We start from the raw sequence: 55,006 nt of genomic DNA on the forward strand, positions 1-55,006 counted from the left end.
TGCGCGTGCTCGTCACCGTCGACGGCCGGCTCGCCCCGCTCTGGGCCGCCATCCTCGGCGGCGGATTCCGCGACAGCGTGCAGGCCGATCTCGACCGGCTCGTGGCGCTCGTCGAGGCGGCGGAGTCGTCGAAACCTGCACCGGTCCGCTCGCAGGCGGATGCGCAGCCCGCGTCCTCGCACACCACCGGCAGCTCGTCGTGAGCGCCTGGCTGGGTGTCGCGTCAGCCGAACACGTGCGCAGGGGGGTCTCGCTCGGCATCGCGCAGATCGGCCACGGCAGGCGAGCCGGTCTCGCTCGGATGCACGCCGGCGACACGATCGCCTACTACTCGCCGACCGAGCGCCTCGGCGACGGAGTGCCGCTCCGGCACTTCACCGCCATCGGCCGCATCGCCGACGACGTCATCTGGCAGGCGGACGAGGGCGACTTCCGCCCGTTCCGGCGGCGGGTCGAATGGACGGATGCCGCGCCCGTCGCCCTGGACGTGGTGCGCGACCGGCTCGCCCTCACCGCTCGACCGAACTGGGGCCATCTCCTGCGCCGCGGACTGGTGCCGCTCGACGACGCCGACGCGGCGGTGCTGGTCGACGCGATGAGGGATGCAGCGCGGTGAAGCGACGCCGACTCTCGACCGAGTTCGACGACGCCTCCGCGAGCCCCGGGCTGCTGCTCTGGCGGGTGACGAACGCCTGGCAGTCGGCCCAGCGCCACGCGCTCGCCCCGTTCGAGCTCACCCATGTGCAGTTCGTGCTGCTCGCCTCGCTCACCTGGCTCGAGGCCGACGAACCCGTCACCCAGGCCGATCTCGCCGAACACGCGGGGACCGACCGGATGATGACCTCCCAGGTGTTGCGCACCCTCGAGGAGAAGGGCCTCGTCGTCCGGGCCCCGCACCCGCGAGACGCACGAGCCCGGGCGCTGTCGGCCACCGACGCGGGGGCAGACCTGGCGAACCGCGCGAACGCGGCCGTCGAGGCGACCGACCGCGCGTTCTTCGGCCGACTCGGCGACGACGCCGGCGCGTTCTCGGACGCGCTCCGGCGGCTCGACGGGCGAACCTGAGACGACCTCATCCGGTCGGGCGGCACGGTGTCGGAGCGCCCGGTGGATTCGAGGGCGCTCTCGACGAGCGTCGAGGAGGTGCACCGCGGGCTCGCGGCCTCGCGGCCGCGCGGGACACCCTGCGCACGGTACTGACCGAGCGGCCGGGCTGGCGTAAGCGTACGGCCCGCATCCGCGAATCGAGACGATGCCATCCGCACCGTTGGAGCCGGCAACCGGTGCGGATGGCCTCAACTCGCGCCACCGCGCCACCCGCACCCGGGAACTACCAGCCCGAGGGCCCCTCTGGCAACCCCCGGCCGTCGGTTCGGGCGGCATCCGGGCTGCGCGCGTACCATGACCGGATCGTACGAGGAAGGGTGGAACCATGACCGACACGGACCGCACCATCGACGACGCGACCCGGGCCGCACGTGAGGCCGCCGAACGGGCGAAGGAGACCACGAGCGAGGCCGTCGAGGACCTCTCCGACATCGTGAGCGGCACCGCCGCCGAATCCGCCGACACGCTCTCGGACGGCGCGGCGCAGGCGAAGGACGCCGCGGCGGAGGCCGTCGAGGACGTGCGAGCCGCGGCCGCCGACGCCATGGACAAGATGACGACCCAGGCGAAGGAGGCGTTGGAGAACGCCAGGGAGGCCGCGGACGACGGCGTCACCTATGTGAAGGCGAAGTACCGCGAGAACCCGGCGCTCGTGATCGCGGTCGGCGCGGCCGCCCTCGTGGGGGTCGGCGCCGTCCTGAAGGCGCTCTTCGCGCGTCGCCGCTGACTCGCCGCCGCTGAGGCGTCCGCTGGTACGCCGCCGCGACGAGCCGCCGCCTCGTCACGCGAGCGTGGCGATGCGGTCGAACTCCTCCCCGAGGGCGCTCGCGAACACCTCGGCCGGCACGGCGTCGGCATCGCAGTGCACGGCGCAGCCGAGCATCCCGTCGTAGGAGAGCGCGGCGATCCCGAGCCGCACGTTGCCCTGGATCGCGGCGAGCGGCCAGACGCGCTCGAGCGGCGCTCCGGCGAGGGCGAGCGGATGCCGCGGCCCCGGCACGTTCGTCACGAACATGACGATGAAGCGCTGGTACCGCACGAGGCGCTTGAAGAGGCGGGTGCCGAACCGCGACCTGGTGAGCTCCAGCGAGCCGCGCGCGCGGGCGTCGCCCTTGCGCTCGCGGGTGAGTTCGGCGATGCGGCGCAGCCGGCGCGCGGGATCCGCCTCGCCGGTGGGCAGCGGCACGAGCATCACCCCCACGGCGTTCCCCGACCCGCGGCGTCGACCGAGCGCCACCGGCACGCTCACGGGCAGCGTCGGCGGCACGGGCTCGGCACGGGTTCGGAGCGTCGCCTCGGTTGCCGCGGCCACGGCCGACAGCAGCGCGTCGTTGACGGTCGCTCCCGCCGTGGCCGCGCCCGCGGCGAGCGCCTCGAGCGGCGCGTCGACGAAGGCGACGCCGCGCCGCGGACCGATCGGCCCCAGCAGCACGGTGCGGGGCACCGCCCGGCGGAACACCGCGACCGTTCGCTCCACGCCCGATGCGAGCGTCTCCAGTCGGGCTCGCATGCCGCGCCGCGTCGGGCCGGACGGCTCGCCGGAGCCGGATGCAGCGGCCTCACGGCCGACGGATGCCGCGGCGGCATCCGTCATCGCCTGCGCCTCGTCGGCTCGCAGCAGGTCCCCGACCAGCCGCACCGCGGCGAGTCCGTCGGCCACCGCGTGATGGATGCGGAGCACGAAGCCCACGCGTGCCGGCGCCACGCCGGGCACGACGAGCACCTCCCAGAGCGGCCGGTCCAGCGGCAAGGGGGTGACCGTGAGCCGAGCACACAGCGCCTCGAATCCGGCGCGGCCGTCGACCGGCGCGACGAGCCGCACGTGGCGGTCGAGGTCGGGCTCCGTCGCCTCCCACACGAGGTGGCGGCCGTCGCGAACGACGCGTTGCGAGAGCCGCGGCGCCGAGGGGATGCGCGCGGCCAGCGCGACACGCAGCGCCGCCGGATCGGCCGCGCCGTCGGCTCCGATCGGCCCGCCGGGCGCGAGGATTCCGGCCATCAGGAACGCGTTCACCTGGTCGGGCGCGTCGAGCACGACGTTCGACGCGTCCGCCGCCGAGAGCCGTTCCCGCACACCCGATGGGACCGCCACGCAGGCAGTCTACGGCGGGCGACGATCGGCCCGCCGGTGCCCGGTAGAATCGAGGCATCCACCCCTCGACACCGGACGGAGAACCTCGGTGCCCACCATCGTCGTCGACGTGATGCCCAAGGCCGAACTGCTCGACCCCCAGGGGAAGGCCGTCGCCGGAGCCCTCGCCCGCACCGGACACACCGGCTTCACCGGTGTGCGCATCGGCAAGCGCTTCGAGCTCACCGTCGACGGACCCGTCGACGACGAGTTGCGCGCCGGCGTGAAGCAGATCGCCGAGGAGATCCTCTCCAACTCGGTCATCGAAGACGTGGTCGGCATCCACTACGTGGAGTCCAACGTCGAACTCGCCGAGGAATCGCTCGAGTCGGCGGCCGAGCACGCCGACGAGGGCTACGTCGCGCCCGCCGGCGAGACGCACTGAGGCGGGCCGACATGCGCATCGGCGTCATCACCTTCCCCGGCTCGCTCGACGACCGCGACGCACAGCGCGCGGTACGGCTCGCGGGCGCCGAGCCGGTGGCCCTCTGGCACGGCTCGCACGACCTCGAGGGCGTCGACGCCCTCATCCTGCCCGGCGGATTCAGCTACGGCGACTACCTGCGCTGCGGCGCGATCGCCTCGCTCAGCCCCATCATGAGCGAGGTGACGGATGCCGCGAACAAGGGCATGCCCGTGCTCGGCATCTGCAATGGCTTCCAGATGCTCACCGAGGCGCACCTGCTCGAGGGCGGCCTGATCCGCAACGACCACGGCACCTTCATCTGCCGCGACCAGAAGCTGCGCGTCGAGAGCTCGTCGACCGACTGGACGACCGGGTTCGAGCAGGGGCAGGAGATCACGATCCCGTTGAAGAACGGCGAGGGCGGGTTCATCGCCTCGGAGGAGACGCTCGACCGGCTCGAAGGCGAGGGTCGCGTCGTGTTCCGTTACGTCGACGTGAACCCCAACGGATCGCTGCGTGACATCGCGGGCATCACGAACGCGCGCGGCAACGTCGTCGGCCTGATGCCGCATCCCGAGCACGCGGTCGAGCCGGGCTTCGGCCCCGACACCGCCGCGGCCATGCGTTCGGGCGTCGACGGGCTCGGGTTCTTCACGAGCGTCGTGCGGCGCGCGCTCGTCGAGGCGTAGCGACCGCGGACCTCAGCCGTCCTCGCCCCTGCCGCGATGGCGCTCGTCGTCGGTTCGGGCGAGCTCGACGTCGTCGGGGGTCATCACCGGCACCGCCTGCGTGAACTCCGACGCGCGTTCTTCGGCGTCGCGTGTGCCCGAGAACAGGCCCGCTCGCGCGGTGTCGGCCTGCCCCGGCTCGCCTTCGGTGCGGGTCGAGGTTCCGCCGGTCATCCGTCGCAGCTCCGCCTCGTGTGATGCTGCGCCGCTGCCGACGAGCACGCGCTGTCGGGGAAGCGCCGCCCGGTCCGTCCTGCTGATCCAGTCCACGAGCGCTTCGCGCACCAGACAGCGCAGGTCCCACAGCGCAGCGGAATCGTTCGCGCTCACGAGCACCCGCACGCGCACGTGGCCGCCGGTCGCGTCGGTGACCTGGAGCACCGAGGTTCGCCCATCCCAGAGTTCCGTGCCCGCGAGCACGCGGTCGAGCTCACCGCGCATCTCGCCGGTGGAGACCCGCCAGTCGACATCGAGTTCGACGGCGCCGATGAGTGCGCTTCCGTACCTGGTCCAGTTCTCGAAGGGCCGCGTCGTGAAGTAGGTGCACGGGAGCACCACGGTGCGCTGGTCCCAGGTGACGACCACGACGTACGTGAGCGTGATCTCGCGAACGCGCCCCCACTCGCCCTCCACCACGACGACGTCATCCACGCGAATCGCCTCGCTGAACGCGATCTGCACACCCGCGAACAGGTTGGCGAGCACCGACTGCGCCGCGAGGCCCGCCACGATCGATGCGACGCCGGCCGATGCCAGCACCGATGCGCCGAGTGCGCGCACGCCTTCGAACGTGAACAGGATGACGCCGATCGCGAGCACCACGATGATGACGACCACGAGGCGTCGGATGATCTGCAGCTGTGTGCGGGCGCGCCGCGCGACGCGGTTGTCGGCGACGTCGATGTCGTAGCGGCGGACGCCGAGGTCGGCCAGGAAGAGGAACGCCTGGCACGCCAGCCAGGCACCCGCCGCGATCAGCGCGATGAGGAACGCATGGTCGACCGGCCCTCGCCACTCGGCGTCGCGGAACGCGACCGCGACCGCGACCCACAGCCCCACGACGAGGAGGACCGTCCGGAACGGCCAACGGACGCGGTCGATCAGGATCGCCGCCCAGTCGCGGCGCCGGGCGATGGCCCGGACGACGGCCGACGCCGTCCACGAGAGCAGGAGGACCGCGGCCACGACGGCGACCAGCGCGATCGCGAAGGCGGACCAGGACTGCCAGCTCGAACCCATCGTTCCAGCCTTGCGCGCCATCGACCGGGACGCAAACCGACCTCGTCGACCCGGCGACCGCCTCGCCCGCGCGGCCCCGCCGCGACTACGGTGGAAGGCGGGGGCACGCATGGCAGCGAACAGCGACAACGGATTCCGTCGACGGTGGGCCGTGTGGTCCGAGGCGATCGCGTCCCGGCTGTGGCCGATCCCGATGGCGGCGGTCATCGCCGGCGTCGTGCTCGGCATCGCGATCCCCGAGCTCGATCGGGCCGTCGACGAGTCGCTGCCCGAGAACGTGACCGCCGTGCTCTTCAGCGGCGGCACGGAAGCCGCCCGCGCCGTGCTCTCGGCGATCGCGGGATCGCTCATCACGGCGACCTCCCTGACCTTCTCGCTGACCGTCGTCGCGCTGCAGCTCGCCAGCAGCCAGGCCTCGCCACGCCTGCTCCGGATGTTCGCGTCCGACCGCATGGTGCACGCGACGCTGGCGCTGTTCCTCGGCACCTTCGCCTACTCCCTCGCCGTGCTGCGGACGGTCTCGGACGCCGACGGCGAGCCGTTCGTGCCGCGCATGGGCGTGACCATCGCCTCGATGCTCACGCTCGCGAGCGTGATCATGCTCACCTTCTTCCTGGCGCACCTGGCACGGCAGCTGCGCGTGGAGACCATGCTTCGCGACGTGCACGAGGAGACGCAGCGCACGATCCGGCTCGCCGCCGAGACGCCGCACACGGCCGCCGACCGCGTGCCGGACGCACCGGCCGTCGGCACACGGAGCGTTCTCGCGTCGCGTTCGGGGTTCGTCACGGGCGTCGACCGGAACGCGATCCTCGAGGTCGCCGCGGAGCACGACCTCGTGGTGCGCGAGCTCCGCACGGTGGGGTCGAGCGTGATCGAAGGCCGCCCGATGCTCGAGTGGTGGGCGCGCGAGCCCCGAACCCTGCTCGGTCCCGACACGCTGCGACAGGTCGACGACCGGCTGGGCGGCGCGGTTCGCATCGGCTACGAGCGCACGCCCACCCAGGACGTCGGGTTCGGCCTGCGTCAACTCGTCGACATCGCGGTGCGGGCGCTGTCGCCCGGGGTCAACGACCCGACCACGGCCGTGCATGCCCTCAGCCACATCTCCGCCGTGCTCGCGGAACTCGACCGGATGCCCCCCGAGCCGCCGGCGCTCGCCGACGAGCACGGGATGCCGCGGCTGGTGCAGTCGCAGCACGAGTTCGTCGACCTCCTCGAGCTCGCCGTCGAGCAGCCCCGGCGCTATGGCGCTTCCGACCCCGACGTGGCGGCTCGCCTCTTCCAGATGCTCGAGGAGCTCGCCGAGTGCGTGCGGCAGCCCGAGCGGCGATCGGCGATCCGGTCGCAACTCGATCGGCTCGAGGCATCCGTCGCCGATGGCGGCTACGACGCCGAGGAGCGCGAACGGTTCGCCCGGCTCGGCAGGGACGTGCGAACCCGACTGACGAGCAACTGAACCGCGGATGCCGCGTGCCGCGAGCCATTGCCCCGGCCGCACGTCGCCGGGATGCTGGAGGGTGTGACGGCAGAGCGCATCGGGATCATCGGCGGCGGCATCGTCGGCATCGCACTGGCCCGAGAGCTCGCGCGACGCGGGATGGGCGACGTGACCGTGTTCGAGAAGGAGCGGCGACTCGCCGAGCACCAGACCGGCCGCAACTCCGGTGTCGTGCACGCGGGTCTCTACTACCGGCCCGGCTCGCTCAAGGCGGAGCTCTGCGCTGCGGGCCGGGTCGCGATCCGGGAGTTCTGCGAGGAGAAGCGGCTCCCCTACCGCGAGATCGGCAAGCTCGTGGTCGCCGTCGACGAGTCCGAGCTTCCCGCCCTCGCCGAGATCGAGCGGCGCTCGGTCGCGAACGGCGTGCCCGGACTCGCCCGGATCGACGACGTCGCGCGGCTGCGTGAGATCGAACCGCATGTCGCGGGCGTGGCCGCAGTGCACTCCCCGCACACGGCGGTCGTCGACTACGTCGAGATCACGGAGGCGATGGCGCAGGATGTCCGCGCCGCCGGCGGCGACATCCGCCTCGGCCAGGAGGTCGTCGGCCTCGACCTCGAGACCGGTCGCGTGCGGCTGCGCACCGAGATCTCCGAGCAGGTGTTCGACCGGGTCATCGCGTGCGCAGGCCTGCAGTCCGACGTCGTGGCGCGGATGGCGGGTGCCGACCCGTCGCCGAAGATCCTCCCGTTCCGGGGCGAGTACTGGGAGCTCGCACCCGACCGCACCCATCTCGTGAACGGCATGATCTACCCCGTGCCCGATCCGCGATTCCCGTTCCTCGGCGTGCACTTCACCCGCGGCGTGTACGACGACGTGCACGTGGGGCCGAACGCCGTGCCCGCGCTCGCGCGGGAGGGCTACCGGTGGCTCGCGGTCTCGCCGCGCGACACGTGGGCGTCGCTGACCTGGCCGGGGGCCGGCGCCCTCGCGAGGCAGCACTGGCGCATGGGCGTCGATGAGATCAGTGCGTCGCTGATCAAGTCCCGGTACCTGCGCAAGGCGCGACGCTTCGTGCCCGAGTTGCGCGGCTCCGACCTCGTCGCCAAGACGGCCGCGGGCGTGCGGGCGCAGGCCTGGGGTCGCGACGGGTCGCTGCTCGACGACTTCGCGGTCGACCAGGTCGGCCCCGTGACGCTGCTTCGCAATGCGCCGTCTCCGGCCGCCACGTCGTCGATCGCGATCGCCCGGTACCTGGTCGACCACCACGTCGCCGGGCGTGCGACCGCGGGTGGGTGACTCGTCCTCGACAGGCCGGTGCGGCACGTCGACGATCGGCGCGCTGAACGTGGAAGACCTCGAGCGTGGGGGCGGCATGGCATTCTGGCCGTGAACGCGTCAGGATGGAGAGGTGCTCGAGGTGACGGAAGCCCAGGTCTGGACGATGATCGGCGTCTTCACGACACTGATGCTGGGCACCCTCACGATCATCGCAACGCTGTTCGTGCGGGTCCTGCGATCGGAGATCGGCTCCGTCCGCGGCGAGATCGGCTCCGTCCGCGGCGAGATCGGCTCCGTCCGCGGCGAGATCGGCTCCGAAATCGCCTCCGTGCGCCGCGAGATCGGCTCGTTCCGTTCGGAGATGAACGCCCGCTTCGAGGCCGTCGACGCGCGGTTCGACTCGGTGAATTCCCGCATCGACGGACTCGATCGCGACGTGCAGGCCCTCGTGAAGCACACCTTCGGACTCGATCGGGGTTGACCGGGCCCTCCGACGTTCTCCCGTTCCCGTCGCGATCCGGGCTCATTCAGCCACGGGCGGCCCCGACCCGCACACGCGAGCGCCCGGCCCCCTCGAGGAGGCCGGGCGCTCGCGGCATCCGCTCGACCTACGCGGCGGATGCCTCGGTGCCGACGGCGGCCCGCAATGCCGCGCCGAGCTCGGCGTCGACGTTCGTCCAGTACTGGAAGAACCGCTCGCGGATCGCCTCGACCGTGATGGCGTTGCCCTGGCCGGTGAGCGTCGCGAGGAACCGCGCCTTCGCCTCGGCGGTGAACACGTCGCGGTAGAGGGTGCCGGCCTGGCCGAAGTCGTCGTCCTCGGCGTGCAGGGTCGCCGCGGCCCGCGTGAGCGCACCGTCGGACTCCCAGCTGCCCTCGCCCGCGCGAGCCGGGTCGGCGACGGGGCCGCCGAACGAGTTCGGCGCGTACACCGGCACATCGGGGTGGTTGAAGCCGTGCCGCTGGGCGCCGTCCTGCGAGTAGTTGTGCACGGATGCCGCGTGCGGCGCATTCACCGGGAGTTGGTTGTAGTTCGTGCCGACGCGGTAGCGCTGCGCGTCGGGGTAGCTGAACACGCGGGCCATGAGCATCTTGTCGGGACTGATGTCGATGCCGGGCACGAGGTTCGCGGGCGAGAACGCCGCCTGCTCGATCTCGGCGAAGAAGTTCTGCGGGTTTCGGTTCAGCGTGAAGTGGCCGACCTTGATGCGCGGGTAGTCCTGCTTCGACCAGGTCTTCGTCAGGTCGAACGGGTTGAAGCGGTAGGTCTTCGCCTCCTCGTACGGCATGACCTGCACGTACACGTCCCAGGTCGGGAACTCGCCGCGCTCGATCGCCTCGTGCAGGTCGCGCCGGTAGTAGTCGGCGTCGGCCCCGGCGATGGCCTCGGCCTCGTCGGCTCCGAGGTGCAGGTCGCCCTGGCGGGAGAGGAAGTGGTACTGCACCCAGAATCGCTCGCCGGCGGCGTTGATCCACTGGTACGTGTGCGACCCGTAGCCGTTCATGGTGCGCCACGACTGCGGGAGGCCCCGGTCGCCCATGAGGTAGGTCACCTGGTGCGCCGATTCGGGCGAGAGCGTCCAGAAGTCCCACTGCATGTCGGCGTCGCGCAGGCCCGAACCGGGCAAGCGCTTCTGCGAGTGGATGAAGTCGGGGAACTTGATCCCGTCGCGGATGAAGAACACCGGGGTGTTGTTGCCGACGATGTCGTAGTTGCCCTCGGTCGTGTAGAACTTCAGGGCGTAGCCGCGCACGTCGCGCCAGGTGTCGGGCGAGCCCTGCTCACCGGCGACCGACGAGAAACGCAGCAGCATCTCGCTCGTCGCGCCGGGCTGGAACACGGCCGCACGCGTGTACTGCGAGACGTCCTCGGTCACGACGAACTCGCCGAACGCACCGCCGCCCTTCGCGTGCACGATGCGCTCGGGGATGCGCTCGCGGTTGAACTGGGCGAGCTTCTCGACGAGGTAGCGGTCGTGCAGCACGGTGGCGCCGTCGGCGCCGGCCGTGAGGGAGTGCGCGTCGCTTGCGACCGGGGCGCCGGTCTGCGTGGTCGTGTAGTCCGTCATGACTTCCTTTTCTCTCGTGGCCCAGGGCTTTCCGGGCACGTCTGGGCGACCGGGTCGACGATGATCCGGTCGGGTCTTCGGGCGGGCGGATGCCGCGGCTAGGTCGACTCGGCGATCGCCGCCGCCGCCGCCGCGTCGGCTTCGGCTTCGGCTTCGGCTTGGGCGCAGGCGGGACAGGTGCCCCAGAAGGTCACCTCGGCCTCGGCGACCCGGAACCCGCGGGTGCTGCTCGGCGTGAGGCACGCCTGCTCGCCGAGCACGCAGTCGACGTCCTCGACCCGCCCGCACTCGCGGCACACGAGGTGGTGGTGGTTGTCGCCGACGCGGCGTTCGTACCGGGCGGATGACCCGGCCGGCTCGATGCGCCGCACGAGGCCGGCGTCGGCGAAGGCACCGAGCACGCCGTAGACGGCCTGCAGCGAGGTGGTGGGCAGTTCGCCCTGCACGGCTCGGAACACCGTGTCGGCATCGGCGTGCGGATGCTCCGCGAGCGCTCGCAGCACCGCGACGCGTGGCCCGGTGACCTTGAGGCCGACGTCGCGCAGCGTGTGCGCGAGCGGGTCGTGGCCGTGCGATGCGGCCGCGTTCGCGGCGGCATCCGTCGAGGTCATGCCCTCACCGTATCGGTTGTCTTGAATCATTCAAAACATCTGTGGATCCCTCGGGTCCGCGCCCCCATCGGTCGCGACGACGCCGGCTCCTACGGTCCCGCACGGCAGGATGGGACGATGACCTCGACCGAGCTGCAGACCACCCTGCGCGCCATCTTCGATGCGCGCGACCGCGCGAACATGCAACCGACCATCGCCGCGTTCCTCGCCGTGCTCGCCGAGCATCCCGACGAGCCCGAGGTGCTCTACGAGGTGGGAGGCGCCTACGACACCGCGGGCGACGAGGAGCGGGCCCTCGGCTACTACGAGCGGGCCATGGCCCTGGGACTCGAGGGCGACACGCTTCGCCGCTGCCTGCTGCAGTACGGGTCGACGCTGCGCAACCTCGGGCGCAACGACGAGTCGATCGCCGCGTTCGAGCGGGCGCGCACCGAGTTCCCCGAGTCGGACTCGCTGCGCGTCTTCCACGCGCTGACGTTGCACGCGGCCGGTCGGAGCGACGCCGCCGTCGCCACGCTGCTGGAGCTCGTCGCCGACCGCGTCCGCACGCCCGAGCTCACCCGCTACGAGGCGGCGATCCGAGGGAACGCCGCATACCTCGCCGAGCTCGACGGCTGATCAACCCTTCGTTCGATGCGGCGGCACGGCTGCGCCTGCGACGATGGAGGAACCCCCGACCCTGGAGCATCCGTGTCACCGAAGCGCCTCTTCCGCACCCTCGCCATCGCCGAAGCCGTCACCTGGACCGGCCTCATCATCGCCCTGATCCTGAAGTACGCCGCCGGCTTCGACGGCGCGCTCTTCCCGGCGGGCGCGGTGCACGGGTTCGTGTTCCTCGGTTACGCGTTCACCGCCGTACTCGTGGGCGTCAACCAGCGGTGGAGCGTCGGACTCATCGCGTTCGGGGTGCTCACGGCGATCGTGCCCTACGCGACCATCCCGTTCGAGCTGTGGCTCATCCGCCGCGGCCGACTCGACGGTGACTGGCGGCGCGAGGCGACCGAGCACCCGGCCGACGGCAGCTGGGTGAACCGGATGCTCCGCTGGTTCCTCGCGCGTCCGGTGCTGCTCACCGTGGTCGCGGTGCTCGGCATCGCCGCGGTGTTCACGATGCTGCTCATCGTCGGCCCGCCCGGAGGTCGCGAGGCCTGAGCCCCGAAGCCCGAGCATCCGCGCTGCTCAGGTGAGCAGCGCGGGTAGACTTGCACGGTCAGGCATCCGCCCGCGGCATCCGCCCGCCGCCGTTCTCTGGAGCTCGCCACTCGTGACCACCGAAGCATCCGCCACGACCGCTGCCCCGACGCCGGTGCTCGACACCGTCGAGGTCGCGCAGTCGACGCCCGAGAAGGAGCAGCCGTACGCCGCGCTGGGCCTGAAGCCCGACGAGTACGAGCGCATCCGCAACATCCTCGGCCGCCGCCCGACGAGCGCCGAGCTCGCGATGTACTCCGTGATGTGGAGCGAGCACGCCTCCTACAAGTCGAGCAAGATCTACCTGCGCCAGTTCGGCAAGAAGGTCACGCCCGAGATGAAGCAGCACCTCATGGTCGGCATCGGCGAGAACGCCGGCGTGCTCGACATCGGCGAGGGCTGGGCCGTGACGTTCAAGATCGAGTCGCACAACCATCCGTCGTTCATCGAACCGTTCCAGGGCGCCGCCACGGGCGTCGGCGGCATCGTGCGCGACATCATCTCGATGGGCGCGCGCCCCGTCGCCGTCATGGATGCACTGCGCTTCGGCGCCATCGACCACCCCGACACCGCGCGGGTCGTGCACGGCGTCGTCTCGGGCATCAGCTTCTACGGCAACTGCCTCGGCCTGCCGAACATCGGCGGCGAGACCTGGTTCGACCCGACCTACCAGAAGAACCCGCTCGTGAACGCGCTCGCGGTGGGCGTGCTGCGCCACGAGGACCTGCACCTGGCCAATGCCAAGGGCGTGGGCAACAAGGTCGTGCTCTTCGGCGCCCGCACCGGCGGCGACGGCATCGGCGGCACGTCGATCCTCGCGTCCGACACCTTCGCCGAGGGCGGCCCGACCAAGCGCCCGGCGGTGCAGGTCGGCGACCCGTTCGCCGAGAAGGTGCTCATCGAGTGCTGCCTCGAGCTCTTCAAGGGCGATCTCGTCGAGGGCATCCAAGACCTGGGTGCCGCCGGCATCTCGTGCGCCACGTCAGAGCTGGCGGCGAACGGCGACGGCGGCATGTCGATCGTGCTCGACGACGTGCTGCTGCGCGACCCGACGCTCACTCCCGAGGAGATCCTCATGAGCGAGAGCCAGGAGCGCATGATGGCGATCGTGCGCCCCGAGAAGCTCGACGGCTTCCTCGAGGTCGTGAAGAAGTGGGACGTCGAGACGAGCGTGCTCGGCGAGGTCACCGACAGCGGGCGCCTCTCCATCACGTGGCGCGGCCAGGAGATCGTGAACGTCGACCCGCGCACCGTCGCCGTCGACGGCCCCGTGTACGAACGCCCCGTCGCGTACCCGTCGTATCAGGACGCGCTGCAGGCCGACGGGGCATCCGACCTCGAACGCCCGTCCACGCCCGAGGCCCTGCGCGAGCAGTTCCTCCAGCTCATCGGGTCGCCGAACCAGGCGGATGTCGCGTGGGTCACGAACCAGTACGACACGTACGTGATGGGCAACACCGCACTGAGCCATCCAGACGACGGCGGCATGATCCGCGTCGACGAGGAGTCGGGCCTCGGCGTCGCCCTCGCGACCGACGCGAACGGGCGCTACTCGCAGCTCGACCCGCGCGAGGGCGCGAAGCTCGCGCTCGCCGAGGCGTATCGCAACGTCGCCGTGACGGGCGCGAAGCCCATGGGCATCTCGGACTGCCTGAACTTCGGTTCCCCCGAGAACCCCGAGGTCATGTGGCAGTTTTCCGAGACGATCGAGGGCCTGAGCGACGGATGCCTCGAGCTCGGCATTCCCGTCACGGGCGGCAACGTGTCGTTCTACAACCAGACGGGTGACGTCCCGATCCACCCGACACCCGTGATCGCCGTGCTCGGCGTGATCGACGACGTCGCGCGTCGCGTGCCGAGCGGCTGGCAGGACGACGGCCACAACATCTACCTCCTCGGCGACACCCGCGCGGAGCTCGATGGCTCGGCATGGGCGGGCGTCGTGCACGACCACCTCGGCGGTCGTCCGCCGTCGGTCAACCTGCTGCGTGAGAAAGCGCTCGCCGAACTGCTGCAGGCCGCGGCGCTCGAGGGTCTCATCGACTCGGCGCACGACCTCAGCGACGGTGGCCTCGCGGTCGCGCTCGCCGAGGCGGTCGGCCGCTTCGGTGTCGGCGCGCGCATCATACTCGACGAGGTGCTGCAGGATGCCGGCATCGACGCGGCCACCGCGCTCTTCTCCGAGTCGACGGGTCGGGTCATCGTGTCGGTGCCCCGTGAGGACGACGTGAAGTTCCGCGGTCTCTGCGACGGCCGCGGCTACCCGGTTCGCCGCATCGGCGTGACGGATGCCGCGTCGGACGCGCTCGAGGTGCAGGGCCTGTTCACCGTGCCGGTCGACGAGCTCCTCGCCGTGAACCGTGCGCCGCTCGCCGACGCGTTCGGCCCGATCGTCGGATACTGAGCGGCCGGTGACCGATCCGCGCCTCGCCCGCCAGACGTACCCCGCGCTCTATGCGGCGGAGCACGGCGGGTTCAGCGTGGTGCCGGCGGCGTACGTGTTCCTCGTCGAGGGCGGCCGCGTGCTGCTGCAGCTGCGGGCCGGCACGGGATACTACGACGACTGGTGGGCGGCGTCGGCTGCCGGCCACGTCGAGGCGGGCGAACCGGTGACCTCGGCGATCGTGCGCGAGGCATCCGAGGAGCTCGGCGTCACCCTCGCCGAGCGCGAGCTCGAGCCGCTCACGACCATGCACCGCACGGCGCCCACCGGGCTCGCCGTCGACCAGCGCGTCGACTTCTTCTTCGCGTGCCGCACCTGGCACGGCACCCCGGCATTGCAGGAGGAGAAGGCCGCCGACCTGCGCTGGTTCGACCTCGATGCGCTGCCCGAGCAGACCGTGCACCACGAGCGGTTCGTGCTCGAGGGCTGGCGCGACGGCACGCTGCCCGCGATCACGGCGTTCGGGTTCTGATCATGGAGCTCGTGCTGCCGATCCTCGGGGCCGTGTTCGCGGCGACGCTCGTCGTCGGCATGACCGTGCGCGCCGTCCGCGCACCGCGGGGCCAGCGGTTCCGGGCCGCCTTCGGGCCGATCATGGGGGCGGGCGAGACCTACCAGGAACTGCACACGGGCCAGAGGGGCCTGCAGGACTCGGTCATCGAGTCGATCCAGGAGTCCGAGGTGCGCCCGTCGCGCACAGACAGCGACGACCGCTGAGCCGCGGCACCGGGTTCACCACCGCCGATACTCGGTGCAGCGGTAGGGATCGTCGGGCGCCGGCCGACACGCACCAGGTTGCTCGGACGACCATGCCGGACGCGGCCCCGGCTGCACGCCGAGCTGCGCGACCGCCGCACCTCCGTACTGCACGATGATCGCGACGACGAAGGCGGCCGGCGCAACCCACCAGGCGGCGCGACGCTTGGCGAGACGCACGATCGCGACCACCAGCGCAGCGAACCAGAGCACGAGTGGAGCCACGACGGCGATGGCGGTGCCGATCGCGATGACCTCGTCATTGCAGGCGGAGACGAGGTCGCCGCACCGCCCGGATACGGCCGAAACCCACAGACCCGTCCACGCACGCCAGACCATGCCGGCCGCGAGGAGCAGCAGGCCGGCGATGGTGGCGACGAGATCGCCCGCGTCGACCGGCCGCGAAGCCCTGCTCGACGTCGTCGGGCCGATCGGGGTCATGCTCCCTCCGGCGGGTGTACGAGCAGGTCGGCGCGGTCGCGCAGGTACGCGTCGAGTGGCGTGAGGGCGTCGGGCTGCGTCGGGCTCCAGCGCACGAACACCTCGCCGGATGCCGGATCGAGCACGAGCGGGCCGGATGCCCCGTCGCGGCCGAGCTCGTCGAGGTCGATCGACACCGCGTCGAAGTTCACGGTCTCGCCCTCTGGGATCCCGCCCTTCACGGCCGCCGCGCGGAAGGCCCGCTGTTGGCGCACGGACTCGGCGGTCACGCTCTTCCGCGCCGGACGCTCCGCCCGCACGACACGTCCGGTCGCGTACATCATGCCGTCGGCGTCGAGGAGCAGCACGCCGAGCCGCCACACCCTGCCGTTCGGCGTCATCCGCGCGGCCCGAGGAAGACCGAGCACCCGGTGTTCGGGCGCGAACTCGGCGAGGACCTCGGAACGCGCACTGCTCGAACGCAGCTCGTCGGCAGCCTGCGTGCCGAGGTCGCGCACGCGCACGATCGCCCCGCCCGCGGCATCCGACCCCGCGGCATCCGTCATCTTGACCTGCCGACCAACTCGAGCAGCGCGAGCCCGTACGCCTCCGCGACGTCGGGATGCTCGAAGCGCAGCTCCTCGTCGCCGAGCTCGATGCGCACCTCGAACGAGTCCTCGAGCCGGGTGAGTGAGCGGAACGTCGCTCGCAGCAGCTCGCGAAGCTGATCCTCGCGCGGCAGCCACACGGCGTCGGCGAAGGCCACCGAGTCGAGCGCCCACTCGGTGGTGCCGTTGAACGCGAGGATCGTGCCCGTCGGATACCGGCGCGCCTCGATCGTCATCTCGCTGACCGTGAACACGTCGGCCTCGACCTCGGCCTCCTGCTCGGGAAGGTCGAGCTGGAAGCGGTCGCCCGACTCGGGGTGCCACACCAGGCCCGCCTCCTTGAGCGCGATCGCGAGGTCCCTGGAGATCATCACCCCATGCTCACACGTGGCGGCGCCCGGGTGCGACGCCCACGCGCAGGTGCCGGCCCGTGGCCGCCTCGTCGATGGCCCGGTCGAGGTCGGCGAGCGGATGCGTCGAGCCGACGAGCTCGTCGAACGGGAACGACCGCCACGACCGCTCGAGGAACGCCACCGCGCGTCGCAGCTGCTCGCCCGACGCGTCGCGCACCGACTGGATCGTGACGAGCCGGCGCACCAGCGATTCGGGGTCGAGACACACCTCCGAGCCACGCGGCGCGTGGCCGACGAGCACGGCGACACCGCCCGTGCCGAGCGCATCGATCGAGGAGCGAACGGCCGCCGCGGCACCGGATGCCTCGACCGCGACGTGGACCTCGCCGAGTCCGCGTCGCTCGAACTCGGCGCGCGCGGCGGCGAGGCCACCCGACGACGTGGAGCGCGCACCCGGATCCACGGGCACCGCGCCGAACCGGCGGACGAGCTCGCGGCGCGAGGCATCCGGATCGGACACGATCACCTCGGCGCCGGCATCGATCGCCATCGCCGCGACCGTGAGCCCGACGAGCCCCGCACCGGTGACCAGGATGAGCGCGCCATCGAGGCCCAGCCGGGTGGATGCCGCCTCGAGGGCAGCGACGGCCGTGGCCGCCGTGCACGCGGCGGGTGCGAGCACCCGGCTCGGGACGTCCTCGGGCGCTCGGACGATCGCGGTGCCCCGCCGGAGCTGCACGTGCGTCGCGAAGCCGCCCGACAGTTCCCAGCCGCGATGCACGCGCTCGTGCCCGTACCGGCCCAGGGTGCGGCAGGCCTGCGACACGCCTCGCGTGCAGCGGTCGCACTCGCCGCAGCTCACGGTCGTCGACCACACGACGCGGTCGCCGAGCCCGAGCAGAACGCCGTCGACGCGGCGCGCTCCCTCGCCGATGGCGACGACCCGGCCCACCTGCTCATGACCCAGCACGAGCGGTGCGGGAGCGGGTTGCTCGCCGCGAACGACGCGAACGTCCGCGCCGCAGATCGTGGCGAGCTCGACCTCCACGACCGCCTCGCCCGGTGCGAGGCGCACGCCGGGTGCGGCGAGTGCGTCATGCGCCCGCCCCGGTTCGTTCCACACCATCGCGACGGGTGATGGCTTCACGATGACGTCCAGGTCGCCGACCCGCGTGACGGTGTGCATGGGGCTCTCCGGCTATCGGCGGCGGCGCGGAGCCCCGACGAGTCCGAGCAGGTCGACGACGAGGTCGACGTCGAGCTCGTCGACGTCGTCGGCCTCACCCCACCGCTCGACCAGGTCGACGATCGCAGCATCCGCCGCACTCCGCTGTGTGGACATGCCGATCACCGTATACATCGGACGGCAACGCCACCCGACGACATGGTTGCGCGCAGGTGAACCGCGTGCGACGTATCGGCGCCCGGCGGGTTGAGGAGCGAGCGCAGCGAGCGTCACGAAACCCTCCCCGTTCATGCATCAAGCTGGAACGATGATCGTCGGCATCGAGGCCATCGCCCAGCTCGTGCACGACAGCGTGCCGAGTGATCGTCGCGCGCTCGTCGCGATCGACGGCGTGGACGGCAGCGGCAAGTCCACCTTCGCCCGCGCGCTCGCGCGCGACATCACGACGCGGCCGGTCGTGCTCATCCACGCCGACGACTTCCTGAATCCCGCGTCGATCCGTCACCGACGGGGCCGCAGCTCGCCCGAGGGGTTCTGGCTGGACAGCTACGACTACGACGCGCTCGCGAGGGAGGTCTTGCGACCGCTCCGCCCGAGCGGCGATGGCCGCTATCGAGCTCGCTCGTACGATCGTGCGACCGACACCGGAACGCGACCCGCTCTCCGCCGGGCACCACGGCATGCGCTCGTGCTCATCGAGGGATTGTTCCTGCATCGGGACGGCTTGGTCGCGGCGTGGGACTTCTCCGTATTCCTCGACGTCCCGTTCCCCGAGACGGCCCGCCGCATGGCGGCGCGGGACGGCTCGCATCCCGATCCCGATCATGCGTCGATGCGACGGTACATGGACGGCCAGCGACTCTACTTCGCCGCCGCGCGACCGTGGGAGCGGGCATCGATCGTGGTCGAGAACAGTGATCCCGGCCGGCCGCACGTCATCGCACCCGAGGCGGCGTCCGCCGCCCGGAACGGCGCGGGTTGAGAAGCGAGCGGAGCGAGCGCCTCGAAACCCGGCATGGGGGCAGGCGGGTTTCGAGACGGTGCAGGCGCGCCTCCTCAACTCGCGAAGCTCTCGTCAGTCGCGCCGGATGCGCGCGGGCCCAAGCGCGGCGCCGAGGCCGATGATGATGATGCCCGCGAACAGGAGCCCCCATCGCGCGGTCAGCAGCCCGATGAGACCGAGCACGACGCCGATCACCACGACGACGCGGGCGAGCACCCGCCGAACCCGGGGCGACGAGAACCATCCTCGACGCGTGCCCCGGGTCATCCGTCGACCGTGAACGCCCGGCCGGTCACCTCCTCGGCGAACGTCCAGAACCGCGCGGCGATGTCGGGATCGGTCGAGACCCGGGTCGGATTCTGCAGGACGGGCTCGCCACGGGTGAGGTGTCGGGGACCCCAGTACTGGCCGCCTTCGACGTCGTGGGCGGTGAGCGCGTACAGCACGACCTCGGCCCCGCGATGCTTGCCCTGCGCGAAGGCGGCTTGCAGCGCATCGGCGAAACGGCCGCCACGACTCGGCTCGTTCACGCCCGGCACGTACGGTGTGCGCCCGCTGATCGAGTACCCGGGATGTGCGACCACGCTCGCGACGGGCAGCGCCGCGGCGCGCAGCCGCCGGTCGAGTTCGAAGCCGAACACCTGCGTCGCGATCTTCGACTGCGCGTACGCCCGCCAGGGGTCGTAGCCGCGCTCGAGCCGAAGGTCATCGACCCGGAACGTCGAGAGCCGCGTCGACAGCGACCCGAGCGAGACGATGCGCGCTCCCGGGGCGAGGTGCGGCAGGAGTCGGCCGAGCATCGCGAAGTGCCCCAGCACGTTCGTGGCGAGCACGAGTTCATGGCCGTCGAGCGACTCCCGTCGGGTCATCGGCGTGTGCACCATGCCCGCGTTCGCGACGACGCCGTCGAGTCGCGGCCCGGCCAGCAGCCGTTCGGCACCGGCGGCGACCGAATCCAGCGACGACTGGTCGATCACGAGGGTCTCGAGGGATGCCGCTGGCCGCACGTCGCGGATCGCAGCGACCGCCGCGTCGAGCCGCTCGGGGCTTCGGCCGCTCAGCACCACGTGGGCGCCCGCGCCGGCCAGTCGGGCTGCGGTGAAGAATCCGAGGCCGGCGTTCGCCCCGGTCACGAGCACCCGCCGCCCGGCCTGGGGCGGCAGGGCGATGGGGTACCAGTTCACAGCTCGCCGGTCGTGCCGTTGGCCAGTTCCTCGTGGTGCTGGATGACCTCGGCGACGACGAAGTTGAACCACTTCTCGGCGAACCCGGGATCGAGGTGCGCGTCGACCGCGAGGGCGCGGAGCCGCGCGATCTGGCGCCGCTCGCGCTCGGGATCGCTCGGGGGCAGGCCATGCTCTGCCTTCAGCCGGCCCACCTGTTGCGTGAACTTGAAGCGCTCGGCGAGCAGGTGGATGAGGGCGGCGTCGATGTTGTCGATGCTCGAACGGATGCCGAGCAGCTCGGTCATCGCGGCATCCCGTTCGTCGATGGATCCGTCGCTCATGCTTCGACCCTACCCGCGCCAGGCGGCGGTCGAGGAGGCGGGTCAGGCACCCGCGGCGCGCACCAGCAGCGGCCGGGTCGCGAGGAGTCCGAGCCAGACGACGCCGATCCCGGCCGCGAGCACGGCGGCGATGACCAGAAGCGACGCGGGTGCGACGATCAGCGTGATCCCCGTGAGCGGCAGCATCACGATCGCGGCGGTGAGCGCCGACCCGATGGCGGTGATGCGCAGCGGCGACATCACCGAACGGCGGCGCGCGGCATCCGTCGTGCTCGTCGGCATGCCGAGTCGGCCCAGCGCCTCGTAGAGGTCGCGCCGATCGAGGATGGCGGCGGCCTGGTTCACCCCCACCGAGCACGCGACCATCAGGAACGAGCCGATGACGGTGATGAGGATGCCGGTGCGGATGTCGGCGATGAGCAGCTCCGACTCGCGGTCGGATTCGCCCCCGCCCATCGAGCCCAGCACCGCGACGCCCGACCCCGCGAAGACGGCCATGAAGCTCGTCATCGCGACGCCCGAGACCTGCCGCCACGCGGCCTTGGGCGACTCGAGCACGGCACGCGCCGCGAGCAGCTTCGCGGGGGTCTTCGCCGAGCCGGCCTGCGCCCGGGCGACCAGCCGGATGACCCAGGGTCCTACGAGGTTCTGCACGGCGAGCGCCCCGCCGAAGGCGACGGCGAGCATTCCGAGGATCACGAGCGCGGATGCCGCCACCTGCAGCACGGCCATCAGGCCCGCGCCGAGCGCCACCACGACGACCGCCACGGCCGCCCGCAGCCAGTGCAGCCTCGGCGCATCCTGCCTGGTGCGCACCCCGAGGGGCGAGATCACCACGAGCCGGAGTCCGAGCACCGCGCTGACGACCGCGAGCAGCACGACGCCGACGGGCACACCGACCAGCGCGGCCCAGCCGAGCAGCACCCCCTCGATGCCGAGCGCCTCGCCCCGGAACGGGATGAGCGCCAGGGCGGGAACGAGCGCGGCATAGAGCACGACCCCGACGACCGCCCCGGCCGCCGCGAGCACCGCCGATTCGATGACCGCGAGCGCCGACACGGTCGCCGGCGTCGCGCCGAGCAGTCGCAGGGTGGCGAGCCGGTCGTCGCGGCGCCGTGCCGAGAGCCGTGCTGCGGCCCCGCCCAGCGACGCGAGCGGCACGACGAGCAGCACGAGCGCGATCACGGCGAGCGCCTGGTAGGTGACGGCCCAGTCGTCGGTCCAGGTCCAGAACGTCTGGGCACCGCCGAGCACGGCGAGCAGCAGTGCCGTGACGATCGCGAACGCGACGACGGGCAGTGCGCTCGCCGTGAGCCCCGTCGTGCCCGGCCGGGCCAGCAGCCAGGCCACCCGGCCGATCACGCCGCCACCCGCTCGCCCACGATGCGGCCGTCGCGCATCTCGACCATGCGCGAGCAGCGCGCGGCGACGCCGGGGTCGTGCGTCACGAGCACGAGCGTGCGGCCCTGCCCGGTGGTCGAGTCGAGGAGCGCGCTCATCACGTCGGCCGAGGTCACCGAGTCGAGCGCACCGGTGGGCTCGTCGGCGAAGACGACGGATGCCCCGGTGACCTGCGCCCGGGCGATGGCCACGCGTTGCGCCTGCCCGCCCGAGAGCTGCCCGATGCGCCGGTCCTCCAGCCCGGCGAGGCCGAGGGCGGCGAGCCAGCCGCGCCCGTACTCCTCGGCTCGGGCACGGGGCATCCCGTTCAGCATGAGTGCGAGCGCGACGTTCTCGACCGCGGTGAGCTCCGGAATCAGGAGCCCCTGCTGGAAGACGAACCCGAACGCCTCCCGGCGCAGTCGGGAACGTTCGCGCTCGCCGAGTCCCGTGATCTCCACGCGCCCCGAGCCGGACCGGAAGCCGACGGTGCCGGCATCGGGGCGCGTGATCCCCGCGAGGCAGTGCAGCAACGTCGTCTTGCCCGAACCCGATGCGCCCATGATGGCGAGCGATTCGCCCGCGCGCACGGAGAGGTCGACGCCCGCGAGCGCGTGCGTCTGACCGAACGACCTGCTGAGGCCGGATGCCTCGATCACGAAGGAACTCATGCATCCGAGCCTGCCGGAGCGGGCGCCGCCGACGCGTCGAACCGGAGTCGGATTCGGCCGGCCGGGCGTCATCCTCCCGGATGAGATGCGGCGCGGCATCCGACCCCCTCGGATGCCGCGCCGCGGCCTGTCACGGATCGAGCGGGCCGCCCGCGGCCGTCTCGAGTCCGTTCGTTCTCAGCGCGGCGTGGCCCGCCGGATCACGATGTAGCCGAGCACGCCGAACAGCGCCGCGAACCCGAGCACGACGGTGAACGCCCCGACGATGCCGAGGCCGCCGAGCCAGGTGAACACGGCCGGCCAGGAGTTGCTCCACGTGATCACCGCGACCGTGGCGATCACGATCGCTGCCGTCGTGGACATCAGGACGATCATGCCCCGCATCCGCCAGCGCATGTAGACGGTGGTGACGCTCGCGCCGATGAAGAGCACGAGCAGCTGGAGCGCGAACGTCGTGTAGAAGTCGACGAACCAGTTCGTCTGCCCGTACCAGAGGGCGTCGAACATGTGCGCGCCGAGACCCCAGCCGTTGGTGGCGATCTCGACCTGCACGAGCGTGGCGATCGCGGCCGCGTACATGATGGACACGAGCACGAACATGAGGCTCGTGCCGAGCCAGAAGTCGCGGCGGGTCGCGCCGAACCCGAGCGCGAACGAGAACGTGAGCCCGATGGCCTGCACCCCGACGACGACGAGGTACCACTGGGGCGAGAGCACGGCCCAGCTGTACCGCATGCCGTCGATGTCTTCCGGCGCGCCGCCGGCACCCGGACCCATGACGATCGAGACCCCCGTGCCGGCGGAGACGATGAGCGAGATCAGCATCGTGATGGCCCAGGCGCCGCCGAGGATGATCCACGGAACCCCGAAGAAGACCGTCGGATTCACGGCGTGCAGGCGTACGATGCGCCAGATCTCGGCGGGCCGGAGCCGGGGCTCGGATCGGGTGAACGGCTGGTCGATGACGGCGGTCATGCCGCGACCTCCTTCTCGGACGCGTCGGCACGCAGGTCGGTGCCGGTCATGTGGACGATGAGCTGCTGGAGCGAGACCGGCGCGAGCTCGAGTCCGAGCTCGGCCGCGTGGACGCGTGCGGCCTGGTCGAGCCGCCCGTCGATGGTGACGGATGCCAGTCCGCCGAGGCCTTCACGACCGATGACGGGTCGGTCGGCGACGAAGGCCTCGACGGCGGCGCGCGGGCCGGCGATGGTCGTCGCCGAACCGCGGAGCTCCTCGGCGTCGCGATCGAAGAGGATGCGCCCCTGGTCGATGAGGATGACGTGTTCGAGCAGGTTCGCCACCTCGTCGATCAGGTGGGTCGAGAGCACGACCGTTCGCGGGTGCTCGGCGTAGTCCTCGAGGAGACGGTCGTAGAAGATGTGCCGCGCCACCGCGTCGAGCCCGAGGTAGGGCTCGTCGAAGAACGTGAGCGGCGCCCGCGAGGCGAGGCCGACGATCACGCCGACGGCCGACAGTTGCCCGCGCGAGAGCTTCTTGATCCGACGGTTCACCGGGAGGCGGAAGTCCTCGACGAGACGCTCGGCGAAGGCGGCGTCCCAGTGCTCGAAGAACCACGGCGCCGATCGGAACACGTGCGACGGCTTGAAGTCGTCGGGGTAGCGCTGCGCCTCGGCGATGTAGCACATGCGACGCAGCACGTCGGCGTGCTCGGCGGGCTCGCGGCCGAAGACCTCGAGCTCACCGGCGTTGGGGAAGAGCTGGCCCGTCAGGAGCTGCATGATGGTGGTCTTGCCGGCGCCGTTGCGCCCAAGGAGCCCGTAGATGCGGTTCTCCTCGAGGGTGAGGTCGACCGCCTCGACGGCCGTGAAGGCGCCGTAGCGCTTGGTGAGTCCGCGGGCGCGGACCACGGTGCTGGTCATGACTGGATCCTTTCCGCGCGCAGGAGCGCAGCGAGTTCGTCGATGTCGATGCCGAGCTTCTCGGCCTCGATGATGAGTGGACGCAGGTATTCGGCGGCGAAGTCGGCCCGGCGACGCTCGATGAGGCGGGCTCGGGCTCCGGGGGTCACGAACATGCCGATCCCCCTCCGCTTCGCCACGATGCCGTCGTCGACAAGGCGATTCACCCCTTTCAATGCGGTGGCCGGGTTGATGCGGTAGAACGCGGCGAGTTCGTTCGTCGAGGGGATCTGCTCGTCCTCCCGGAGGACGCCCTCGATGATGTCGTTCTCGACCTGCTCGGCGATCTGCATGAAGATCGGCCGCGATTCATCCATATGGCTACCCGGTTCGTTGGTTCATTACTTGTGTAACTAACCAACCATGTTCCCGCGCGCGTGTCAACCCCGTCCCCGGGGATGGCCGCCAACGGCCGCCTGCGCCACCTCGGCGCGCGCTGCGCCAGTTGAAATGGCGCACGAAGCGCCGAAGTGGCGCAGAGGCGGATGCCGCGGCCGGTCGGCGCGGGACGGCGACGGTCACCTGGCCCCGAGCGTCAGGCGGTGTCGGATGCCACGACGCGGCGCCGCGGCATCCGGAGCCGTCCCTGCGCCAGCAGGATGCCGAGCAGCACGAGGACCGCTCCGACCGGTTCGTGCCACGAGAATCGCTCGCCGAGCAGGATCACGCCGAGCGCGACCCCCACCACGGGCGTCACGTACGTGACCGTCGACACTCCCGTGGGACCCCAGGCCCGCAGGACGTTGATGTTCCAGATGTACGCGAGGCCCGTGCCGAGGAGGCCGAGCGCGAGGAGCGAGCCGACGATGATCCAGTCGAGGTCGACCGGCGAGAGCGCGACCCACGGCGTGAGGGCGAGCATGACGACCGCCGAGACGCCGATGGACAGGAACGCGAAGGTCGCGGGCGCGATCGGCCGGTGGGAGAGGAACCGTCGTTGATAGCCGAACGTGAAGCCGTAGCACAGCGTCGCCACGAGGCAGGCGAGCTGTCCGGCGAGACTGCCGGTGAGGGCCTGGTACTGCCATGGCCCGATGATGACGAGCACCCCGAGGATACCGACCCCGACCCCCACCCACCGGCCGAGGCCGAGCCGCTCGACGCGGAACACGAGCGTGGCCATGATCGCCGTCATGATGGGCGTCGTGGCGTTGTAGATCGAGGCGAGGCTCGACGATACGTACTGCTCGGCCCACGCGAAGGCGAGGTACGGGATTACGCACGTCGTGAGCGACACCACCAGGAAGTGCAGCCAGACCACGCGCTCACGGGGCAGCACGGGCCCGGGCGTGCCGTCCGCTCGAGGCACCCGGGGCCGCGTGACGAGCACGATGGCGCCGAGCGCGAGCGCCCCGAGCAGGGTGCGCGACCAGGCGATCTGGCCGAACGAGACACCCTCGAGTGCGACCTTCATGAACAGGAAGCTCGCGCCCCAGACCGTGCCCATCGCCAGGAACTGCACCCACGCCGACAGCCGCCCGGGGACCTTCGGGCCGGATGCCGGGGTCGACGACGCGGTCGTCGGGGCCGTCGGTTGCGACGCGGTGCCGGTACTCACCGGATGAGGATACGTCGCCCCGCCCACGCCCGTGCACGGTGGCGGACGTGGTTGTCCGGAATCCGCCGAACCTCGGCAGCGACGGCCCGATCCAGTCGATCCACGGCGTTGGTCAAGGGGGTTCCCTCCGCGGACGACTCGTCGTAGAAAGGAAGTGCGGCAGCGGCGCTCGGGGGATCGTCGCTCGCTGCAAGGCAGGCCGGGCGGGATGCCGCGGCCGAGGCATCCCTGGGACCTCTGGCCCCCGGCCTGCCGCCTGCCGCGCCCCTCGCTTTCCGCTCAGGGGGCCGACACGCCTAGGCTGCTGGCATGACCAGCCACTTCGATGTCGTCGTCCTCGGCGCCGGCCCCGGCGGGTATGTCGCCGCCGTCCGCGCCGCCCAACTCGGTCTCCGCACCGCGGTGATCGAGGAACGCTACTGGGGCGGCGTGTGCCTCAATGTCGGATGCATCCCCTCGAAGGCCCTCCTGCGGAACGCGGAACTCGCGCATATCTTCCACGCCCAGGCCAAGACCTTCGGCATCTCGGGCGAGGCGACGTTCGACTACGGCGCCGCATTCGACCGCAGCCGCCAGGTGGCGGACGGCCGGGTCAAGGGCGTGCACTTCCTCATGAAGAAGAACGGGATCACCGAGTTCGACGGCCGCGGCACATTCCGCGACGCGAACACCATCGACGTCGCGCAGGCCGACGGGTCGACCCAGACCCTCACGTTCGACAACGCCATCATCGCGACCGGCTCCCGCGTGCGCCTCCTGCCCGGCGTGCAACTCTCGGACAACATCGTCACCTACGAGACGCAGATCCTGAGCCGCGACCTCCCGCGGTCGATCGCGATCGTCGGCGCCGGCGCCATCGGCATGGAATTCGCCTACGTGCTGCGCAACTACGGCGTCGAGGTGACGATCATCGAGTTCCTCGACCGCGCCCTCCCCAACGAGGACGTCGACGTGTCGAAGGAGATCACGAAGCAGTACCGCAAGCTCGGGGTGCCGATCCTCACCTCGACGAAGGTGCAGACCGTCACCGACAACGGGTCGAGCGTCACGGTCGCCTACGAGGGCGCCGACGGTCAGCCGGGCTCCCTCGAGGTCGACCGCGTGCTCATGGCCGTCGGCTTCGCGCCGAACGTCGACGGCTTCGGCCTCGAGAACACGGGCGTGCAGCTCACCGAGCGCGGCGCGATCGGCATCGACGACGTCATGCGCACCAACGTCCCCCACATCTACGCGATCGGCGACGTCACCGCGAAGCTCATGCTCGCGCACGTCGCCGAGGCGATGGGCGTGGTGGCGGCCGAGACCATCGGCGGCGCCGAGACCATGACGTTCGACGACTACCGCATGATGCCGCGCGCCACGTTCTGCTCGCCGCAGGTCGCGAGCTTCGGACTCACCGAGCAGCAGGCCCGCGACGAGGGCTACGACGTGAAGGTCGCGACGTTCCCGTTCTCGGCGAACGGCAAGGCGCACGGCCTCGGCGACCCGGTCGGCTTCGTGAAGCTCGTCGCCGACGCGAAGCACCTGGAGCTGCTGGGCGGCCACATCATCGGACCGGATGCCTCGGAGCTGCTTCCCGAGCTGACCCTCGCGCAGAAGTGGGACCTCGGCGCCCTCGAGCTCGCGCGTAACGTGCACACGCACCCGACGCTCTCGGAGGGGCTGCAGGAGGCGTTCCACGGGCTCGTGGGCCACATGATCAACATGTAGGCGGGGATCACCCGCCCGACGCAGAGCAACGGGGGCGGATGTCACGACTCGCTGTCGTGGCATCCGCCCCCGTCTGTTCATTCGACGCGGCCCGGGCAGGCGTTCCCGCCGCGTCGAAATCGATCCGGCGGCGGGCTCTCACGGGACCCGCCGCCGGAACCCGCTAGTGGTGCGTCGCCTTCTCGGCGCCGGGTCCCGTGAGCGAGCGCACCTCCATCTCGGACTGCTTGGCCGGGTCCTCGGTGCCCTTGTCGAGCACGGTTCCGAGCCAGCCGAGGAAGAAGGCGAGCGGAATGGAGATGATGCCCGGGTTCGACAGCGGGAACCAGGCGAAATCGATCGCCTCGGTCTTCAGCATCGAGGTCGCCGAGCCCGACACCACCGGCGAGAACGCGATGAGCACGATCGCCGAGATGAGACCGCCGTACATGCTCCAGAGGGCGCCCTTCGTGGTGAAGCGCTTCCAGAACAGCGAGTACACGATGGTCGGCAGGTTGGCGGATGCCGCGACCGCGAACGCGAGGGCCACGAGGAACGCGATGTTCTGGCCGTTCGCGCCGATGCCGCCGATGATCGCGACGATGCCGATGATGACCACCGTGCGGCGGGCCACCTTGACCTCCGCGCCCGGCTCGGGCTCGCCCTTCTTCACGACCGATGCGTAGATGTCGTGCGCGAACGACGCCGCCGCGGTGATCGTGAGGCCCGCCACGACCGCGAGGATCGTCGCGAACGCGACCGCCGAGATGAGGCCGAGCAGCAGCGGACCGCCGAGCGCGAACGCGAGCAGCGGAGCGGCCGAGTTCGGGCCGCCGGGCGCCGCCGCGATGACCGACGGACCGACGAGGGCCGCCGCACCGTAGCCGAGCACGAGCGTGAACACGTAGAAGATGCCGATGAGCCAGATCGCCCAGACCACCGACTTGCGCGCCTCCTTGGCCGTGGGCACGGTGTAGAACCGCATGAGCACGTGCGGCAGGGCCGCGGTGCCGAGCACGAGGGCGAGGCCGAGCGAGAGGAAGTCGATCTTCGAGAGCTCCGAGACACCGTACTTCAGGCCCGGGTCGAGGATCGCGGGGTTCTCGGCGACCTCGACCGCGCGATCGAGCAGGGCCGAGAAGTCGAACCCGTTCATGGCCAGCACCCAGACCGTCATGACGCCGGCTCCGGTGATGAGCATCACGGCCTTGATGATCTGCACCCACGTGGTGCCCTTCATGCCGCCGACGAGCACGTAGAGGATCATGAGGCCGCCGACCACGGTGATGACCACGGCCTGGCCCACGCCGTCGCCGATGCCGAGGAGCAGCGACACCAGGCCGCCGGCGCCCGCCATCTGCGCGAGCAGGTAGAAGAACGACACCGCGAGCGTCGTGACCGCCGCGGCGATGCGGACGGGCCGCTGCCGGAGCCGGAACGACAGCACGTCGCCCATCGTGAACTTGCCCGTGTTGCGGAGCAACTCGGCGACCAGCAGCAGCGCGACGAGCCAGGCGACCAGGAAGCCGATCGAGTAGAGGAAGCCGTCGTAGCCGTTCATCGCGATGGCGCCGACGATGCCGAGGAACGACGCCGCCGAGAGGTAATCGCCCGCGATGGCGGAGCCGTTCTGGCCGCCGGTGAACGAGCGGCCGGCGGCGTAGTAGTCGGCCGCGGTCTTGTTGTTCCGGCTGGCGCGGAAGACGATCACCATGGTGATCGCGACGAAGGCGCCGAAGATGCCGATGTTGAGCCAGGGGTTGCCGGGCGAGGAGCTCGCCGCTTCGAGGTGCAGCATCAGTTCGCAACCCCCTCGTCGGCCTTGTCGAAGAACACGCCCGACTCGATCTCATCGCGGATCCGCTCCGCCTGGGGGTCGAAGTGCTTGTTCGCGAACCGCACGTACCACATGGTGACCGCGAAGGTCGTGACGACCTGCGCGAGGCCGATCAGCATCGCGACGTTGATGCTTCCGAAGACGCGAGTGGACATGAACTCCACGGCGTAGACCGCGAGCAGCACGTACGCGAGGTACCAGACGAGGCAGGCGGCGAGGACGGGGAAGACGAAGCTCCGGTGGGTGCGGCGGAGCTCCTGGAACTCAGGCGATTTCTGTACCGCGTGGTAGTCGACGTGACTGAGGTCGACCTCCGCGCTCAGGGCGTCATTGCCCATGGCGTCTCTCCTTCGAGTGGGGATCGGCGAGGCGGCAGCCGCGCCGCTGCGTTCGCAGTGGACCCATGCTGACCCCTGCACGGAGCCGCAGAGGCCCGCGGCCGTTCGTCGTCGGTGAGCGGCGTCCATCGTGCGACGAACGGCGGACGGCCGACGACGAACGACGGCTACGCTGGCCTCCATGCCCGAGTCGATGCTGCTCGCCGCTGCCGCCGGCGTCGTCGCCGGCGCGGTCGCCGTGGGCATCGTGCTGCTGCTGCGGCGGCTCGTCGTGACGTCACGCGAACTCGGCACCGACGTGGAACGGGCGACGTACCAGACGCTGCACCTGGCGAGCCAGGCGGCCAAGCATCTGCGCGGCGGCATCGGCGAGACCGACGCGATGCGGGCGGGGCGGCACCTGCGAGCCCTCCTCGGGTGCGAGAGCTTCGCGTTGGTCGACCCGGTCGGCACCGTCACGGTCGAGGGCGACGACGCCGTGCGGGCGGTCGCCGGACGCCTTGCCGCCGAGGCGAGCGCCTCGGGCAAGCCGCAGGTGCAGCGACGCATCCGCATCGGCGACGAGGAGACCGACGCCGTCGCCGCGCCGATCCGGGCCGGCGGCGCACCGGCCGGCGCCATCGTGGCGTTCGCGGCACCCGTACGAGCGGGCCTCGTCCGCGCCACAGGCGAGGTCGCCGACTGGGTCGCCGCCCAGGTCGAGCTCGGTGAGCTCGACGCCTCCCGTGCGGCGCTCGCCGAGGCGGAGGTGCGAGCCCTCCGCGCGCAGATCAGCCCGCATTTCATCTACAACTCGCTCAACGCGATCGCGTCGTTCATCAACACCGACCCGGCGAAGGCGCGCGAGCTCGTGCTCGAGTTCGCCGACTTCACGCGCTACTCGTTCCGCCGGCACGGCGACTTCACGACGGTCGCCGAGGAGCTCCGCTCGATCGACGGCTACCTGAAGCTCGAACGGGCGCGGTTCGGCGACCGACTGCGGGTGTCGCTGCAGATCGCGCCCGAGGTGCTCTCGACGGTCGTGCCGTTCCTGTCGATCCAGCCGCTCGTCGAGAACGCCGTGCGGCACGGGCTCGAGTCGAAGGAGGGCGGCGGGCGCATCTCCATCACAGCCGCCGACTCGGGCGCCTTCGCCGAGATCAGCGTCGAGGACGACGGCGTCGGCATCGACCCCGCGGTGCTCGAGACGGTGCTCGCGGGCGGCGAGCCCGGCGAGCACGTGGGCCTGCGCAACGTCGACGCCCGCCTCCGGCAGGTGTACGGCGACGAGCACGGGCTCGTGGTCGAGACGAATGTGGGCGCGGGCACCCTCGTGCGCATGCGCATCCCGAAGAGCCAGCCCGGGCGGATCGCGGCATCCGCCGACGACGACCTCGGCCCCGATGGGAGACTGGAACCGTGATCTCCGTGCTCATCGCCGACGACGAGCAGCCCGCGATCGACGAGTTGGCGTTCCTGCTCGGCCAGGATCCCCGGGTCGGCGTGATCCACCAGGCGAACTCGGGCGCTGAGGCGATCCGGCTGCTCACCCGCGAGCCGGTCGACGCCGCGTTCCTCGACATCCACATGCCCGGCCTCACGGGGTTCGATCTCGCCCGCGCCCTGCAGCGATTCGAACGCCGGCCCGCGCTCGTCTTCGTCACGGCCGACGAGGAGGGCGCGCTCGAGGCGTTCGACCTCGCCGCCGTCGACTACCTGCTGAAGCCCGTGCGGGCCGAGCGCCTGCACCGATCGGTCAGCCGCGTCGTCGAGGCGCTCAAGGCGTCGGCTGCGCCGGCACCGGATGCCGCGGCCGCCGCGCAGCCCGAGATGATCGCCGTGACGCTCGGCGGTACGACGCGGATGGTCCGCCGCGACGAGGTGCGCTACGTGCAGGCGCAGGGCGACTACGCGCGGCTGCACACCGAGGAGGCGAGCTACCTCGTGCGCGTGCCGATGGCCGACCTCGAACGGCAGTGGGCGGACACGTTCGTGCGCATCCATCGGTCGTACCTCGTCGCCGTTCCGCACCTCACGCGCATCCGGCTCGGCACCGATCACCCGACGGTCGTGGTCGGCGCGGCCGAACTGCCCGTGAGCCGACGCCTGCTTCCCGGGCTGCGCGAACGCCTCGAGCAGGCCACGATCCGGCCGAGGTCATGAGCGACGGCGCAGAGACGGCGGGCAGCCGGCCGGCGGATGCCCCGCCACCACGACCGCGCGTGCGCGTCACCGCGCCCCGGGCCGGGGCTGCGGCATCCACTCGCCCGATCGGGCTCGTCGGCACGGAAGCGCCGACGAGCGACATCCGCGGCGTCTACGTGCGCTCCCTCATCCGCTCGCAGCTGCGACTCGGGGTCGTCATGGCTGTGGGTTTCGTGGTGGCGACCGCCCTCTTCGTGCTGGCGATCGCCGTCGCGCCCGAGCTCGACGAGACGTTCGTCGCGGGCGTGCCGCTCTCGTGGCTCCTGCTCGGCATCGGGGTCTACCCGCTCACGATCACGGTCGGCGGGCTCTACGTGCGCGCCGCAGCCCGCAATGAGGCGCGCTACCGCTCGTTGACGGAGGACGAGTGAACGCCGCGATCGGGTACGCGGCGATCGTGGCCGTCGCCGTGGCATCCGCCCTCATCGGGTTCTACGGACTGCGGGTCTCGCGCACGACGAGCGATTTCTACGTGGCGTCGCGCACCGTGCGCCCGTGGTGGAATGCGTCGGCGATCGGCGGCGAGTACCTGTCGGCCGCATCGTTCCTCGGCATCGCCGGGCTCATCCTGCTCACGGGTTCCGCAGCCCTCTGGTTCCCGATCGGCTACACCGCCGGCTACCTCATGCTGCTCCTGTTCGTGGCCGCGCCGCTGCGCCGCTCGGGCGCGTACACCATCCCCGACTTCACCGAGGCGCGGCTGGAGTCGGTGTGGGCCAGGCGAGTGACGAGCACGCTCGTCATCGTCATCGGCTGGTTCTACATCGTGCCGCAGCTGCAGGGCGCCGCGCTCACCGTGCGCATCACAACGGGCCTGCCCTCGTGGGCGGGCTCGCTCGCGGTCGCCGTCATCGTGGCCGTCCTCGTGGCGGCGGGCGGCATGCGCTCGATCACGTTCGTGCAGGCGTTCCAGTTCTGGCTGAAGCTCACGGCGCTCGCGGTGCCCGTCGTCGTGCTGCTCATCATGGTGGGCGGCATCGAGCCCGCGCTGCCGCCCGGCGAGGCGTTCCCGATCGCGGCAGGGCCGAGCGACCTCGACGTGTATCGCACGGTCTCACTCATGGTCGCACTGTTGCTCGGCACCCTCGGCCTGCCGCACGTGCTGGTGCGCTTCTACACGAACCCCGACGGCACGGCCGCTCGGCGCACGACCGTCATCGTGCTGGTGCTGCTCTCGGTGTTCTACCTGTTCCCGACCGCGTTCGGATTCCTCGGCCGCGCGTTCGCGCCCGACCTCGCCGCCTCGGGCGACGCCGACGCGCTGGTCCTGCTGCTGCCCGGACGCCTCATCCCCGGACCGATCGGCGACCTGCTCACGGCGCTCGTCATCGCGGGGGCGTTCGCCGCCTTCCTCTCCACGTCATCGGGGCTCGTCGTCTCGCTCGCGGGAGTGATCAGCCAGGACCTCCTCGGCGGCAGCGTGCGCGGCTTCCGCATCGCGGCGATCGCGTCGTCGTTCGTGCCGCTCGTCGTCGCGCTCGCCACGGAGTCGGCCGGCCTCGCCGGCAGCGTCGGCCTCGTGTTCGCCTTCACGGCGTCGACGCTGTGCCCGATGCTCCTCCTCGGCATCTGGTGGCGCGGGCTGACGTCGCGCGGCGCCATCGCCGGCATGCTGACGGGCGCCGTGCTCTCCGGGGCGGCCATCTTCGGCGGCTCGCTGCTCTCGACGGCGGCACCCGGCATCCGTCCGTTCCTCGAGCAGCCGGCCGCCTGGACGGTGCCGCTCGCCGTGCTCATCACCGTGCTCGCCTCGCGGGCCGACCGCCGGGGCGTCCCGCGCGGCGCCGACGCGTTCCTCACCCGGCTGCACGTGCCGGAGGCGGCGCGGCGGCACCTGGGCTGAGCGAGCCCCTCGCCCGACCAGCGTCAGCCGAAATCGAGAAGTCGCAGATGCACGGTGCAACCCTGCAAACGCGACCTCTCGATCCCCCGCGAACCCGCGCTCAGCCGATCTCGGGCGCCCCGGCCGACCGCTCCTCGAGCACGACCGGCCGGTCGCCCCAGGCGGCGAGCCGCGCCTCGAGGCCGCCCCGCACCGCCGGCCAGTCGTCGACGATCACCGAGTACACGGCGGTGTCTCGCCACGACCCGTCGGCGCGCTGCCGATCGCGGCGCGCAAGGCCCTCGAACTGCGCCCCGAGCTTGGCGATCGCCGCCCGCGAGCGCGCATTCACGGCATCCGCCTGGATCTTCACCCGACCGAAGCCGTGATCGAAGGCGAGGCCCAGGAGCAGGAGCTTGGCCTCGGGGTTCACCGCCGTCCCCCACACGCGCGGGTCGTAGCCGGTCCACCCGATGTGGCCGTACTCCTGGCGAAGGTCGAGGTCGGCGAACTTCGTCGCTCCCACGATCGTGCCGTGATCGGGTCCGCCCTCGATCCGCAGCGTCCATGGCATGGCATCGGGGCCGCCCGTGTACGACGCGACCGCGAACCGCTCGAACGACTCCAGGTCGGGCGTGAACCCGGCCGGGCCGCCGCCGTACCCGCCCGCGAAGACCTCGGGGTGGCCGAGCGCGCGGAACAGCCCTGGGATGTCGGCCTCGGTGAACGGCGTGAGACTGATGAACCGGCCGATCAGCGGCCGATCTGGGGGGCGGATAGCGGTCACCCGAACAAGTCTTCCATGATCGTGCGACACCTTCCGTCGCGGCGACGGGACCCATACGATGGCGAGTGCAGGACTCCGACGGAATGGACGGTGGGGAACATGGGAGCTCTTGACGATCTCACGGGCAAGGCGAAGGAATTCGTCGAGGAGAACAAGGACAAGATCGAGGAGGCGCTGAACAGCGAGCAGGCCGAGGACATCAGCGACAACGTCCTCGATGCCGTCGCGGGCGCGGCGAAGAAGGTGCTGCCCGACGAGCACGACGCGAAGGTCGACGAGGTGCGGGCGAACCTCGACAAGAAGATCGGCACCGAGCCGTAAGCCGGTCACTCGTCGCGGAACGACGAGCAGGGGCCGGATGTCGCGACGCCGCGGCATCCGGCCCCTTCGCGTCTCCGCTCCGCAACGTTCAGAGCAGGCCTCGGGATGCACCGCGGGCGAAGTACCCGAGGAAGCGGATGACCGCGGCGTTCCGCTTGGCGGAGGTGAAGGCATCGCCCCGGATCGAGCCGATCAGGCGGAATACTCCCGCTGTCGGGATTCGAAGGATTCCACGGTCGACGCCGACTCCCGGGCCGACATCGGACGGTCGGATCTCGATGCGGAGTGTCGTCAGGTCGTGCCAGAGGGCAAGCGGGTTCCAGCGGTGCTGCACCTTCACCCCGGTCACGGCGATCGGCATCCCGTCGTCGTCATCGAGGTCGAACCGGTACCGCATGGCCGCCTCGCCGGAATCAGGGAACAGGTCGAGGTCACCGACGACCGGGCGACGAGTGATGCGCCCCTCGACATGGAGCGTCCCCTCGACGCGCACGGTGTGTCGAGCGTCGTCCAGGAACGGCCGCCAGCCCGGTATCGACGCCTCGAGCTCGAGCCGAGCGGGCACTCTCCGGCCCGCCACGATCAGGTATCCGGACATCCGCTCGCGGAACCTCACACCGTCGCCGGAACGAGCCCGGCGTCGCTGCGACATGAGGGCCGTGGCCTCGTCCTCGGGCGCGGGGGTCGGAACGACGTGGGGAGTCTCGGGGGCCTGCCAGGTCGGGTCGCCCGTCATCCGGCGGATGGCGTGTTCGATGTTGCGTTCGGCCATCGCCGCGATCGAGGCCGATGGATTCACGCCTGTCGCACTCGGCACCGCGGCCCCGTCGACGACGTACAGGCCGGGATACCCGTGGACGTGTCCGTACTCGTCGATGACGCCGCTCGCGGCGTCATCGCCCATGGGCACGCCGCCGAGGTTGTGGACGGTGATGGCACGCCGAAGGTATGTCCAGGTCGGGGCGGATCGAGCTCGTGCGCCGAAGACCCGGGCGACGACTCGGCCGACGAGCGCTTCTGCGCGGTACAGGCGGGCGTTCGCCCGGTTGTCCCAGCCGGCGACCGCTTCGCCTCGGTGATCGAGCGTGAGTCGGCCCGCCGATGCGTCTCGACCCATCAGGAGGAGTGCCATCACCGAGCGATGAGGTTCCGGCATCCCGGGCAGCCTGCTCCGTGGAGCCCGAGTACCGAACCGCGTCGCCGGGTTCATGCGGCTCATCACGTTGCCGACGAGGCGCGCGAGCACGGCGGGGAAGGCCCCGTCCTGGACCTGGAACCAGAGCTGCCGGCCGGCCTCATCGAAGTCAACGATGCTCGTCGTCGTGATGGTCGGTCCCCGGTCGGGTTCGAGCGGCGTGCGTGACCGGGAGATGAAGCTGAGGAAGTCGCCGTTGCCGGAGAACCCTTCGCCCAGGCGAGCGGAGAGCGCGGGGAGCGTTCCCTGCACGTCTCGGGCGCGAAGGAGCAGTTCGGTGGTGCCGACAGCCCCTGCTGCGAGGAACACCGCATCCGCGTCGACCTCCAACCGGCCGGCGTCGACGGGCGGGTCGGCATGCGGGTGCCGGATGGCGCTCACCCGATACCCGCCGGGATCGACGGGCGCGAGGCCGACGACCTCGGTGCCCGTGTACGCGACCGCACCGGAGCGTTCGGCGACGGCGAGGTAGTTGACGTCGAGGCTGCGCTTCGCGCCCTGATTGCAGCCGATCACGCACTCGCCGACGAACGTGCATGCTCGCTGTTCGATGCCGTGTCGATTCGCGACGGGCACCGCAGGATCCGCGCCCGCGTCCGCGAAGCGGATCGCCAGGTTCGGGCGCACGGTGCCGCTGGCGAGATCGAGGTGCGCGACGAGATCCTCCATCGCCGTCGTGCGCGCGGGCACGCGTCCGGTCGACGGATCGGGCGTGATGGGCCGGACCTCGAGCATGTGCGCGACCATGTCGAAGTATGGATCGAGGGCTGCGCGCGTGTAGGACGCCGGCCAGTGCGGGCGGAAGGTCTCATCGGCGGGCCGGGCGAAGACGTTGGCGTAGACGAGCGAGCCGCCGCCCCAGCCGGCTCCCTGGACGCTGACCATGCGATCGAGCCACCGGATGTCGTAGAGGCCGCCGCGCTTCGCCCAGAGCCAATCGTCGCCCAGGTCATGCTCGTTCCGCGGGAACGAGCCGGCCTGCCAGCGCCTGCCCCGTTCGATGATCGCCACCCTCAACCCGGCTTGCGCGAGCCGGGCTCCGGCGACCGCGCCGCCGAAACCGCTGCCGACGACGACCGCATCGAAACGCTCGCGTTGCCTCACCCGATCAGTCTGCCCGCCGGGCCGACCGGTCGTCCATTTCGGTCCAGACTCGGACACGACCGCGATGCTCGATGCCCGAGCGGGGCCGCGGCCTGCTCGCAGCAGCTTCGGTCGACGGATGTCGCGACCCGACGAAACTCAGTCGAGCAGGTCGTGCAGTTGTACGATCTCGTCGCGGCCCGGCCCGACGCCGATGGCCGAGATGCGCGATCCGCTCATGGCCTCGAGCTCGCGCACGTAGCTCTGCGCGTTGGCGGGCAGCTCCTCGAACGACCGGGCCGCCGAGATGTCCTCGGTCCAGCCCGGGAACTCCTCGTACACGGGCTTGGCGTGGTGGAAGTCCGACTGGGACACGGGCACCTCGTCGATGCGCTGTCCGTCGACCTCGTACCCGACCGCGACCGGGATGCGGTCGAGGCCCGTGAGCACGTCGAGCTTCGTGAGTACGAAGTCGGTGACGCCGTTGACGCGCGCCGCGTACCGGGCGATGGGCGCGTCGTACCATCCGGTGCGTCGGGCGCGGCCGGTGGTGGTGCCGAACTCGTGACCCTTCTCCGAGAGGAACTCGCCCCACTCGTCGAAGAGCTCGGTCGGGAAGGGGCCGGCTCCGACACGGGTCGTGTAGGCCTTCACCACGGCGATGACGCGGTCGATGCGATTGGGCGCGATGCCCGAGCCCGTGACGGCGCCGCCGCTCGTGGCGTTCGACGACGTGACGAACGGGTAGGTGCCGTGGTCGACGTCGAGCATGGTCGCCTGACCGCCCTCGAACAGCACGGTCTCGCCGCGCTCGAGGGCCTGGTGCAGCAGCAGCGACGTGTCGGTGACCATCGGACGCAGCCGCTCGACGTAGCTCAGCAGCTCGTCGACGATCTCGTCGACGCCGATGGCGCGGCGGTTGTAGACCTTCACGAGGAGGTGGTTCTTCTGGTCGAGCGCCCCCTCGACCTTCTGCCGCAGGATGTTCTCGTCGAAGAGGTCCTGCATCCGCAGGCCCACGCGGTTGATCTTGTCGGCGTACGCCGGGCCGATGCCGCGCCCGGTGGTGCCGATCTGGCGCTTGCCGAGGAATCGCTCGGTGACCTTGTCGAGCGTGCGGTGGTACTGGGTGATGAGGTGGGCGTTCGCCGAGACTCGCAGCTTCGAGACATCCACCCCGCGGGTCGCGAGCGCCTCGAGCTCCTCGAAGAGCACCTCGATGTCGACGACGACGCCGTTCGCGATCACGGGCGTGACGCCCGGCGTGAGGATGCCCGACGGCAGCAGGTGCAGGGCGTACTTCTCGTCGCCGACGACGACGGTGTGCCCGGCGTTGTTGCCGCCGTTGAACTTGACGACGTAGTCGAGGCGCGAGCCGAGCAGGTCGGTCGCCTTGCCCTTGCCCTCGTCGCCCCACTGTGCACCGATCAGTACGGCTGCGGGCATGGCTCAGTCCTCTCCTGCCGCGTCGGCGGCGTGCGGTTCTTCGATCGGTTCGCCGGTGTGCGCCTCGGTCCCGGTCGAGGCCTCGAAGAGACCGGCGGTTCCGACGATCGGCATGAGCTGGGTGGGCGTGAACTCCGACGCGATGCGCGCGGGCGCCTCGGCGTCGGCGGCGGCGAGCTCATCGGCGAGGCGCGCCGCCCGGTCGTCGAGGCCGAGCTGCATCGCGGCACGCCGCTGCGCGTCGAGCGCGCGCAGGTAGGCGCGGTTGGGCTCGTCCGACCACGGAACGGGCGCGCCGGGCGACCAGCCGGATGCGGTCAGCTGCTCGCGGGCGAGGTCGACGGCGACCGCGGCGAACGCGAACGCGCTGATGGGGGTGCCCTCGGAGTCGGCGAGGTCGGCCAGCTCGGCCCAGGCGAGGGGCGACGACGGATGCTCCGCCACCACCGATGCGACCGACGCGCGATCGGCCTCGGCGAGCGCCTGCCGCACCTCGGGTTCGTCGACGAGCGACGCCTCGGTGTCGGGTGCTGATTCGTCTTGAGTCACACTCAACCTTATCGTGGGGCCATTTCGGGGGTTGATGAGCCGCGCAGCGGCGGCTCGAAACCCGCCGCGGCGCGTTCTCGAGTCGCGTGGCCGAGGCATCCGTCGCCGTCGTTCCGCACGGATCCGCGCAAGTAGGCTGGAGGGCATGTCGAAAGTCCTCTCCAGCCTGCCCGTCGGCGAACGCGTCGGCATCGCCTTCTCCGGCGGCCTCGACACCTCGGTCGCGGTCGCGTGGATGCGCGAGAAGGGTGCGGTGCCCTGCACGTACACGGCCGACATCGGCCAGTACGACGAGCCCGACATCGCCGCGGTTCCGGGCCGGGCGAAGGAGTACGGGGCCGAGATCGCCCGACACGTCGACGCGAAGGCCCCGCTCGTCGAGGAAGGCCTCGTCGCCCTGCAGTGCGGCGCGTTCCACATCCGCTCGGGCGGCAAGACGTACTTCAACACCACGCCGCTCGGCCGCGCGGTCACGGGCACGCTGCTCGTGCGCGCCATGAAGGAGGACGGCGTCGACATCTGGGGCGACGGCTCCACCTACAAGGGCAACGACATCGAGCGGTTCTACCGCTACGGCCTGATGGCCAACCCGCGCCTTCGCATCTACAAGCCGTGGCTCGACGCCGCGTTCGTCACCGAGCTCGGCGGTCGCAAGGAGATGAGCGAGTGGCTCGTCGCGCGCGGATTCCCCTACCGCGACTCCACCGAGAAGGCGTACTCGACCGACGCGAACATCTGGGGCGCGACCCACGAGGCCAAGCGCCTCGAGGAGCTGAACGCCGGGCTCGACATCGTCGAGCCGATCATGGGCGTCGCCGCCTGGCGCGACGACGTCGACGTACGCACCGAGGAGGTGTCGGTCCGGTTCGAGGCGGGACGCCCGGTGGCGATCAACGGCGCCCACTTCTCGGACCCCGTCGCGCTCGTCTACGAGGCGAACGCGATCGGCGGGCGGCACGGCCTCGGCGTCTCCGACCAGATCGAGAACCGCATCATCGAGGCGAAGAGCCGCGGCATCTACGAGGCCCCCGGCATGGCGCTGCTGCACATCGCGTACGAGCGCCTGCTCAACGCGATCCACAACGAGGACACCATCGCGAACTACCACGCCGAGGGCCGGCGGCTCGGCCGCCTCATGTACGAGGGCCGTTGGCTCGACCCGCAGTCGCTCATGCTGCGCGAGTCGATCCAGCGCTGGGTCGGCTCGGCCGTGACCGGCGAGGTGTGGCTGCGCCTGCGCCGCGGCGACGACTACACGATCCTCGACACGCAGGGCCCCGCGCTCAGCTACCACCCCGACAAGCTGTCGATGGAGCGCGTCGGCGACGCCGCGTTCGGCCCCGAGGACCGCATCGGCCAGCTCACGATGCGCAACCTCGACATCGCCGACTCGCGAGCGCGCCTCGAGCAGTACGCGACGCAGGGCATCGTGGGCGGCGCGACGGCCGAGCTGGTCGGCGACCTCCAGGCCGGCCAGGCCGCCGAGATCTCGGCGGGCGAGGCCGAGACCGAGCTCGAACTGGCCACGGATGCCGCGAACGAGGCCGCGGCGTTCGACCTCGGCACCGACTGACCCGCTTCAGCTTGTGCAGGAGAAGGGCCCCATCCCCCGCGTGAGGGCGGGATGGGGCCTCTTCTCCTGCACAAGCTTCGGGCGTTCTCCTGCACAAGCTTCGGGCGGGCCTGAGACAGGGTCGGTGTCAGGCCGGGGTCTGCTGGTGCGCGGCGACGCGCCAGGCGCCGTCGTCGTAGAGGTAGGTCGTCGACATCCGCAGGTTCGCGGTGTCGTCGCCGCGACGTGCGACGGCCCGATACACGAGGATGCCGGCATGGTCGCCGAGCCGGATGACGGCGGGCTCGTGCAGTTCGTAGGAGTCCCACGGCGGCGCGCTGCGGAACGCGGCGAGGATGTCGTCGCGGCCGAGCACCGCGCCCTCCACGATCATGAGCGCGTCGCGCGTCATGGCGCGCTGGTAGTGCTCGCCGCCGCGACCGTCGAGGATCGCCTTCCATCCGGCGTGCTCCTCGTGCAGGAGCCGGGCGGGCAGATCGTCGGTGATCACGGTCATTCCCCCACGCTAACGGGGATCGGGTGCCCCGCATAGGGCGCACGGTTCAGAGCCAGCCGCGGCGCTTGAAGATGAAGTACAGCGCGACGCCGAAGCCCAGCATGAGGGCCACCGCGAACGGGTAGCCGTACACCCACTCCAGCTCGGGCATGTTCGTGAAGTTCATGCCGTAGGACGTGCCGATGAGCGTGGGCGCGAAGATGATCGCCGCCCAGCTCGAGATCTTCTTGACCTCCTCGCTCTGGCGCACACTCGTCTCGCTGAGGCGGCGCATCTCGTCGTTCTGCCGCTGCGCCACGAGGGTGGCGTGCACCTGCAGCGCGTTCTGCAGGAGCTGCCGGAAGGACTCGCCGCGCTCCGAGATGTGGATCGAGTGGTCGAGCACGTCACGGAGGTAATGCTGGAGCTCGGGGTCGACCCCGTACTTCTCGAAGCCGCGCTGCAGCGCCGTGATCATGTCGTGCAACGGATTGGTGGCCCGCTGCAGCGCCATGACCTCGCTCGCGAGATCGTAGATGCGACGGGTCACCGCCGGATCTCCGTCGAAGAGCTGCTCCTCGATCTCGTCGATGTCGTTCTCGAGGCCTGCGAGCACCGGCGAGTACGCATCGACGACCTCGTCGAGCACCGCGTAGAGCACGGCCTCCTGGCCCTTCGCGAGCAGCTCGGGCGAGGCCTCGAGGCGGCGGCGGACCCGGCCGAGGTCGGGCGCCTCGGCATGGCGGATGGTGACCGCGAAGTTCGATCCGATGAAGATATGGATCTCCCCGAACTCGACCCGCTCCTCGGCGTCGAGGTAGCGCGCCGGACGGAGCACGACGAACAGGGTGTCGCCGTGGCGCTCGAGCTTCGCGCGCTGGTGGCCCTTGCGGGCGTCCTCGACGGCGAGGTGATGGAGATCGAATTCCCGGGCGAGCGATTCGAGTTCGTGATCGGTCGGGCGGACCAGGCCGATCCATGCGAACCCGCCACGGTCGACGAGCGTCTCGAAGGTCTCCTCGAGACTCCTCGGGGTGGCGACGCGCTGGCCGCCCAGGTAGATCGCAGTGTCGACGACGGGCATCGGGTACAGTCTCGTGCGCGGCGACGGCCGGGACCCGCCGACACGCGGCAGCGGGCGAGCGGATGCCTCAGTCCCGCCGGTCGGCTCGGGGGCCGGCGGTTGCCGCGACCGGCGAGGCATCGGCGGCCCATTGACCGCGGGCCGCCGTCGGACGGGATGCCGCGAGGGTGCCGCGCTCGAGGCCGAGCCGGTCCTCGGCTGCGGTGTACACGACGCGGTCGGCCTCGGCGCGGCCGATCAGGTCGATCGCGTGGTGCTGCACGGCGACGCCGTCGACGAGGGCGGTGAGCATCTTGGCATCCGCCGCGGGGTCGTCGCTCGCGCCCCTGCCCGACTCGGCGAGCCGCTCGATGATGCGGGCGAGCCGGCGCTCGCAGTCGCGGTGGTGGCGGGTGAGCGCGGCGAGGAGCTCGGGGTTGCGGTGCGCCTCGCTCCAGGCATCGATCCACACGAAGTAGTGGTCGCGCGGCGTCGTGGTGAGCCAGTCGGCGAGCGCCTCGACGGGTTCGACCCGTTCGGCCACCTCCTCGTCGCCCTCGAGTTCGGCGAGGACGGCGGCGTCGAACGCCTCGGCCATGAGCTGTTCGCGAGTGGGGAAGTAGTGCCGGATCAGCCCGTGCACCACGCCGACCTCGGCGGCGACGTCGCGCAGCGTGACGCGGGCGAATCCGTCACGAGCCACGAGCCGGAGGGTCGCGGCGAGGATCTGGTCCCGCCGCGCTGCGGGATCGAGTCGGGTCGCCATACCCTCATCGTACCGTTCTTGTCCGTATGGACAACAGCTGGTAGCGTACTGTCCATGTGGACAAGAAGGCGTGCAGCGAACGTCGCCGCCGATGCGCACCGCCGCCGACTCACCGCGGGGGTGGTGGTCGCCACCGTGCTCATGTCGTCGGGCGCCATGGTGATCTTCCCGCTGCTGCCGGCGCTCCAGCTCCGGCTCGGCATCTCCACGGCCGACATCGGCATCATCGCCGCCGCCGGCTTCGCCGCCGCCCTCGCGGCCGAGCTCATCGTCGCGCCCTACGCCGATCGCGGGCGCGCCCGGCTGATGGGCGTCGCGGGCGTGGTGCTCATGGCCGCCGCCCTCGCGGGCTCGGCCCTCGCGACCGAGGCGTGGCACCTGGTGGCCGGCCGCGCAGTCGGCGGGTTCGGGTTCGGCGTCTTCATGGCCGCGGCGAGCGCGCTGCTCGTGCGCGCCGACCCGCTGCGCGCCGGCGAGGCGCTCGGCCGGCTGGGTGCGGCCGAGCTCGCCGGCGTCTCGCTCGGCCCACTCGCCTCCGGCCTCGCGATCGCGATCTCGGCGCCGGGCGCCATCCTCGGGTGGTCGGCGGCGGCGGTGCTCGTGGGCGTGGCACCGGTGGCGCTCGCGTTCCACGAGCGCGCCACGGCCACCGCCGTGATGACGGGGCCGTCCGCGACATCCGCCGACACCGCCGTGGCCGTTCCGCCCCGCGTGAGCTTCGGGCTGCTGCGGTCGCCCCGCGTCGTGGGCATCCTGCTGCTCTACGGCGCCGTCATGGTGCCCACGGGCGCCTACGACGGCATCTGGCCGCGGTTCATGGCCGACATCGGCGCGAGCGAGCAGCTCACCGCGCTCAGCTACACCCTGTTCGCGGTGCCCTACGCGATCGTCGCGGGCTGGGCCGGGCGGCTCGCCGACCGGCGCGGCGGCGTCTCGGCTTTCGTGCGGGGCGTCGTCGTCCTGGTGCCGATCGTGGCGCTCTACGGCGTCATCGGCGACCCGTGGGTGGCGACCGGCGTCGGTTTCGTCGAGTCCAGCGGTCAGGCGCTCGCGTTCATCGGGGCGGCCGCGGCCATGGCGCAGGCCGTGCCCGCCGAGCGCGCAGGCGCGTCGCAGGGCCTCATGCGCGCGTTCGGCCTGCTCACCGCCACGGTCGCGGCCGCCCTCTCGGGCGTGGCCTACGAGCTGGGCGGCCCGCCCGCGCTGTTCGGCGGGACGGCGGTCGTCGTGATCGTCATGGTCGCCGCCGGACTCGTCGTGGTGCGTGCGGTGCGGCGCCGCCGGCCGGAGCGGGCGGGTCTCGAGGGGCGTCCGGCCGCGCCGGTCGATCTCCGACCGGCGCGCACCGCCGCGGCACCCGTCGAGCTCACCGACGCGCGTGCCTGCGAACCCACTCGTGCATGACGATCGCCGCAGCCGCGCTCGCGTTGATCGACCGCGTCGAGCCGTACTGAGTGATCTCGACGACCAGGTCGGCCGCGGCGATGGCCTCGGCGCTGAGTCCCGGCCCCTCCTGCCCGAAGAGCAGCACGCAGCGCTCGGGGAGCTCGACGTCGTCGACGGGCCGGGCGCCCTCGACGTTGTCGACCGCCACGATGGGCAGGGACGTCGCCCGTGCCCACGCGACGAAGTCGGCGACATCCGGGTGATGCAGCAGGTGCTGGTAGCGGTCGGTCACCATCGCGCCCCGCCGGTTCCAGCGACGACGCCCGATGATGTGCACCTTCTCGGCGGCGAACGCGTTCGCGGTGCGCACGATCGAGCCGATGTTGAGGTCGTGCTGCCAGTTCTCGATGGCCACGTGGAACGGATGCCGCCGCTCGTCGAGGTCGGCGACGATCGCCTCGAGACGCCAGTACCGGTAGCGGTCGACGACGTTTCGGGTGTCGCCGTGCGCGAGCAGCTCGGGATCGTAGCGAGGATCGTCGGGCCAGGCGTCGCGGCCGCCGGGCCACGGTCCGACGCCGTGCGCGAGCGTGGGCTCGGGGTGCTCGGGCTCGGGCGCGGGGTGCTCGGGCCCCGCGGCATCCGTCGGCTCTTGCGTCACCCGACCACGCTAGCCCGTGCCCGTGCGCGAGACCGACGCGTCACGACACTTTCGGCTCACCGAAAACTCGCTAAGATTTCGGTATGCCGAAAACTCCGGATGCCGCGTCGGCGAGCACCGCCGTCGATGAAGCCGTGCCCGCCCCCTCGGTCGCGCCCCCCGCCCCGCCCTCGGTGCCGCGCCTCGCGTGGCTGATCGGCCCCGCCCTCGTCGCCGGCGTCGCCTACCTCGACCCCGGCAACGTCGCGAGCAACATGACCGCGGGCGCCCAGTACGGATACCTGCTCGTCTGGGTCGTGGTGCTCGGCAACGTCATGGCGTGGCTGATCCAGTACCTGTCGGCGAAGCTCGGCGTCGTCACCGGCAAGAGCCTGCCCGAGGTGCTCGGCGAGCGCATGGGCAACCGCTGGGGGCGCCGGGCCTACTGGCTGCAGGCCGAGCTCGTGGCCATGGCGACCGACCTCGCCGAGGTCATCGGCGGTGCCGTGGCCCTCAACCTCCTCTTCGGCGTGCCGCTCGTCTGGGGCGGCCTCATCACGGGCACGATCTCGCTGGTCCTGCTGATCATCCAGTCACGCAGGGGTGCCCGGCCGTTCGAGTTCGTGATCGTGGGCCTGCTCGCCATCATCACGGTCGGCTTCAGTGTGGGCGTGTTCGTCGCACCGCCCGACCCCGGTGGCCTGTTCGCCGGGCTCGTGCCACGGTTCGCCGACACGAACTCGGTGCTCCTCGCGGCATCCATCCTGGGCGCGACGATCATGCCGCACGCGATCTACGCGCACTCGGCGCTGAGCCGCGACCGGTTCGCGCCGAGCCGCCGACCCGCGGGCGGCGACGCCGGTCGGCACGAGGCCGCCGAGCCGATCGAGGTCGGCCGCGGCATCCCGACGGCGCGCCTGCTCGTCGCCACGCGATGGGACGTGTCGATCGCGATGCTCATCGCCGGGAGCGTGAACCTCGCCATCCTGCTGCTCGCGGCCGCGAACCTCGCGGGCGTCGAGGGCACCGACAGCCTCGAGGGCGCCCACGCCGCCCTCGAGTCCTCCCTCGGCCCGATCATCGCCACGCTGTTCGCGGTGGGCCTGCTCGCGTCGGGCCTCGCATCCACCTCGGTCGGCGCGTACGCCGGCGCGGAGATCATGCACGGGCTGCTGCACATCCGGGTGCCGCTGCTCGCCCGCCGTCTCGTCACGCTCATCCCGGCACTCGTGATCCTGAGCCTCGGGTTCGACCCCACGATCTCGCTCGTGCTCAGCCAGGTGGTGCTCTCGTTCGGCATCCCGTTCGCGCTGGTCCCGCTGGTTTCGGTCACGGCCCGGCGGAGCGTGCTCGGCCGGTTCGCGAACCACTGGGTCACCACCGGGCTCGGCGTCGCGGCATCCCTCTTCCTCATCACCCTCAACGGCCTGTTGCTCTGGCTGGTGTTCACGGGGGCCTGACCGGATGCCCCGTCGCGCTCCCCTGCGCAGCGGCGGCCCTTCCGCGCGCGAGTGGCGACAGAACCGCCCCGAGCGGCCGGCACGGAATTGCGGCGCTCGGGGCGGTCGTCTGCGGCGGACTCAGCCCTCGAAGGTCGTGGTCCACTCCGATGCAGCGCCGTCGGCGAGTCGGTACCAGGCCGTCGGCACCGCAACGACCTCCACCTCGCCGCCGACGCTCGCCTTGCCGTTCGGATCCGTGACGAGCTCGCCATTCACGTAGTACGCGACACCGGCGATGTTCGTCGGTACCTGCACCTCATCCTGGCCGGTGCCCGGACGGTCCTTGAACTTCGGCTCGACCGGGACGACGGGGGTGGTGAGGATCGGCACCTCCGACCAGTCGAGGTCGCTCGCGAGGTAGAACGAGGTGTACGCCGGTTGGTTGTACGTGGTCTGCTGCCGGGCGGTCTCGGCGCGGTACTGCTGGTCGTGCATGAGCGTCGTCAGCTTGTGCGTCGTGACCTCCGTGCTCGTGTACACGCGCAACGCGTTCGAGTCGAGGGTGCGGACGAGCAGTTCCTCGCGCCAGTCGCCGATCACGTCGGCGACGAGCGACGGGTTGCCCTTGGTCCAGTTGTTCACGGCCGTGCCCTCGGCCGTCAACAACGTCCCGCGCGTCCAGTCGTCGATCGTGGGCGTCCGGTACGTGTCGGTCGAGTGGCCGTTCACGAGCTGCGTCGTGAGGTCGGCCGCCCACCGGATCGACATGTTCGTGCCCGGCGTCGACGACTCGAGCTGCTCGCCCGCGACGCTCAGCAGTCCGCTGCCGTCGCTGCCGCCGGGCATGCTCGCCCAGACCTCGACGCCCGGGACATCCGCCCGCACGTCGCCGACCATGCCCCGGCCGGTGTCGCGGCCGGAGTACGACCCGAAGAGGATCTCTCCCGTCGCGGCGTCGCGCATGACGGAGCCGTACGGAGCCCAGGCCCCGCCCTCGTGCACGGTCCAGATCTCGAGGCCCGGACGCGACGGGTCGAGGTCGGCGACGTGCATCGCGTCTCCGTGCCCGAGTCGCGCGAGCGTACCGGGTGCCGCGCTGCCCTCGGGCAGCACGTCGTACGAGCTGTAGAGCACGCTGCCGTCGTCGTCGATCGTGACGGCGCCGTAGACGATCTCCTGCCTTCCGTCGGCGTCGACATCGGCCGAGCTCAGGGAGTGGAAGCCCTGCGTGGTGATGCCGCCATACTCCGGGTCGGTGCCGTCGACGCCGTGCGGGGAGTCGTTGAACGGGTTCGACATGGGCGCGTGACCGCTGTCGACGTACCAGCGCTCGTGCAGCGCCTCGCCGTCCCAGTCGTAGGCGATCATCGTCGTGCGTGTGTAGTAGCCGCGCGCGAACACCGCCGACGGCCGCTCGCCGTCGAGGTAGGCGACGGTGGAGAGGAACCGGTCGACCCGGTTCCCCGGCTCGATGCGGCTCATCGCGTAGTCGCCCCACATGAGGCCGTCGTCGCCGCGGCCCGGCTTGTACTCGATCGTCTGCAGCTCCTCGCCGGTCGCGCCGTCGAAGACCGTCAGGTACTCGGGGCCGTCGACGATGAAGCCGTCGAAGGTCGTGAGGTCGTTGCGGCCGGACCGGCTCGGCGCGTAGACGTCGATGAAGTGGTCGGCGAGCTCCTCCGCACTCGCGCGGCTCAGCGGGTACTCGTGCGCCACCGGGATGCCGAACGCCTCCTCGAGCGTCGCGGGCCAATTGCCGGCCGCCACCTCGGCGTGCTCGGACCAGCCCTGGAACATCTCGACGAGGTGCTCGCGGTAGTCGGCGGCGCTCATGCGGTAGTCATCGTCGTGCGAGTACCCGGCGGCGACGTCCGCCTCGGGCATGGTGATCGACGCCTCGGATGCCACGGAGCCGTCGGCCGCGTACGTGATCGATTTCGTGCCGGGCGCGGTCTTGAGCATCGTCTCCGACCGGCCGTCGCCGTCGAAGTCGTACACGAGGAACTGCGTGTAGTGCGCGCCCGCGCGGATGTTGACGCCGAGGTCGATGCGATTGCGCAACGTGCCGTCGAGCTCGTAGGTGTCGAGGAAGACCGTGCCCGTGTAGCCCTTCTGGGATACGTCCTTCGAGTTGGACGGATCCCACTTCACGACGAACTCGTATTGGCCGTCGCCGTCGACATCTCCCACCGCGACGTCGTTGGCCGAGTACGTGAACGCCTCGCCGGTCGGGGTCACGCCGTCGGCGGGCTTCTGCAGCGGCACATCGAGGTAGCCCTGCGCCCACGGCGATACGGCTGTGCTCGGTTCGAGTTCGACGCCGTTCACCACGGCGGCGACGGTGTACTCCGAGGTCGGCGTGCCGTCGGGGTCGGCGTAGTTCGTCGAGTCGGTCACGGTGGCCAGTCGCTCACCGTCCCGGTAGACGGCGAAGTCGGGGCCGGCGACGCCGGTGTCGGTGGCTCCGGTCGCCTCGGAGGCCAGGAGCCGCCAGCTCAGGAAGACGCCTTCGGTGGTGGCGACCGCGACGAGGCCGCGATCGAGGGCCTCGAGTTGCGGCACGGCGGCCGGCACGGCGTCGGGCGGTGCGGCGGTCGCGGGCTGCGCGGCACCGGCGAGCAATGCGCCGGCGGCGGCGACCGCCATCGCTGCGCGGAACGGATGGTTTCCGAGATTCATCGTCGAATCCTTCTCTGGACCTGTTGGGTCCGTCGTTGGGATAGCGCTTTCCGTGCGAACCCGAACGTACCCGCATCCGGGGGGCAGGTCAACAGATCCGGGCGAGAAATTGACACGATTCATTCGGATCGTGTCGGGCGGCACGCGAATGCCGCGTGCGCTCCCGCACCCGACGCCTGCCGCCCGGGTATCCTGAGGCCGATGCCCGCCAACAGCCCCGCCATCGAGGACTACCTCAAGACGGTGTACGCCCACACCGAGTGGCAGCCCGAACCCATCACGCCGTCGGGCCTGGCCGGGGCGCTCGGCGTCGCCCCCTCGTCGGTCACCGAGATGGTGAAGAAGATGGCGGCGCAGGGCCTCGTGCAGCACGTCCCCTACGGCGCGATCAGACTCACGGATGTCGGGCGGTTGCGCGCACTCGCGGTCGTGCGCCGGCACCGGCTCATCGAGACGTGGCTCGTGCGTGAGATGGGTTACGCATGGGACGAGGTGCACGACGAGGCCGAGGTCCTCGAGCACGCCGTGTCCGACCGCCTGCTCGAGGCGATCGACGCCCGGCTCGGACGCCCTGAGCGGGACCCCCATGGCGATGCCATCCCCGCGGCCGACGGATCGCTCGTGTCCGAGCCGTCGATCCGCCTCGACAAGGCATCTGCCGGACACGTCGGTCGCGTCATCCGCATCAGCGACCGCGACCCCGCCGTGCTGCGCGCGCTCGACGACGCCGGCATCGGCCCGGGATGCGAACTCCGCGTCGCCGACGCGGCGGACGCGGCATCCGTCGCCGTCACCGTCGAGGGCACGGCCAGCACCATCGCCCGCGAGGCAGCCGCGGGAATCTGGGTCTCCGCCTGATCTTCGCCGGGATCTCCCGGCCCGGCCGGGTCCCGGAGAACGGGCGCGAACTCGGGCACTGCGTGCGCGGGCGGCGTGCGCCAGGGCGCGCGCTGCGCGGCATCCATCGTTCATCGGCCCGTGATCTGCGCGCCCTAGGCTTGGCGCATGGGACGACGTGAAGAGGTCGAGGCCTGGCTGACCGACATGGACGGCGTGCTCGTGCACGAGAACCACGCGCTGCCGGGCGCCGCCGACCTGCTGCAGCAATGGGAGGACACCGGCACCCCATACCTCGTGCTCACCAACAACTCGATCTTCACGGCCCGCGACCTGTCGGCCCGGCTGCGGGCGAGCGGCCTGAACGTGCCCGAGGAGCGCATCTGGACCTCGGCGCTCGCGACCGCCGATTTCCTGAAGCAGCAACAGCCCGGCGGCACCGCGTTCGTGATCGGCGAGGCCGGCATCCTCACGGCGCTGCACGAGGCCGGCTTCGTGATGACCGAGACGAACCCCGACTTCGTCGTCGTCGGCGAGACCCGCAACTACTCGTTCGAGGCCATCACCAAGGCGATCCGCCTCATCGGCAGGGGGTCGCGGTTCATCGTGACGAATCCGGATGCCACGGGGCCGAGCGCCGAGGGCCCCCTGCCCGCGACCGGGGCGATCGCCGCCCTCATCACGAAGGCCACGGGCAAGGAGCCCTACGTCGTCGGCAAGCCGAACCCGATGATGTTCCGCTCGGCGCTCAACAAGATCGGCGCGCACTCCGAGAACACGGCGATGATCGGCGACCGCATGGACACCGACATCGTCGCGGGCATCGAGGCGGGACTGCACACGGTGCTCGTGCTCACGGGCATCAGCGATCGCGCCGAGATGGAGAAGTACCCGTTCCGACCCGACGAAGTGCTCTCGGGCGTGACCGAACTCGTGACGCACGAGCCCGTGGAGACCGAGCTCTAGGTCGGCCGGGCGCGACCGCGACGTCCCGTCGTCAGGCGGCGGGCCCGACGGCCCGCCGTCGGTCGGCGGGCCGTCGGCCGCGGGTCAGGCGGCCGGCCGCGCGCTCGCGGCCCCCTCGCGGGGCAGCACGGGCTCGGCGTCGAGGCGCGCCCGCACCTCGGCTTCGAGGTCGAGCTCGGCCGCCCCGAGTGCCTCCTCGAGCTGCGCCACGCTCGACGCGCCGACGATGGGGATCACCGGCACGTCGGCCCCGAGCAACCACGCGAGCGCCACCTGATTCGGGGTCGCGCCGATCTCGCGCGCCACCTCGTGCAGGGTCGCGATTCGCGCGCGCGAGGTCGGGTGCTCCGCGCCGCCCCAGAGCGGCTTGTCGCGTCGAGTGAGCGCGCCCTGGTACAGCGGCGAGTACGCGGTGACGGCGAGCGGCGGCCGGCCGTCGGAGCCGGTGGATGCCGCGTAGTCGAGCAGGTCGGGCGTGACGAAGTTGTGCCGGCCGAGCTTGGGCTCGGGGTACACGTAGCTGTACTGCTGCTGCACGAGCCCGTAGGGCGCGACGCCCTGCCGGAGCGCCTCCTCGCGTGCCTCGACGACGCGCCACAACGCGACGTTCGAGATGCCCGAGATGCCGACGAGCCCCTCGTCCTGCAGGGCGCCGAACGCGCCGACGGTCTCGGCGAGCGCGGTCTCGCGGTCGTCGACGTGCCCGTAGAGCACGTCGAGGCGATCGACGCCGAGATGGCGGGCGCTCTCGTGGGCCTGCCGCTGCACGACCTCGGCGCTGAGCCCTTCGAAGTTCGTGGGCGGTGTGTTCGAGAGCGGCAGCGCCGGATCCTTCTTCGCGGCGCCCACCTTGGTGGCGATGCGGACGCGATCGCGCACGCCGCGGTCGGCCAGCCAGCGGCCGATGAGGTCCTCGCTGTCGCGGCCGTGCCCGCCGACCCAGGCGTTGTAGTTGTCGGCCGTGTCGATGAACGTGCCGCCGGCCTCGACGAAGCGGTCGAGGATGGCGAACGAGGTGTCCACGTCGGTGCGCGTGCCGAAGAACATGGTGCCGAGGCAGATGGTGGAGACGTCGAATGAGGTGCGGCCGTTGCCGATGGTGCGGTATCGCATGCTGATTCCCTTCCGTACCGGTGATGACGTGTTCGAGCGTAGGAACTGATCGGCTCGGTCGTACACTCCAATCAGGCGTTGTTCGACCAGACCAATCGAGGAGTGACGGATGCCCCGACTCGACCCCTCGGCGCCGGCGCTCGCCTGGGAGACCCTGCTCGACCTCGGCGACGCGCCGCTGCCGCTGCGCGACCGCCTCGAGCGCGCCGTGCGCGAGGCGGTGCAGGCCGGACGCATTCCGGCGGGCGCCGCCCTGCCGCCGAGCCGGAGCCTCGCCGAGACGCTGGGCGTCTCGCGGTGGGTGGTCACCGAGGTCTATGGGCAGCTCGTGGCGGAGGGGCTCCTCGAGGCCGCGGTCGGCTCCGGCACCCGCGTGCCCGCGACGTCACGGCCGTCCGCTTTCGGTGGACCCGTGGCTCCGCCCGTGCGCGGGGAGTTCCGTCGGCCCCGATACGATCTCGGGCCGGGCGTGCCCGACCTGCGACACGTCCCGCGCGCTCGGTGGGCGGACGCGGTGCGCCACGCGCTCACGAACCTGCCCGACGGCGAGTTCGCGGTCGTCGACCGGCTGGGACATCCGCTTGCCCGCACCGCTGTGGCCTCGTACCTCACGCGCTCGAGGCGCGCCGTCGCCGCGCCCGACGATGTGGTCATCACGCACGGTGCCACCGACGCCATGCTCGCCATCGCACGCGGACTGCATCGCGGCGGCCACCGGACCCTCCTCGTCGAGGACCCGAGCTGGCCGCGCCTGCGCGAGGTCGCCGCGGGCATGGGGCTCGTCCCCGTGCCCGTGACGGTCGACGGTGACGGCGTGGACGTCGACCGGCTGGCGGATGCCGCGTCCCGTACGGGCGCGCGTGCAGCCCTCATCACCCCGGCGCACCAGTTCCCGACGGGCGCGGCGCTCGCCCCGGCGCGTCGCGAGGCCATCGTGCGCTGGGCGCGCTCGGTCGACGCCGTGCTCGTGGAGGACGACTACGACGCGGAGTTCCGTTACGATCGCCGCCCGGTCGCGGCACTGCAGGGCATGGCTCCCGAGCGCACGGTGCTCATCGGGTCACTCTCGAAATCGGTTTCGCCCGCGTTGGGGCTCGGCTGGGCGGTGATGCCCGCGGCGCTCCGAGAGCGCATCCGACTCGGCGAGGCGGCACGCCCATCGACGCTCGACCAGGCCGCGCTCGCCCGGTTCATCGACTCGGGCGACCTCGAACGGCACCTGCGCGCGGCGCGCGGCCGATTCCGGCGGCGTAGGACGGAACTGCTGGCCGCCATCGCGAGTGAACTGCCCGGCCTCGCGGTGACGGGCATCGCCGCGGGCATGCACGCCGTGCTCGCCCTGCCGGCGGGTGTGCGCGGCAGCGACGCCGCCGAAGCCGCCGGCACCCTGGGCGTGGCCGTCTCGGCGCTCGCCCGGTACCGGGCGTCGGCGGCATCGAACGCTCCCGAGGCGCTCGTGCTCGGCTACGGGAACCTCTCGGACGCGCTCGTCGACGAGGCGGTCGCGCATCTGGCTTGGAGCATCCGCTCGCTCGTGTGAGCGGCGGGTCGGCGAGGTCCGATCGATCGACGAGGCGTTCTCTCTCGCCGAGTGGGTGCCGCAGTGCCGAAGTGCCGCAGTACCGCGGTGCCGCAGTACCGCGGTGCCGCGGTGCCGCGGTGCCGAAGTGCTGACGTGCCGCAGTGCCGCAGTGCCGCAGTGCCGCAGTGCCGCGGTGCCGAAGTGCTGACGTGCCGAAGTGCCGCAGTGCCGCAGTGCCGCAGTGCCGCATTGCCGCGGTGCCGCAGTGCCGCGGTGCCGCGGTATCGAAGTCCTGCGACCTCCGAACAGGGACTGTCGTTCAAGAACGGCGTGCTCGAGACGCAGAGCCCTCAGCCGACGAGCTCGTCAGGGGTCGAGGCAGGCTCAGGCGAGCCGGGCGATGGCGCCCTCGATGACGCCCCAGAACCGGTCGACGTCGAGGCGGGTCGCGACCCACGCGTTCGGCTCGCGTCGCAGCATCCCGCCGAGGTCGACGCTCGTCGCCCCCGCCGTCTCGGTGCCGGCGAGTTCGACGTCGAGCCGCGTGTGCGCGAGCTCGACCGAGCCGGGATCGGCCAGCACGGCCACGGCGACCGGGTCGTGCAGGGGCCCGTCGGGCATGCCGAAGACCTCGTCGTTCGTTCGGCAGAAGAACTCGAGCAGCTCATCGCCGAACGCCGCCGTGCGCGTGCCGACGGCGGCGAGGCGTCCTCGCACCGCCGCGGTCACGAGGGCGTGATGGGTGACGTTGAGGCCGACCATGGTGAAGCGGACGCCGCTGCCCACCACGATCGAGAGCGCCTCGGGGTCGACCCATGCGTTGAACTCCGCGTAGGGCGTCACATTGCCTCGCTCGGTGGAGCCGCCCATCCACACGACCTCGCGGATGCGGTGCGCCAACTGCGGGCGGTCGCGCAGGAACACGGCGACATTCGTGATCGGCCCCGTCGCGACGATCGCGACCGGTTCCTCGGACGCGATCAGGGTGTCGGCGATGAGCCCAGTCGCGTCGCGCGCATCGAGCGGCATCGCCGGTACCGGCAGCTCGGGGCCGCCGAGTCCGTTCTCGCCGTGGATCCACTCCGCGGTCTCGAGCACCCGGCTGAGCGGCCCGGCAGCGCCCGCGGCGACGGGCACGTCGGTCACGCCCGCGACCGTGAGCGCGATGCGCGCGTTCCGGCTCGTGTGCTCGAGCGGCACGTTGCCGCCCACGGTCGTCACGGCACGCAGGTCGAGCGACGGATGCCCCGCCGCGAGCCAGAGCGCGAAGACGTCGTCGTGTCCG

At 71.3% G+C, this 55,006-nt stretch carries 58 protein-coding genes (2 of these 58 only partly in view); 27 read left to right on the forward strand and 31 right to left on the reverse strand.

Annotated elements, in window-relative coordinates; genetic code table 11:
* The 4 genes from EZM51_RS06880 to EZM51_RS06895 all read left to right on the forward strand — a co-directional run.
* Window positions 1–203, forward strand: partial view of an SRPBCC family protein gene (locus EZM51_RS06880; protein ID WP_211195838.1) — the 3' end only. It extends 295 nt beyond the left edge of the window; the window shows 203 of its 498 coding nt (coding positions 296–498); the start codon falls outside the window, past its left edge; it ends in the stop codon at window positions 201–203.
* On the forward strand, window positions 200–616 hold the full coding sequence (locus EZM51_RS06885) for an EVE domain-containing protein (RefSeq protein WP_136707506.1): 417 nt from the start codon (window positions 200–202) through the stop codon (window positions 614–616). The genes EZM51_RS06880 and EZM51_RS06885 overlap by 4 nt, the downstream gene beginning before the upstream one ends.
* Entirely contained in the window at window positions 613–1,065 is a 453-nt protein-coding gene (locus tag EZM51_RS06890) for a MarR family transcriptional regulator (protein WP_136707507.1), read from the forward strand. The genes EZM51_RS06885 and EZM51_RS06890 overlap by 4 nt, the downstream gene beginning before the upstream one ends.
* 367 nt (window positions 1,066–1,432) lie before the next feature.
* A complete protein-coding gene (locus EZM51_RS06895) occupies window positions 1,433–1,834 on the forward strand; it encodes a hypothetical protein (RefSeq protein WP_136707508.1) in 402 nt (133 codons plus the stop codon).
* Window positions 1,835–1,888: 54 nt separating this feature from the next.
* On the opposite strand, the gene EZM51_RS06900 is transcribed toward EZM51_RS06895, so the two are convergent.
* Window positions 1,889–3,199 (reverse strand): wax ester/triacylglycerol synthase domain-containing protein, encoded by a 1,311-nt coding sequence (locus tag EZM51_RS06900; RefSeq protein ID WP_248305504.1) that lies wholly within the window; start codon window positions 3,197–3,199, stop codon window positions 1,889–1,891.
* 88 nt (window positions 3,200–3,287) lie between these two features.
* Between EZM51_RS06900 and purS the strand changes: the two genes are divergently transcribed.
* Both purS and purQ read left to right on the forward strand, forming a co-directional pair.
* Window positions 3,288–3,623, forward strand: coding sequence for a phosphoribosylformylglycinamidine synthase subunit PurS (purS, locus tag EZM51_RS06905; RefSeq protein WP_136707509.1), 336 nt, complete (start codon window positions 3,288–3,290; stop codon window positions 3,621–3,623).
* A gap of 11 nt (window positions 3,624–3,634) precedes the next feature.
* Window positions 3,635–4,333 (forward strand): phosphoribosylformylglycinamidine synthase subunit PurQ, encoded by a 699-nt coding sequence (purQ, locus tag EZM51_RS06910; protein WP_136707510.1) that lies wholly within the window; start codon window positions 3,635–3,637, stop codon window positions 4,331–4,333.
* Window positions 4,334–4,345: 12 nt separating this feature from the next.
* Here purQ and EZM51_RS06915 read toward each other — a convergent pair whose 3' ends face one another.
* Window positions 4,346–5,611 (reverse strand): mechanosensitive ion channel domain-containing protein, encoded by a 1,266-nt coding sequence (locus EZM51_RS06915; RefSeq protein WP_136707511.1) that lies wholly within the window; start codon window positions 5,609–5,611, stop codon window positions 4,346–4,348.
* A gap of 109 nt (window positions 5,612–5,720) precedes the next feature.
* Here EZM51_RS06915 and EZM51_RS06920 point away from each other — a divergent pair, with 109 nt between their 5' ends.
* From EZM51_RS06920 to EZM51_RS06930, 3 genes are all read left to right on the forward strand, one after another.
* A complete protein-coding gene (locus EZM51_RS06920) occupies window positions 5,721–7,070 on the forward strand; it encodes a DUF2254 domain-containing protein (protein ID WP_136707512.1) in 1,350 nt (449 codons plus the stop codon).
* Window positions 7,071–7,133: 63 nt separating this feature from the next.
* The gene (gene lhgO, locus EZM51_RS06925) at window positions 7,134–8,351 is read left to right on the forward strand and encodes an L-2-hydroxyglutarate oxidase (protein ID WP_169053812.1); all 1,218 of its coding nucleotides are present in this window, start codon (window positions 7,134–7,136) and stop codon (window positions 8,349–8,351) included.
* A 112-nt stretch (window positions 8,352–8,463) separates the two neighbouring features.
* Window positions 8,464–8,814 (forward strand): hypothetical protein, encoded by a 351-nt coding sequence (locus tag EZM51_RS06930; RefSeq protein ID WP_136707514.1) that lies wholly within the window; start codon window positions 8,464–8,466, stop codon window positions 8,812–8,814.
* A 127-nt stretch (window positions 8,815–8,941) separates the two neighbouring features.
* On the opposite strand, the gene EZM51_RS06935 is transcribed toward EZM51_RS06930, so the two are convergent.
* Window positions 8,942–10,402 carry a catalase gene (locus tag EZM51_RS06935; protein ID WP_136707515.1) on the reverse strand — a complete coding sequence of 487 codons (1,461 nt, stop codon included), beginning with the start codon at window positions 10,400–10,402 and terminating at the stop codon, window positions 8,942–8,944.
* A 98-nt stretch (window positions 10,403–10,500) separates the two neighbouring features.
* The gene (locus EZM51_RS06940; RefSeq protein ID WP_136707516.1) at window positions 10,501–11,013 is read right to left on the reverse strand and encodes a Fur family transcriptional regulator; all 513 of its coding nucleotides are present in this window, start codon (window positions 11,011–11,013) and stop codon (window positions 10,501–10,503) included.
* Window positions 11,014–11,130: 117 nt separating this feature from the next.
* Between EZM51_RS06940 and EZM51_RS06945 the strand changes: the two genes are divergently transcribed.
* The 5 genes from EZM51_RS06945 (at window position 11,131) to EZM51_RS06965 (ending at window position 15,364) form a co-directional block, all read left to right on the forward strand.
* Window positions 11,131–11,631, forward strand: a complete 501-nt coding sequence (locus EZM51_RS06945; RefSeq protein ID WP_136707517.1) for a tetratricopeptide repeat protein — start codon at window positions 11,131–11,133, stop codon at window positions 11,629–11,631.
* Between the two features lie 72 nt (window positions 11,632–11,703).
* Complete coding sequence (locus EZM51_RS06950; RefSeq protein WP_248305505.1) at window positions 11,704–12,165, forward strand: DUF3817 domain-containing protein; 462 nt, start codon at window positions 11,704–11,706, stop codon at window positions 12,163–12,165.
* A 112-nt stretch (window positions 12,166–12,277) separates the two neighbouring features.
* On the forward strand, window positions 12,278–14,608 hold the full coding sequence (gene purL / locus EZM51_RS06955; RefSeq protein ID WP_136707519.1) for a phosphoribosylformylglycinamidine synthase subunit PurL: 2,331 nt from the start codon (window positions 12,278–12,280) through the stop codon (window positions 14,606–14,608).
* Between the two features lie 7 nt (window positions 14,609–14,615).
* Window positions 14,616–15,119 carry an NUDIX domain-containing protein gene (locus tag EZM51_RS06960; RefSeq protein WP_211195839.1) on the forward strand — a complete coding sequence of 168 codons (504 nt, stop codon included), beginning with the start codon at window positions 14,616–14,618 and terminating at the stop codon, window positions 15,117–15,119.
* A 2-nt stretch (window positions 15,120–15,121) separates the two neighbouring features.
* Window positions 15,122–15,364, forward strand: a complete 243-nt coding sequence (locus tag EZM51_RS06965; RefSeq protein WP_136707520.1) for a hypothetical protein — start codon at window positions 15,122–15,124, stop codon at window positions 15,362–15,364.
* 15 nt (window positions 15,365–15,379) lie between these two features.
* On the opposite strand, the gene EZM51_RS06970 is transcribed toward EZM51_RS06965, so the two are convergent.
* Genes EZM51_RS06970 through EZM51_RS20495 form a run of 5 tightly spaced genes read right to left on the reverse strand, consistent with a single transcriptional unit; the run spans window position 15,380 to window position 18,126 of the window.
* A complete protein-coding gene (locus tag EZM51_RS06970; protein WP_136707521.1) occupies window positions 15,380–15,844 on the reverse strand; it encodes a hypothetical protein in 465 nt (154 codons plus the stop codon).
* Complete coding sequence (locus tag EZM51_RS06975; RefSeq protein WP_136707522.1) at window positions 15,841–16,389, reverse strand: hypothetical protein; 549 nt, start codon at window positions 16,387–16,389, stop codon at window positions 15,841–15,843. The genes EZM51_RS06970 and EZM51_RS06975 overlap by 4 nt, the downstream gene beginning before the upstream one ends.
* Window positions 16,386–16,802, reverse strand: coding sequence for a pilus assembly protein CpaE (locus EZM51_RS06980; RefSeq protein WP_136707523.1), 417 nt, complete (start codon window positions 16,800–16,802; stop codon window positions 16,386–16,388). Before EZM51_RS06980 ends, EZM51_RS06975 begins: the two co-directional genes overlap by 4 nt.
* A 10-nt stretch (window positions 16,803–16,812) precedes the next feature.
* Entirely contained in the window at window positions 16,813–17,970 is a 1,158-nt protein-coding gene (locus tag EZM51_RS06985; RefSeq protein ID WP_136707524.1) for an alcohol dehydrogenase catalytic domain-containing protein, read from the reverse strand.
* 12 nt (window positions 17,971–17,982) lie between these two features.
* Window positions 17,983–18,126: a hypothetical protein gene (locus EZM51_RS20495; RefSeq protein WP_169053813.1), complete on the reverse strand. Its 144-nt coding sequence runs from the start codon at window positions 18,124–18,126 to the stop codon at window positions 17,983–17,985.
* A gap of 151 nt (window positions 18,127–18,277) precedes the next feature.
* Between EZM51_RS20495 and EZM51_RS06990 the strand changes: the two genes are divergently transcribed.
* A complete protein-coding gene (locus tag EZM51_RS06990; protein WP_136707525.1) occupies window positions 18,278–18,952 on the forward strand; it encodes a uridine kinase in 675 nt (224 codons plus the stop codon).
* Between the two features lie 93 nt (window positions 18,953–19,045).
* On the opposite strand, the gene EZM51_RS06995 is transcribed toward EZM51_RS06990, so the two are convergent.
* The 9 genes from EZM51_RS06995 to EZM51_RS07030 all read right to left on the reverse strand — a co-directional run bounded on the left by EZM51_RS06995 (window position 19,046) and on the right by EZM51_RS07030 (window position 25,924).
* The gene (locus tag EZM51_RS06995) at window positions 19,046–19,240 is read right to left on the reverse strand and encodes a hypothetical protein (protein WP_136707526.1); all 195 of its coding nucleotides are present in this window, start codon (window positions 19,238–19,240) and stop codon (window positions 19,046–19,048) included.
* Entirely contained in the window at window positions 19,237–20,157 is a 921-nt protein-coding gene (locus EZM51_RS07000; protein WP_136707527.1) for an SDR family NAD(P)-dependent oxidoreductase, read from the reverse strand. Before EZM51_RS07000 ends, EZM51_RS06995 begins: the two co-directional genes overlap by 4 nt.
* Entirely contained in the window at window positions 20,154–20,480 is a 327-nt protein-coding gene (locus EZM51_RS07005; RefSeq protein WP_136707528.1) for a chorismate mutase, read from the reverse strand. Before EZM51_RS07005 ends, EZM51_RS07000 begins: the two co-directional genes overlap by 4 nt.
* Before the next feature lie 42 nt (window positions 20,481–20,522).
* On the reverse strand, window positions 20,523–21,842 hold the full coding sequence (locus EZM51_RS07010) for an FtsX-like permease family protein (RefSeq protein ID WP_169053814.1): 1,320 nt from the start codon (window positions 21,840–21,842) through the stop codon (window positions 20,523–20,525).
* Window positions 21,839–22,531 (reverse strand): ABC transporter ATP-binding protein, encoded by a 693-nt coding sequence (locus EZM51_RS20500; protein WP_169053815.1) that lies wholly within the window; start codon window positions 22,529–22,531, stop codon window positions 21,839–21,841. The genes EZM51_RS07010 and EZM51_RS20500 overlap by 4 nt, the downstream gene beginning before the upstream one ends.
* A gap of 177 nt (window positions 22,532–22,708) precedes the next feature.
* Entirely contained in the window at window positions 22,709–23,506 is a 798-nt protein-coding gene (locus EZM51_RS07015) for a hypothetical protein (protein WP_136707530.1), read from the reverse strand.
* Window positions 23,503–24,411 carry an ABC transporter ATP-binding protein gene (locus EZM51_RS07020; RefSeq protein ID WP_136707531.1) on the reverse strand — a complete coding sequence of 303 codons (909 nt, stop codon included), beginning with the start codon at window positions 24,409–24,411 and terminating at the stop codon, window positions 23,503–23,505. The genes EZM51_RS07015 and EZM51_RS07020 overlap by 4 nt, the downstream gene beginning before the upstream one ends.
* Complete coding sequence (locus EZM51_RS07025; RefSeq protein WP_136707532.1) at window positions 24,408–24,767, reverse strand: GntR family transcriptional regulator; 360 nt, start codon at window positions 24,765–24,767, stop codon at window positions 24,408–24,410. The genes EZM51_RS07020 and EZM51_RS07025 overlap by 4 nt, the downstream gene beginning before the upstream one ends.
* Window positions 24,768–24,985: 218 nt before the next feature.
* Window positions 24,986–25,924 carry a DMT family transporter gene (locus tag EZM51_RS07030; RefSeq protein WP_136707742.1) on the reverse strand — a complete coding sequence of 313 codons (939 nt, stop codon included), beginning with the start codon at window positions 25,922–25,924 and terminating at the stop codon, window positions 24,986–24,988.
* 393 nt (window positions 25,925–26,317) lie between these two features.
* Here EZM51_RS07030 and lpdA point away from each other — a divergent pair, with 393 nt between their 5' ends.
* A complete protein-coding gene (lpdA, locus tag EZM51_RS07035; RefSeq protein WP_136707533.1) occupies window positions 26,318–27,718 on the forward strand; it encodes a dihydrolipoyl dehydrogenase in 1,401 nt (466 codons plus the stop codon).
* 163 nt (window positions 27,719–27,881) lie between these two features.
* Here lpdA and EZM51_RS07040 read toward each other — a convergent pair whose 3' ends face one another.
* Both EZM51_RS07040 and EZM51_RS07045 read right to left on the reverse strand, forming a co-directional pair.
* Window positions 27,882–29,495: a cation acetate symporter gene (locus tag EZM51_RS07040; RefSeq protein WP_136707534.1), complete on the reverse strand. Its 1,614-nt coding sequence runs from the start codon at window positions 29,493–29,495 to the stop codon at window positions 27,882–27,884.
* A complete protein-coding gene (locus EZM51_RS07045) occupies window positions 29,495–29,872 on the reverse strand; it encodes a DUF485 domain-containing protein (RefSeq protein ID WP_136707535.1) in 378 nt (125 codons plus the stop codon). Before EZM51_RS07045 ends, EZM51_RS07040 begins: the two co-directional genes overlap by 1 nt.
* A 181-nt stretch (window positions 29,873–30,053) precedes the next feature.
* On the opposite strand from EZM51_RS07045, the gene EZM51_RS07050 reads away from it, so the two are divergent.
* The 4 genes from EZM51_RS07050 to EZM51_RS07065 are packed head-to-tail and all read left to right on the forward strand — an operon-like array spanning window position 30,054 to window position 33,899.
* Window positions 30,054–31,274, forward strand: a complete 1,221-nt coding sequence (locus EZM51_RS07050; RefSeq protein ID WP_136707536.1) for a histidine kinase — start codon at window positions 30,054–30,056, stop codon at window positions 31,272–31,274.
* The gene (locus tag EZM51_RS07055; RefSeq protein WP_136707537.1) at window positions 31,271–32,014 is read left to right on the forward strand and encodes a response regulator transcription factor; all 744 of its coding nucleotides are present in this window, start codon (window positions 31,271–31,273) and stop codon (window positions 32,012–32,014) included. The genes EZM51_RS07050 and EZM51_RS07055 overlap by 4 nt, the downstream gene beginning before the upstream one ends.
* Window positions 32,011–32,427: a DUF485 domain-containing protein gene (locus tag EZM51_RS07060; protein WP_136707538.1), complete on the forward strand. Its 417-nt coding sequence runs from the start codon at window positions 32,011–32,013 to the stop codon at window positions 32,425–32,427. The genes EZM51_RS07055 and EZM51_RS07060 overlap by 4 nt, the downstream gene beginning before the upstream one ends.
* Window positions 32,424–33,899 (forward strand): cation acetate symporter, encoded by a 1,476-nt coding sequence (locus tag EZM51_RS07065; RefSeq protein WP_136707539.1) that lies wholly within the window; start codon window positions 32,424–32,426, stop codon window positions 33,897–33,899. Before EZM51_RS07060 ends, EZM51_RS07065 begins: the two co-directional genes overlap by 4 nt.
* Before the next feature lie 100 nt (window positions 33,900–33,999).
* Here EZM51_RS07065 and EZM51_RS07070 read toward each other — a convergent pair whose 3' ends face one another.
* On the reverse strand, window positions 34,000–34,665 hold the full coding sequence (locus EZM51_RS07070) for a GNAT family protein (protein ID WP_136707540.1): 666 nt from the start codon (window positions 34,663–34,665) through the stop codon (window positions 34,000–34,002).
* A gap of 99 nt (window positions 34,666–34,764) precedes the next feature.
* On the opposite strand from EZM51_RS07070, the gene EZM51_RS07075 reads away from it, so the two are divergent.
* The gene (locus EZM51_RS07075; protein WP_136707541.1) at window positions 34,765–34,986 is read left to right on the forward strand and encodes an Rv0909 family putative TA system antitoxin; all 222 of its coding nucleotides are present in this window, start codon (window positions 34,765–34,767) and stop codon (window positions 34,984–34,986) included.
* An 88-nt stretch (window positions 34,987–35,074) separates the two neighbouring features.
* Here EZM51_RS07075 and EZM51_RS07080 read toward each other — a convergent pair whose 3' ends face one another.
* The 3 genes from EZM51_RS07080 to EZM51_RS07090 all read right to left on the reverse strand — a co-directional run bounded on the left by EZM51_RS07080 (window position 35,075) and on the right by EZM51_RS07090 (window position 39,259).
* Entirely contained in the window at window positions 35,075–37,285 is a 2,211-nt protein-coding gene (locus EZM51_RS07080; protein WP_136707542.1) for a GMC family oxidoreductase, read from the reverse strand.
* A gap of 138 nt (window positions 37,286–37,423) precedes the next feature.
* The gene (locus tag EZM51_RS07085; RefSeq protein WP_136707543.1) at window positions 37,424–38,710 is read right to left on the reverse strand and encodes an adenylosuccinate synthase; all 1,287 of its coding nucleotides are present in this window, start codon (window positions 38,708–38,710) and stop codon (window positions 37,424–37,426) included.
* A 3-nt stretch (window positions 38,711–38,713) separates the two neighbouring features.
* The gene (locus tag EZM51_RS07090; RefSeq protein ID WP_248305506.1) at window positions 38,714–39,259 is read right to left on the reverse strand and encodes a DUF3151 family protein; all 546 of its coding nucleotides are present in this window, start codon (window positions 39,257–39,259) and stop codon (window positions 38,714–38,716) included.
* A 145-nt stretch (window positions 39,260–39,404) separates the two neighbouring features.
* Between EZM51_RS07090 and argG the strand changes: the two genes are divergently transcribed.
* Window positions 39,405–40,832, forward strand: a complete 1,428-nt coding sequence (gene argG, locus EZM51_RS07095) for an argininosuccinate synthase (RefSeq protein WP_136707545.1) — start codon at window positions 39,405–39,407, stop codon at window positions 40,830–40,832.
* Window positions 40,833–40,959: 127 nt separating this feature from the next.
* Here the strand turns inward: argG and EZM51_RS07100 are convergent, their stop codons facing one another.
* The 3 genes from EZM51_RS07100 to EZM51_RS07110 all read right to left on the reverse strand — a co-directional run bounded on the left by EZM51_RS07100 (window position 40,960) and on the right by EZM51_RS07110 (window position 43,136).
* Window positions 40,960–41,328, reverse strand: coding sequence for a nuclear transport factor 2 family protein (locus EZM51_RS07100; RefSeq protein ID WP_136707546.1), 369 nt, complete (start codon window positions 41,326–41,328; stop codon window positions 40,960–40,962).
* Between the two features lie 46 nt (window positions 41,329–41,374).
* The gene (corA, locus tag EZM51_RS07105) at window positions 41,375–42,391 is read right to left on the reverse strand and encodes a magnesium/cobalt transporter CorA (protein ID WP_136707547.1); all 1,017 of its coding nucleotides are present in this window, start codon (window positions 42,389–42,391) and stop codon (window positions 41,375–41,377) included.
* A gap of 67 nt (window positions 42,392–42,458) precedes the next feature.
* On the reverse strand, window positions 42,459–43,136 hold the full coding sequence (locus EZM51_RS07110; RefSeq protein WP_136707548.1) for a TetR family transcriptional regulator C-terminal domain-containing protein: 678 nt from the start codon (window positions 43,134–43,136) through the stop codon (window positions 42,459–42,461).
* 54 nt (window positions 43,137–43,190) lie between these two features.
* On the opposite strand from EZM51_RS07110, the gene EZM51_RS07115 reads away from it, so the two are divergent.
* Window positions 43,191–44,540, forward strand: a complete 1,350-nt coding sequence (locus tag EZM51_RS07115) for an MFS transporter (protein WP_136707549.1) — start codon at window positions 43,191–43,193, stop codon at window positions 44,538–44,540.
* On the opposite strand, the gene EZM51_RS07120 is transcribed toward EZM51_RS07115, so the two are convergent.
* Window positions 44,503–45,183 carry an RNA methyltransferase gene (locus EZM51_RS07120; RefSeq protein WP_136707550.1) on the reverse strand — a complete coding sequence of 227 codons (681 nt, stop codon included), beginning with the start codon at window positions 45,181–45,183 and terminating at the stop codon, window positions 44,503–44,505. The genes EZM51_RS07115 and EZM51_RS07120 overlap by 38 nt on opposite strands.
* Before the next feature lie 83 nt (window positions 45,184–45,266).
* Between EZM51_RS07120 and EZM51_RS07125 the strand changes: the two genes are divergently transcribed.
* Window positions 45,267–46,622: an Nramp family divalent metal transporter gene (locus tag EZM51_RS07125; protein WP_136707551.1), complete on the forward strand. Its 1,356-nt coding sequence runs from the start codon at window positions 45,267–45,269 to the stop codon at window positions 46,620–46,622.
* Window positions 46,623–46,742: 120 nt separating this feature from the next.
* Here EZM51_RS07125 and EZM51_RS07130 read toward each other — a convergent pair whose 3' ends face one another.
* Window positions 46,743–49,283, reverse strand: a complete 2,541-nt coding sequence (locus EZM51_RS07130) for a rhamnogalacturonan lyase (RefSeq protein WP_136707552.1) — start codon at window positions 49,281–49,283, stop codon at window positions 46,743–46,745.
* A 201-nt stretch (window positions 49,284–49,484) separates the two neighbouring features.
* Here EZM51_RS07130 and EZM51_RS07135 point away from each other — a divergent pair, with 201 nt between their 5' ends.
* Window positions 49,485–50,141 carry a metal-dependent transcriptional regulator gene (locus tag EZM51_RS07135; RefSeq protein WP_136707553.1) on the forward strand — a complete coding sequence of 219 codons (657 nt, stop codon included), beginning with the start codon at window positions 49,485–49,487 and terminating at the stop codon, window positions 50,139–50,141.
* A gap of 147 nt (window positions 50,142–50,288) precedes the next feature.
* The gene (locus tag EZM51_RS07140; protein WP_136707554.1) at window positions 50,289–51,086 is read left to right on the forward strand and encodes an HAD-IIA family hydrolase; all 798 of its coding nucleotides are present in this window, start codon (window positions 50,289–50,291) and stop codon (window positions 51,084–51,086) included.
* 84 nt (window positions 51,087–51,170) lie between these two features.
* Here EZM51_RS07140 and EZM51_RS07145 read toward each other — a convergent pair whose 3' ends face one another.
* Window positions 51,171–52,199, reverse strand: coding sequence for an aldo/keto reductase (locus EZM51_RS07145; RefSeq protein WP_136707555.1), 1,029 nt, complete (start codon window positions 52,197–52,199; stop codon window positions 51,171–51,173).
* A gap of 109 nt (window positions 52,200–52,308) precedes the next feature.
* Between EZM51_RS07145 and EZM51_RS07150 the strand changes: the two genes are divergently transcribed.
* Window positions 52,309–53,739 (forward strand): PLP-dependent aminotransferase family protein, encoded by a 1,431-nt coding sequence (locus EZM51_RS07150; protein WP_136707556.1) that lies wholly within the window; start codon window positions 52,309–52,311, stop codon window positions 53,737–53,739.
* Window positions 53,740–54,105: 366 nt separating this feature from the next.
* Here the strand turns inward: EZM51_RS07150 and EZM51_RS07155 are convergent, their stop codons facing one another.
* On the reverse strand, window positions 54,106–55,006 hold the 3' portion of the coding sequence (locus EZM51_RS07155) for a nucleoside hydrolase (RefSeq protein WP_136707557.1). 32 nt of this gene lie beyond the right edge of the window; the window shows 901 of its 933 coding nt (coding positions 33–933); its start codon lies off the right edge, out of view; it ends in the stop codon at window positions 54,106–54,108.

This window comes from Agromyces sp. H66 (genome assembly GCF_004959775.1).
Taxonomy (GTDB): Bacteria; Actinomycetota; Actinomycetes; order Actinomycetales; family Microbacteriaceae; genus Agromyces.

What these genes read in the sequence shown, in the direction of transcription:
- EZM51_RS06895 (WP_136707508.1), top strand. Translation starts at nt 1,433, where the DNA reads ATGACCGACACGGACCGCACCATCGACGACGCGACCCGGGCCGCACGT.
- purQ (WP_136707510.1), top strand. Translation starts at nt 3,635, where the DNA reads ATGCGCATCGGCGTCATCACCTTCCCCGGCTCGCTCGACGACCGCGAC.
- EZM51_RS06915 (WP_136707511.1), bottom strand. Translation starts at nt 5,611, where the DNA reads ATGGGTTCGAGCTGGCAGTCCTGGTCCGCCTTCGCGATCGCGCTGGTC.
- EZM51_RS06920 (WP_136707512.1), top strand. Translation starts at nt 5,721, where the DNA reads ATGGCAGCGAACAGCGACAACGGATTCCGTCGACGGTGGGCCGTGTGG.
- EZM51_RS06935 (WP_136707515.1), bottom strand. Translation starts at nt 10,402, where the DNA reads ATGACGGACTACACGACCACGCAGACCGGCGCCCCGGTCGCAAGCGAC.
- EZM51_RS06940 (WP_136707516.1), bottom strand. Translation starts at nt 11,013, where the DNA reads ATGACCTCGACGGATGCCGCCGCGAACGCGGCCGCATCGCACGGCCAC.
- EZM51_RS06945 (WP_136707517.1), top strand. Translation starts at nt 11,131, where the DNA reads ATGACCTCGACCGAGCTGCAGACCACCCTGCGCGCCATCTTCGATGCG.
- EZM51_RS06965 (WP_136707520.1), top strand. Translation starts at nt 15,122, where the DNA reads ATGGAGCTCGTGCTGCCGATCCTCGGGGCCGTGTTCGCGGCGACGCTC.
- EZM51_RS06970 (WP_136707521.1), bottom strand. Translation starts at nt 15,844, where the DNA reads ATGACCCCGATCGGCCCGACGACGTCGAGCAGGGCTTCGCGGCCGGTC.
- EZM51_RS06975 (WP_136707522.1), bottom strand. Translation starts at nt 16,389, where the DNA reads ATGACGGATGCCGCGGGGTCGGATGCCGCGGGCGGGGCGATCGTGCGC.
- EZM51_RS06980 (WP_136707523.1), bottom strand. Translation starts at nt 16,802, where the DNA reads ATGATCTCCAGGGACCTCGCGATCGCGCTCAAGGAGGCGGGCCTGGTG.
- EZM51_RS06985 (WP_136707524.1), bottom strand. Translation starts at nt 17,970, where the DNA reads ATGCACACCGTCACGCGGGTCGGCGACCTGGACGTCATCGTGAAGCCA.
- EZM51_RS20495 (WP_169053813.1), bottom strand. Translation starts at nt 18,126, where the DNA reads ATGTCCACACAGCGGAGTGCGGCGGATGCTGCGATCGTCGACCTGGTC.
- EZM51_RS06990 (WP_136707525.1), top strand. Translation starts at nt 18,278, where the DNA reads ATGATCGTCGGCATCGAGGCCATCGCCCAGCTCGTGCACGACAGCGTG.
- EZM51_RS06995 (WP_136707526.1), bottom strand. Translation starts at nt 19,240, where the DNA reads ATGACCCGGGGCACGCGTCGAGGATGGTTCTCGTCGCCCCGGGTTCGG.
- EZM51_RS07005 (WP_136707528.1), bottom strand. Translation starts at nt 20,480, where the DNA reads ATGAGCGACGGATCCATCGACGAACGGGATGCCGCGATGACCGAGCTG.
- EZM51_RS20500 (WP_169053815.1), bottom strand. Translation starts at nt 22,531, where the DNA reads ATGAGTTCCTTCGTGATCGAGGCATCCGGCCTCAGCAGGTCGTTCGGT.
- EZM51_RS07015 (WP_136707530.1), bottom strand. Translation starts at nt 23,506, where the DNA reads ATGACCGCCGTCATCGACCAGCCGTTCACCCGATCCGAGCCCCGGCTC.
- EZM51_RS07020 (WP_136707531.1), bottom strand. Translation starts at nt 24,411, where the DNA reads ATGACCAGCACCGTGGTCCGCGCCCGCGGACTCACCAAGCGCTACGGC.
- EZM51_RS07025 (WP_136707532.1), bottom strand. Translation starts at nt 24,767, where the DNA reads ATGGATGAATCGCGGCCGATCTTCATGCAGATCGCCGAGCAGGTCGAG.
- lpdA (WP_136707533.1), top strand. Translation starts at nt 26,318, where the DNA reads ATGACCAGCCACTTCGATGTCGTCGTCCTCGGCGCCGGCCCCGGCGGG.
- EZM51_RS07040 (WP_136707534.1), bottom strand. Translation starts at nt 29,495, where the DNA reads ATGCTGCACCTCGAAGCGGCGAGCTCCTCGCCCGGCAACCCCTGGCTC.
- EZM51_RS07045 (WP_136707535.1), bottom strand. Translation starts at nt 29,872, where the DNA reads ATGGGCAATGACGCCCTGAGCGCGGAGGTCGACCTCAGTCACGTCGAC.
- EZM51_RS07050 (WP_136707536.1), top strand. Translation starts at nt 30,054, where the DNA reads ATGCCCGAGTCGATGCTGCTCGCCGCTGCCGCCGGCGTCGTCGCCGGC.
- EZM51_RS07060 (WP_136707538.1), top strand. Translation starts at nt 32,011, where the DNA reads ATGAGCGACGGCGCAGAGACGGCGGGCAGCCGGCCGGCGGATGCCCCG.
- EZM51_RS07075 (WP_136707541.1), top strand. Translation starts at nt 34,765, where the DNA reads ATGGGAGCTCTTGACGATCTCACGGGCAAGGCGAAGGAATTCGTCGAG.
- EZM51_RS07085 (WP_136707543.1), bottom strand. Translation starts at nt 38,710, where the DNA reads ATGCCCGCAGCCGTACTGATCGGTGCACAGTGGGGCGACGAGGGCAAG.
- argG (WP_136707545.1), top strand. Translation starts at nt 39,405, where the DNA reads ATGTCGAAAGTCCTCTCCAGCCTGCCCGTCGGCGAACGCGTCGGCATC.
- EZM51_RS07100 (WP_136707546.1), bottom strand. Translation starts at nt 41,328, where the DNA reads ATGACCGTGATCACCGACGATCTGCCCGCCCGGCTCCTGCACGAGGAG.
- corA (WP_136707547.1), bottom strand. Translation starts at nt 42,391, where the DNA reads ATGCCCGTCGTCGACACTGCGATCTACCTGGGCGGCCAGCGCGTCGCC.
- EZM51_RS07110 (WP_136707548.1), bottom strand. Translation starts at nt 43,136, where the DNA reads ATGGCGACCCGACTCGATCCCGCAGCGCGGCGGGACCAGATCCTCGCC.
- EZM51_RS07115 (WP_136707549.1), top strand. Translation starts at nt 43,191, where the DNA reads ATGTGGACAAGAAGGCGTGCAGCGAACGTCGCCGCCGATGCGCACCGC.
- EZM51_RS07125 (WP_136707551.1), top strand. Translation starts at nt 45,267, where the DNA reads ATGCCGAAAACTCCGGATGCCGCGTCGGCGAGCACCGCCGTCGATGAA.
- EZM51_RS07130 (WP_136707552.1), bottom strand. Translation starts at nt 49,283, where the DNA reads ATGAATCTCGGAAACCATCCGTTCCGCGCAGCGATGGCGGTCGCCGCC.
- EZM51_RS07135 (WP_136707553.1), top strand. Translation starts at nt 49,485, where the DNA reads ATGCCCGCCAACAGCCCCGCCATCGAGGACTACCTCAAGACGGTGTAC.
- EZM51_RS07140 (WP_136707554.1), top strand. Translation starts at nt 50,289, where the DNA reads ATGGGACGACGTGAAGAGGTCGAGGCCTGGCTGACCGACATGGACGGC.
- EZM51_RS07145 (WP_136707555.1), bottom strand. Translation starts at nt 52,199, where the DNA reads ATGCGATACCGCACCATCGGCAACGGCCGCACCTCATTCGACGTCTCC.
- EZM51_RS07150 (WP_136707556.1), top strand. Translation starts at nt 52,309, where the DNA reads ATGCCCCGACTCGACCCCTCGGCGCCGGCGCTCGCCTGGGAGACCCTG.